This is a genomic window from Holosporales bacterium (assembly GCA_031263535.1).
Taxonomy (GTDB): Bacteria; Pseudomonadota; Alphaproteobacteria; order UBA3830; family JAIRWN01; genus JAIRWN01.
In genome coordinates this window covers 1-57,671 of sequence record JAISFO010000017.1, presented here as the reverse complement: position 1 = coordinate 57,671, position 57,671 = coordinate 1, and the positions used below count along the sequence as shown (strand labels likewise).

General features: G+C 43.0%; 55 protein-coding genes, 2 tRNA genes and 1 pseudogene (1 of these 58 running past the window's edge). 23 read left to right on the top strand and 35 right to left on the bottom strand.

What is annotated here, in order from left to right:
- The 3 genes from LBL30_01670 to LBL30_01660 form a co-directional block, all read right to left on the bottom strand.
- Positions 1-342: the 5' portion of a hypothetical protein gene (locus LBL30_01670; protein ID MDR1031814.1), read on the bottom strand. The gene continues 105 nt to the left of window position 1, outside the view; 342 of the gene's 447 nt are visible here — the first part of the coding sequence; the start codon lies at positions 340-342; the stop codon falls past the left edge of the window.
- A gap of 371 nt (positions 343-713) precedes the next feature.
- Complete coding sequence (locus LBL30_01665) at positions 714-1,292, bottom strand: hypothetical protein (protein MDR1031813.1); 579 nt, start codon at positions 1,290-1,292, stop codon at positions 714-716.
- 531 nt (positions 1,293-1,823) lie between these two features.
- Positions 1,824-1,913, bottom strand: a tRNA-Ser gene (locus LBL30_01660).
- A 752-nt stretch (positions 1,914-2,665) separates the two neighbouring features.
- On the opposite strand from LBL30_01660, the gene LBL30_01655 reads away from it, so the two are divergent.
- From LBL30_01655 to LBL30_01635, 5 genes are all read left to right on the top strand, one after another.
- On the top strand, positions 2,666-3,970 hold the full coding sequence (locus tag LBL30_01655) for a hypothetical protein (protein MDR1031812.1): 1,305 nt from the start codon (positions 2,666-2,668) through the stop codon (positions 3,968-3,970).
- A 1,002-nt stretch (positions 3,971-4,972) separates the two neighbouring features.
- The gene (locus LBL30_01650; protein MDR1031811.1) at positions 4,973-5,167 is read left to right on the top strand and encodes a hypothetical protein; all 195 of its coding nucleotides are present in this window, start codon (positions 4,973-4,975) and stop codon (positions 5,165-5,167) included.
- Entirely contained in the window at positions 5,142-5,591 is a 450-nt protein-coding gene (locus tag LBL30_01645) for a hypothetical protein (protein MDR1031810.1), read from the top strand. Before LBL30_01650 ends, LBL30_01645 begins: the two co-directional genes overlap by 26 nt.
- A 56-nt stretch (positions 5,592-5,647) precedes the next feature.
- The gene (locus LBL30_01640; GenBank protein MDR1031809.1) at positions 5,648-5,887 is read left to right on the top strand and encodes a hypothetical protein; all 240 of its coding nucleotides are present in this window, start codon (positions 5,648-5,650) and stop codon (positions 5,885-5,887) included.
- A 332-nt stretch (positions 5,888-6,219) separates the two neighbouring features.
- Positions 6,220-6,296, top strand: a tRNA-Pro gene (locus LBL30_01635).
- A 179-nt stretch (positions 6,297-6,475) separates the two neighbouring features.
- Here the strand turns inward: LBL30_01635 and LBL30_01630 are convergent.
- Both LBL30_01630 and LBL30_01625 read right to left on the bottom strand, forming a co-directional pair.
- Positions 6,476-7,558, bottom strand: a complete 1,083-nt coding sequence (locus LBL30_01630; protein MDR1031808.1) for a hypothetical protein — start codon at positions 7,556-7,558, stop codon at positions 6,476-6,478.
- Positions 7,555-8,145: a BON domain-containing protein gene (locus LBL30_01625; GenBank protein ID MDR1031807.1), complete on the bottom strand. Its 591-nt coding sequence runs from the start codon at positions 8,143-8,145 to the stop codon at positions 7,555-7,557. Before LBL30_01625 ends, LBL30_01630 begins: the two co-directional genes overlap by 4 nt.
- 147 nt (positions 8,146-8,292) lie before the next feature.
- On the opposite strand from LBL30_01625, the gene glmU reads away from it, so the two are divergent.
- Together glmU and glmS are read left to right on the top strand one after the other, a co-directional pair.
- Positions 8,293-9,663 carry a bifunctional UDP-N-acetylglucosamine diphosphorylase/glucosamine-1-phosphate N-acetyltransferase GlmU gene (glmU, locus tag LBL30_01620; protein MDR1031806.1) on the top strand — a complete coding sequence of 457 codons (1,371 nt, stop codon included), beginning with the start codon at positions 8,293-8,295 and terminating at the stop codon, positions 9,661-9,663.
- Positions 9,663-11,510, top strand: a complete 1,848-nt coding sequence (glmS, locus tag LBL30_01615) for a glutamine--fructose-6-phosphate transaminase (isomerizing) (GenBank protein ID MDR1031805.1) — start codon at positions 9,663-9,665, stop codon at positions 11,508-11,510. The genes glmU and glmS overlap by 1 nt, the downstream gene beginning before the upstream one ends.
- Positions 11,511-11,520: 10 nt before the next feature.
- Here the strand turns inward: glmS and LBL30_01610 are convergent, their stop codons facing one another.
- Complete coding sequence (locus LBL30_01610) at positions 11,521-12,375, bottom strand: hypothetical protein (protein ID MDR1031804.1); 855 nt, start codon at positions 12,373-12,375, stop codon at positions 11,521-11,523.
- Positions 12,376-12,471: 96 nt separating this feature from the next.
- The gene (gene trxB / locus LBL30_01605; GenBank protein MDR1031803.1) at positions 12,472-13,407 is read right to left on the bottom strand and encodes a thioredoxin-disulfide reductase; all 936 of its coding nucleotides are present in this window, start codon (positions 13,405-13,407) and stop codon (positions 12,472-12,474) included.
- A gap of 239 nt (positions 13,408-13,646) precedes the next feature.
- On the opposite strand from trxB, the gene LBL30_01600 reads away from it, so the two are divergent.
- Positions 13,647-15,422 carry a hypothetical protein gene (locus tag LBL30_01600; protein MDR1031802.1) on the top strand — a complete coding sequence of 592 codons (1,776 nt, stop codon included), beginning with the start codon at positions 13,647-13,649 and terminating at the stop codon, positions 15,420-15,422.
- A 119-nt stretch (positions 15,423-15,541) separates the two neighbouring features.
- Positions 15,542-16,870 carry a signal recognition particle protein gene (ffh, locus tag LBL30_01595; protein ID MDR1031801.1) on the top strand — a complete coding sequence of 443 codons (1,329 nt, stop codon included), beginning with the start codon at positions 15,542-15,544 and terminating at the stop codon, positions 16,868-16,870.
- 22 nt (positions 16,871-16,892) lie between these two features.
- Here ffh and LBL30_01590 read toward each other — a convergent pair whose 3' ends face one another.
- A complete protein-coding gene (locus LBL30_01590; protein ID MDR1031800.1) occupies positions 16,893-18,119 on the bottom strand; it encodes a dicarboxylate/amino acid:cation symporter in 1,227 nt (408 codons plus the stop codon).
- Positions 18,120-18,296: 177 nt separating this feature from the next.
- Between LBL30_01590 and LBL30_01585 the strand changes: the two genes are divergently transcribed.
- Positions 18,297-20,207, top strand: a complete 1,911-nt coding sequence (locus tag LBL30_01585) for a hypothetical protein (protein ID MDR1031799.1) — start codon at positions 18,297-18,299, stop codon at positions 20,205-20,207.
- Positions 20,208-20,261: 54 nt separating this feature from the next.
- Here LBL30_01585 and LBL30_01580 read toward each other — a convergent pair whose 3' ends face one another.
- Entirely contained in the window at positions 20,262-20,957 is a 696-nt protein-coding gene (locus LBL30_01580) for an anaerobic ribonucleoside-triphosphate reductase activating protein (GenBank protein ID MDR1031798.1), read from the bottom strand.
- 108 nt (positions 20,958-21,065) lie between these two features.
- On the bottom strand, positions 21,066-21,980 hold the full coding sequence (locus tag LBL30_01575; protein MDR1031797.1) for an RluA family pseudouridine synthase: 915 nt from the start codon (positions 21,978-21,980) through the stop codon (positions 21,066-21,068).
- A gap of 85 nt (positions 21,981-22,065) precedes the next feature.
- Between LBL30_01575 and LBL30_01570 the strand changes: the two genes are divergently transcribed.
- Positions 22,066-22,770 (top strand): hypothetical protein, encoded by a 705-nt coding sequence (locus LBL30_01570; protein MDR1031796.1) that lies wholly within the window; start codon positions 22,066-22,068, stop codon positions 22,768-22,770.
- Positions 22,771-22,901: 131 nt separating this feature from the next.
- On the opposite strand, the gene LBL30_01565 is transcribed toward LBL30_01570, so the two are convergent.
- The 4 genes from LBL30_01565 to LBL30_01550 form a co-directional block, all read right to left on the bottom strand.
- Positions 22,902-23,531 carry a leucine-rich repeat domain-containing protein gene (locus tag LBL30_01565; GenBank protein MDR1031795.1) on the bottom strand — a complete coding sequence of 210 codons (630 nt, stop codon included), beginning with the start codon at positions 23,529-23,531 and terminating at the stop codon, positions 22,902-22,904.
- Between the two features lie 263 nt (positions 23,532-23,794).
- On the bottom strand, positions 23,795-24,697 hold the full coding sequence (locus LBL30_01560) for a leucine-rich repeat domain-containing protein (protein MDR1031794.1): 903 nt from the start codon (positions 24,695-24,697) through the stop codon (positions 23,795-23,797).
- A 253-nt stretch (positions 24,698-24,950) separates the two neighbouring features.
- Complete coding sequence (locus tag LBL30_01555) at positions 24,951-26,156, bottom strand: dicarboxylate/amino acid:cation symporter (protein ID MDR1031793.1); 1,206 nt, start codon at positions 26,154-26,156, stop codon at positions 24,951-24,953.
- A gap of 341 nt (positions 26,157-26,497) precedes the next feature.
- Complete coding sequence (locus LBL30_01550; protein ID MDR1031792.1) at positions 26,498-27,214, bottom strand: outer membrane beta-barrel protein; 717 nt, start codon at positions 27,212-27,214, stop codon at positions 26,498-26,500.
- Positions 27,215-27,423: 209 nt separating this feature from the next.
- Between LBL30_01550 and rnpA the strand changes: the two genes are divergently transcribed.
- The 4 genes from rnpA to LBL30_01530 all read left to right on the top strand — a co-directional run bounded on the left by rnpA (position 27,424) and on the right by LBL30_01530 (position 30,062).
- Entirely contained in the window at positions 27,424-27,804 is a 381-nt protein-coding gene (gene rnpA, locus LBL30_01545; protein MDR1031791.1) for a ribonuclease P protein component, read from the top strand.
- A gap of 53 nt (positions 27,805-27,857) precedes the next feature.
- Positions 27,858-27,983, top strand: a complete 126-nt coding sequence (gene ykgO, locus LBL30_01540; GenBank protein ID MDR1031790.1) for a type B 50S ribosomal protein L36 — start codon at positions 27,858-27,860, stop codon at positions 27,981-27,983.
- A gap of 156 nt (positions 27,984-28,139) precedes the next feature.
- On the top strand, positions 28,140-29,828 hold the full coding sequence (locus LBL30_01535; protein ID MDR1031789.1) for a 30S ribosomal protein S1: 1,689 nt from the start codon (positions 28,140-28,142) through the stop codon (positions 29,826-29,828).
- Positions 29,829-29,873: 45 nt separating this feature from the next.
- On the top strand, positions 29,874-30,062 hold the full coding sequence (locus tag LBL30_01530) for a hypothetical protein (protein MDR1031788.1): 189 nt from the start codon (positions 29,874-29,876) through the stop codon (positions 30,060-30,062).
- An 80-nt stretch (positions 30,063-30,142) separates the two neighbouring features.
- Here LBL30_01530 and LBL30_01525 read toward each other — a convergent pair whose 3' ends face one another.
- Together LBL30_01525 and LBL30_01520 are read right to left on the bottom strand one after the other, a co-directional pair.
- The gene (locus tag LBL30_01525) at positions 30,143-30,901 is read right to left on the bottom strand and encodes a ComF family protein (GenBank protein ID MDR1031787.1); all 759 of its coding nucleotides are present in this window, start codon (positions 30,899-30,901) and stop codon (positions 30,143-30,145) included.
- Between the two features lie 5 nt (positions 30,902-30,906).
- A complete protein-coding gene (locus tag LBL30_01520; protein ID MDR1031786.1) occupies positions 30,907-32,265 on the bottom strand; it encodes an MFS transporter in 1,359 nt (452 codons plus the stop codon).
- Positions 32,266-32,401: 136 nt separating this feature from the next.
- Here LBL30_01520 and LBL30_01515 point away from each other — a divergent pair, with 136 nt between their 5' ends.
- From LBL30_01515 to trxA, 4 genes are all read left to right on the top strand, one after another.
- Positions 32,402-33,670 carry a hypothetical protein gene (locus LBL30_01515; GenBank protein ID MDR1031785.1) on the top strand — a complete coding sequence of 423 codons (1,269 nt, stop codon included), beginning with the start codon at positions 32,402-32,404 and terminating at the stop codon, positions 33,668-33,670.
- A complete protein-coding gene (gene mutL / locus LBL30_01510) occupies positions 33,661-35,472 on the top strand; it encodes a DNA mismatch repair endonuclease MutL (protein ID MDR1031784.1) in 1,812 nt (603 codons plus the stop codon). The genes LBL30_01515 and mutL overlap by 10 nt, the downstream gene beginning before the upstream one ends.
- 1 nt (position 35,473) lies before the next feature.
- Entirely contained in the window at positions 35,474-36,184 is a 711-nt protein-coding gene (locus LBL30_01505; protein ID MDR1031783.1) for an EAL domain-containing protein, read from the top strand.
- A gap of 83 nt (positions 36,185-36,267) precedes the next feature.
- Positions 36,268-36,588: a thioredoxin gene (gene trxA, locus LBL30_01500; GenBank protein ID MDR1031782.1), complete on the top strand. Its 321-nt coding sequence runs from the start codon at positions 36,268-36,270 to the stop codon at positions 36,586-36,588.
- On the opposite strand, the gene rfbB is transcribed toward trxA, so the two are convergent.
- From rfbB to LBL30_01410, 18 genes are all read right to left on the bottom strand, one after another.
- Positions 36,578-37,579, bottom strand: a complete 1,002-nt coding sequence (gene rfbB / locus LBL30_01495; protein ID MDR1031781.1) for a dTDP-glucose 4,6-dehydratase — start codon at positions 37,577-37,579, stop codon at positions 36,578-36,580. The two genes, trxA and rfbB, sit on opposite strands and share 11 nt — an antisense overlap.
- Positions 37,576-38,502: an SDR family oxidoreductase gene (locus LBL30_01490; protein MDR1031780.1), complete on the bottom strand. Its 927-nt coding sequence runs from the start codon at positions 38,500-38,502 to the stop codon at positions 37,576-37,578. The genes rfbB and LBL30_01490 overlap by 4 nt, the downstream gene beginning before the upstream one ends.
- A 202-nt stretch (positions 38,503-38,704) precedes the next feature.
- A complete protein-coding gene (locus LBL30_01485) occupies positions 38,705-39,121 on the bottom strand; it encodes an FdtA/QdtA family cupin domain-containing protein (protein ID MDR1031779.1) in 417 nt (138 codons plus the stop codon).
- A complete protein-coding gene (locus LBL30_01480; GenBank protein MDR1031778.1) occupies positions 39,114-39,992 on the bottom strand; it encodes a putative sugar O-methyltransferase in 879 nt (292 codons plus the stop codon). Before LBL30_01480 ends, LBL30_01485 begins: the two co-directional genes overlap by 8 nt.
- Positions 39,992-40,885, bottom strand: a complete 894-nt coding sequence (locus tag LBL30_01475; protein MDR1031777.1) for an NAD-dependent epimerase/dehydratase family protein — start codon at positions 40,883-40,885, stop codon at positions 39,992-39,994. Before LBL30_01475 ends, LBL30_01480 begins: the two co-directional genes overlap by 1 nt.
- Positions 40,878-41,459 carry a methyltransferase, TIGR04325 family gene (locus LBL30_01470; protein MDR1031776.1) on the bottom strand — a complete coding sequence of 194 codons (582 nt, stop codon included), beginning with the start codon at positions 41,457-41,459 and terminating at the stop codon, positions 40,878-40,880. Before LBL30_01470 ends, LBL30_01475 begins: the two co-directional genes overlap by 8 nt.
- Complete coding sequence (locus LBL30_01465) at positions 41,425-41,655, bottom strand: hypothetical protein (GenBank protein ID MDR1031775.1); 231 nt, start codon at positions 41,653-41,655, stop codon at positions 41,425-41,427. The genes LBL30_01470 and LBL30_01465 overlap by 35 nt, the downstream gene beginning before the upstream one ends.
- Positions 41,652-42,803, bottom strand: coding sequence for a DegT/DnrJ/EryC1/StrS family aminotransferase (locus tag LBL30_01460; GenBank protein MDR1031774.1), 1,152 nt, complete (start codon positions 42,801-42,803; stop codon positions 41,652-41,654). Before LBL30_01460 ends, LBL30_01465 begins: the two co-directional genes overlap by 4 nt.
- On the bottom strand, positions 42,737-43,987 hold the full coding sequence (locus tag LBL30_01455) for a class I SAM-dependent methyltransferase (protein ID MDR1031773.1): 1,251 nt from the start codon (positions 43,985-43,987) through the stop codon (positions 42,737-42,739). The genes LBL30_01460 and LBL30_01455 overlap by 67 nt, the downstream gene beginning before the upstream one ends.
- Positions 43,984-45,396, bottom strand: coding sequence for a hypothetical protein (locus LBL30_01450; protein MDR1031772.1), 1,413 nt, complete (start codon positions 45,394-45,396; stop codon positions 43,984-43,986). Before LBL30_01450 ends, LBL30_01455 begins: the two co-directional genes overlap by 4 nt.
- Positions 45,397-45,611: 215 nt before the next feature.
- On the bottom strand, positions 45,612-47,183 hold the full coding sequence (locus LBL30_01445; GenBank protein MDR1031771.1) for a hypothetical protein: 1,572 nt from the start codon (positions 47,181-47,183) through the stop codon (positions 45,612-45,614).
- Positions 47,183-47,929, bottom strand: a complete 747-nt coding sequence (locus LBL30_01440) for a (d)CMP kinase (protein MDR1031770.1) — start codon at positions 47,927-47,929, stop codon at positions 47,183-47,185. Before LBL30_01440 ends, LBL30_01445 begins: the two co-directional genes overlap by 1 nt.
- A gap of 55 nt (positions 47,930-47,984) precedes the next feature.
- Entirely contained in the window at positions 47,985-48,761 is a 777-nt protein-coding gene (gene pgeF / locus LBL30_01435) for a peptidoglycan editing factor PgeF (GenBank protein ID MDR1031769.1), read from the bottom strand.
- Positions 48,758-49,879: a putative lipid II flippase FtsW gene (locus tag LBL30_01430; protein ID MDR1031768.1), complete on the bottom strand. Its 1,122-nt coding sequence runs from the start codon at positions 49,877-49,879 to the stop codon at positions 48,758-48,760. The genes pgeF and LBL30_01430 overlap by 4 nt, the downstream gene beginning before the upstream one ends.
- A gap of 10 nt (positions 49,880-49,889) precedes the next feature.
- Positions 49,890-51,293, bottom strand: coding sequence for a UDP-N-acetylmuramoyl-L-alanine--D-glutamate ligase (gene murD, locus LBL30_01425; GenBank protein MDR1031767.1), 1,404 nt, complete (start codon positions 51,291-51,293; stop codon positions 49,890-49,892).
- Complete coding sequence (gene mraY / locus LBL30_01420; GenBank protein ID MDR1031766.1) at positions 51,290-52,372, bottom strand: phospho-N-acetylmuramoyl-pentapeptide-transferase; 1,083 nt, start codon at positions 52,370-52,372, stop codon at positions 51,290-51,292. The genes murD and mraY overlap by 4 nt, the downstream gene beginning before the upstream one ends.
- A complete protein-coding gene (gene murF / locus LBL30_01415; GenBank protein MDR1031765.1) occupies positions 52,369-53,787 on the bottom strand; it encodes a UDP-N-acetylmuramoyl-tripeptide--D-alanyl-D-alanine ligase in 1,419 nt (472 codons plus the stop codon). Before murF ends, mraY begins: the two co-directional genes overlap by 4 nt.
- A complete protein-coding gene (locus LBL30_01410) occupies positions 53,784-55,259 on the bottom strand; it encodes a leucyl aminopeptidase (GenBank protein MDR1031764.1) in 1,476 nt (491 codons plus the stop codon). Before LBL30_01410 ends, murF begins: the two co-directional genes overlap by 4 nt.
- 96 nt (positions 55,260-55,355) lie before the next feature.
- Here LBL30_01410 and rpmG point away from each other — a divergent pair, with 96 nt between their 5' ends.
- The 3 genes from rpmG (at position 55,356) to LBL30_01395 (ending at position 56,673) form a co-directional block, all read left to right on the top strand.
- A complete protein-coding gene (rpmG, locus tag LBL30_01405) occupies positions 55,356-55,523 on the top strand; it encodes a 50S ribosomal protein L33 (protein ID MDR1031763.1) in 168 nt (55 codons plus the stop codon).
- An 84-nt stretch (positions 55,524-55,607) separates the two neighbouring features.
- Complete coding sequence (gene rplS / locus LBL30_01400) at positions 55,608-56,024, top strand: 50S ribosomal protein L19 (GenBank protein ID MDR1031762.1); 417 nt, start codon at positions 55,608-55,610, stop codon at positions 56,022-56,024.
- Positions 56,025-56,049: 25 nt separating this feature from the next.
- Complete coding sequence (locus LBL30_01395; protein MDR1031761.1) at positions 56,050-56,673, top strand: lytic transglycosylase domain-containing protein; 624 nt, start codon at positions 56,050-56,052, stop codon at positions 56,671-56,673.
- 16 nt (positions 56,674-56,689) lie between these two features.
- Here LBL30_01395 and LBL30_01390 read toward each other — a convergent pair whose 3' ends face one another.
- Complete coding sequence (locus tag LBL30_01390; GenBank protein ID MDR1031760.1) at positions 56,690-57,097, bottom strand: DUF2948 family protein; 408 nt, start codon at positions 57,095-57,097, stop codon at positions 56,690-56,692.
- Positions 57,098-57,586: 489 nt separating this feature from the next.
- Here LBL30_01390 and LBL30_01385 point away from each other — a divergent pair.
- Positions 57,587-57,671 (top strand): annotated as a pseudogene (locus LBL30_01385) (bacteriocin microcin).

Here is a 57,671-nt window from a genome sequence, read left to right as displayed (position 1 = left end):
TAGCCTTTCTTCGGCGATTGCTTTCGCTCTATAGTGCTCTTTGCCATAACCGTAGTTCTTATGTTTTTTCTCGACAGGGCAGGGTAGGAGTTGCGTATCTGTAGGTTCTGATTGCCGTTGCAAATCAGCTAACAGCCTTGTTGTTTGTCCGATTACATCATTCGATGTTTTACTTTCGGGCGTTTTTTGTTGGGAAAAACTAGACCATTCCGCTACAGGGCTTAAATTCATAAATGTAGTGTCAGAGTCACTGTCGCTACTCGCGAACGGACTGAAACTAGCAAACGCATCGGCGATTGAGACGATAATACTAAAGAGCAAGAGGGCTTGTATGTTTGACATTGTGTTTTTTCTAGATGAAAAATATTTAACCTAATATAAATTATTTTTATCCAACGTCAATGCTTAATTTTCAAAAATTAACAAACTGCATTTTTTAATATTAAAAACTTTATATTTGCTTATTATTTGGCTGATAAAAAGCGATTAAGGCTATTATATTGATGAATGTCGGCTATTTTTTGAACTAATGGCATAAGATATATTCCGCAGCTGTATCTCATATAGGTTTGACAACTTTTGGTTGTTATTTGTTTTGGCGAAATTAGGTATGACTCAGTATCTAAATAGTACTTTAGCTATCAAGATTAGAAGGATGGGGCTAAAAAAAAGTAACTTACAAACGAAAGCCGCAATTATAAAGCCGCTGCTTACTAATTCTTATTGGTTTCTATGTAAGGCAATATTGGTTCGATTATAGACCAATTATCATCAAACCAAAGGAGCAATAGATCCTGCCTGCGACAAGAAGCTCTATCTAGCTTTATATTAATTAATTCAGATACCGTTTTTGCAATTTTTTTCAAATTCTGCATGTTTATCTTTGGGAAATGCTGTAAAAACCAAGTATATGCCTCAGTACGAAAAATGATACGGCCTTCTAGCCTTTTTTCGGCGATTGCTTTTGTTTGATAATGCTCTTTACCACGACCGTAATTTTGATGCTTTTTCTTGACAGGGACGAAGAGCTGAGTGCCTGTAGGTCCTGGTCGCTGCCGCAAAGCAGCTAATGGCCCTGTCGTTTGTCCAATTGTGTCACCCGATGGATAAAAACTAAACCTTTCTTCTACAGTTGTACTTAAAGACGCTTCTTTTAGGGAAAAATTAGTCCATTCCGCTACAGGGCTTAAATCCGTAAATGTAAAATCCGTAAATGTATTAAATTTATCATCTAAATCTGATGATGGTCTTTTGAGCATTTCTTTTGGGGAAAAATCAGACAATTCTGGCACAGGGCTACCCATGAATGTAAAATTAGGGTCGTCGCTGCTCGCAAGCGGACTTAAACCAGCAAACGCATCGGCGATTGAGACAGATAATATAAAGAGCAAGAAGGCTTGTATGTTTGACATTGTATTTTTTCTAGATGAAAAATATTTAACCTAATCTAAATTATTTTTATCCAACGTCAATGCTTAATTTTCAAAAATTAACAAACTGCATTTTTTAATATTAAAACTTTATATTTGCTTATTATTTGGCTGATAAAAAGCGATTAAGGCTATTATAATGTCGGCGATCTATTGTTAGATTTTTGAACTAATAGCGTAATATACATTCCAAGGTTGTGCATAATATAGATTTAACAACGTTTAGTTGTTATTTGTTTTGGCTTAGATATGCATTTTAGGCTATCAAGATTAGAAGGATGAGGCTAAATGAAAGAAACAAGCGCTAAAGAAAAATTAAGATTGGCCGCACTCTATACATAAGAAGTGATCATGCAGGCCAGCTAACTTCACTCAAGCCTAAACGAACATATTTGGCGGATGGGGTGAGATTCGAACTCACGAGAAGGTTGCCCTTCTGCCGGTTTTCAAGACCGGTGCTTTCAACCGCTCAGCCACCCATCCTATGTCGAAGCCTTAGACTGGCATTGGCACAAAAAATCTAGCTATCTAATCGCTCAATTAATAAAGATATAAAGCACAAAATTCAATAGCTCACGCCTTCAGAAAGTGGATTACTAGCCGTATTTATGGTTTGGTGAGGACTTGTATGCTCAATCATCACTCATCCTATATCGGAAACAAGATCTCCATCAACGCAAGAAACCCAGCTGTCCAACCACCTACTTAATAAAGAAATGCAGCACAAAGTTCAACTAACCCTTATAGTTTTCATCTCTCGAAAATTGGTTATTTGCCGTGTTTATGGCTTAGTATAGAAAAGGCGGAATCATAGAGAAGGGATAAGTATCAAAATGGCTTATCGGTTAGCTTAGCGAGATTGTTTTTTGGTAATTTGTATTTCTATTTTTAAGCACGACGTGCTTGATAAACGCTAAACTGTTAAGAATTAGCAGTTTTTAGAAATCATATCCACTACCCATGCCGCTCATATCAGGTGCACCAGAGGGCATTGGTTGCTTTGGCTCTGGGCATCCGGCAATCATGCACTAAGTTGTTGCTATTAGCCCTACAACCGAAGTAACACTCTGCAGAGCGATTCTTACGACCATCATTTGATGGCAAGTGTTTATATAACCAACATTCTGTAGAACGCTGCCATTAATTATCTAATTAAACGCCAGCTAAACAAAGGATGTTTTGCTTTTTATTATTGAAATTTTAATAAAATAATATATATTTACAGTTGAGCCGATATGTCTAAGAAAAAGTTTAATAAATTAGCAGCCTCTAGCGCAGTAGTCGCAGGATACCTCGGGTATTGCGGGGTTATTGGTGTAGGAATAGCCACCTTGTTGGGAAGCGATATGTGTGTAGCTGCGCAACCCCTAAGAAGTCTTTATGATGCTTTACATGCCGACAGAAGAAATCCAAATATGGCGCCACATATCCAAAAGCTGGAAGCTCTGCGGGCTGAGGTTGTAAAGAGAAGTCAAGACCAGGGGGATTCTGGGTTTGCAGATTTTTTATCCGAGGCCTGCGATAACTCATATGACGGCAAGGTCGGCGAAAGTTGGAAAGATCCTTGGGGTCTTATGGAACAACAATATCCACAACTTTATCGGCATATTAGAAATATTCAAAGAGATATGATCAGAGGAGGCGAAAACAAGAAGTTACCTTTCGGTCATATATGGGCCGCTCTTGATGCGGCGGCATACGATCGAATACGTATAGCTCCTATAACGGTGAGTACTTTGGGTTCGCTATATGGTATAGATTTTATGGCCATAAAATCTCAAGTAGAAGTGCTTACTCAAACACTAGGACGTCTAGTTGCCGCTGACGGAACGTATGGCAATACGAGCGAGTATTTTGCATATTGGGTGCGTAATGCTACTAATCCGAGTATACAATCGCGGCCCATGCCTCAAAACGTTGAGCAAGCCGTAAGAAGGCTTGGGCCTAATCCTCATTTGCAGAATAAGTTGATTCAAGACATCGATGTTGCTGTGGCAAATATAAGGCAAGCACGGCTCTCCGCTATAAGGCAAGCACGGCTCTCCGCCCGAGCCCACGACCGAGTTTTTGCCCCACGGTTCCCTGCACTCACTACCGCCCCTCCCTCCACCATCAACTTCCAAGGTTGCACAAGACTGGGCGAGGCACCTCCTTTCCAGTACTTGGAATCGGCCACCATCAACTTTCAAGGTTGCACAGGACTGACCAAGGCACCTTCATTTCCAGTACTTGGAATTAGCAGCACCATCAACTTTCAAGGTTTCTCAAAACTGACCGAGGCACCTCCATTTCCAGTACTTGGAATCGGTGGCACCATCAACTTCCAAGGTTGCACAAGACTGGGCGAGGCACCTTCATTTCCAGTACTTAGAATCGGCGGCACCATCAACTTTCAAGGTTGCACAGGACCGACTGGGATGCAAACCTTTCCAGGACCATCAATCCCCTCCCCGCCTCAAGATCACACCGGACTGATCGACACGTCAGTCTTTATAGGAATTGAAGATTTAGGTGTAGATATCGATAGTGGGCTTGACTGAAGTGCCGAATTTTACAAAGCTGGAGAGTATGTCTGGAGGCGGCATTATAAACTTCACAGGTTGCGCTGAAATGACCGGGACAGCACCACTTCATAAGTTTAACAGCAAGCTGTCCAGGGTGAGCCTTGTTATAGCGCCCCCCCCCCCCCTATCATCATAGTGATACGGGGTTAACCGGCGTCCAATCATTCCCTGTTTTGCGAAGCGGCAACGTAAATAATCTACTTCAACGGTTGTACAGGGCTGGATGGTGCAGCCCTAACCTTTTCAGCACTTACAATATTCAGTAATAGTGGAGCCATTACCTTCCAAGGTTGCAAATGGTTAACCGGCGCTCTAACTTTCCCAGAACTCACAAGCTTGGGGAGAATCATCAATTTCCAAAGTTGCGAATGACTAAATGGTACGGCTGTCTTCTCTGGTCTGCAAACGATAGATGGAAGCATAAACTTCTCTGGCTGTACGCATCTAACAGGGATCATGTTAGAAAATTGCACTGTCAACACCCAACTGAGGCAAGCTTAATTTAACTAACACTGGGATCACCACAGTTAATCTTAGCAGTTCTGCATTGTCCGGCACTCTTAATATGACGAGCTTGATTAATCTTACGGCGCTTATTTTAACCAGGCGCACTGGTGTTTCAGAATTTAACTCAATACAGTCCGTCAGGATAAGTAGGAAATTAGCAGAAGACGTTGAGTAATTTCTCTGATGGATTTGTGATGATTTACACAGGCAAGTGGGCAAATGTTCGCTTGCCTGTTTTGTTGTCGATCATTAGAATGCACATTCCATTAGCCGTTTGCTGATAGCGCTACCCTTAATCATTCATCTGAACAAAGGATGTTTTGCCTTTTTGGTTAGGCAATTGTCTTTTACACATTTTATTATTAAAATTTTAACAAAAATAATATACGATTATAATTAAGTCGATAGTGACTCTAAGGTGAATCTGGGTCAAAGTGACTTAGAACTTAGTTGTTTAAGAGGAAAAATTATATGTCTAAGGAAAAGTTGAGTTTTAATAAGTTGGCAGCCTCCGGCGCAGTAGTCGCAGGATGCCTTGGGTATTTTGGTGTAGGAATAGCCACTTTATCGGAAGGCGATGCATTGTGTGCATTGCCATTGCAGGATCAAGGGGAAGAGGAAATTAGAAGGATTTTTGGATGTGAGGGGGGGGGCCGATGCGCGTGAAGGGAATCCCGATGTATCGTTTACACCGCCATTGCAGTATCAAACGGAAGAGGACATAGCGAAGATTTTTTATTGTGGAAAAGGTTTAGTAGATATTGAGACTCAAATTAAATTTTTGGCAGCTTTGCGGGCTAAGATTGTAGAGATGAACCAAGGCCGGGGGGACTCTGGGTTTATAGATTTTCTATCTAAGAAGTTCAATTGGTCCTACAATCATGACGCGATCGGCAAAGGCGGTTGTGATGCAGTTTTTATCGAACAATATCCACAACTTCTTAAACATCTTGAAGATATTGAAAAAGATATTATAAAGCGCTGGCGTTTTATTGACTATCATACGACACCTCTCCATTGTATAAATGCTGCTATTTATCGGCGATATGCAATCAGATGCGTACAGACCCCACAACGAAGGATATTATGAGTTTGATAGATGGTCTAGATAGTAGATCTTACTATAATATAAACGAATCACTTGACATGTTATGGCTCACTAGGGCAGCAGGGCGTTTACTTGCCGCCGGAAAAATCGATATGAACAGGGATTTTATAGAATGGATGCGTGGTGCTACTAATCCAGATATGCCACTGTATCCTATGCCTGAAAATGTTAAGCAAGCTGTAAAAGAGGTTAACGAGGGTGAGGTTAAGCTCATCAGTGAGACAGTAGCATTTATAAGGGCTCATCGTACAAAACGCCCACCGACTGCAGATCTTTAATTTTTCTCTGATGGTTTTGTGATGACTTACACAGGCAAGTAAGCAAACGTTCACTTGCCTGTTTTGTTGGCCAGTCATTTAGAATGCATATTTCATTCGTCGTTTGCGATGGTGCGTATTTTTTAGATAACTCAATAACCGACCTCTTTTGATTATTACGCTGCGTCTACAATCGATTCGTCGGCGCATTCCTGATGTTATATCTCCATCACTGCCACCATTTGAGCGTTGTTAGGTAAGTCTTAATTTAAAAAGCTGCAGCTTTCTTCGTATATCAAGAATCTCAAAAATCCTTGCTAAACAATGCATATGGACATAACATCAGACTCCATCGGGGCGTAGCGCAGCTTGGTAGCGCGCCTGCTTTGGGAGCAGGATGTCGGAGGTTCAAATCCTCTCGCCCCGACCAATATCAGCCCAAGACCCAGCTCAGTCTTTTATTCTCAATAATCTAAGTAAAGCGTTAATGTCTTCGCAAGTGGTATACTTCTTGCTGGCCGAAATTTTTAGCCAGCGTCACTACACCGACGTATCCGGTCTCAAACTGTTTTGTGAACTTTAGGTCTTTCTATATATGACACATAAGCTTTAATTTTTTGCTAATTCGTATTGCTTAAAGTGCAACTTTGGTAGATTGTCAAATTTGCGTTGATAGCGGTCAATATTCTCTGAAGTTACAAGATTTTTGCCTTGAGCGATTAATTCTATCATATAGGCGTTTGTGTGCTTCGAGTAATGATTATGATCTTTGTAATTATCAAGGTTGGCGACAATATCAGCGTCAGTCTCAAAATCAAACATTTTAACATTGGGTAATTTTGCAAGCTCGGCTAATATAATACGTCTGAATTTTCGATCGCTGGTCCTTGATCTGGAATTGCTTATATTATTTAACTTTTGCGCTACAAGCGAATACGGTGGAAAGAATATGATGAATGTAACCGAAGGATTATTTTTTATAAGAGGCAAAAAGTCGCTGTAAAAGTTTTTTATTCCTGCGGTATAGTCGGCCTTATTGCTAGTTAAAGGGGGGGGGCAAATTGGGAAGCAATCGCAAAATAGTTTTAACATCAGCTCACTGGAAAATAAGTGATCATCATGCCAATTATGATAACGTTCAAGCTCGTCACTCATTGAGAATGATGGGACGCGATTAATTAGCTTGAGTGTTAGAGGGGCTAACACAAGCGCAAAATTATCATAGCAAAGAGTCATATACTGCCAATGTACGATCAAACTATTATTGTACATTCCAATAGGAAAAGTTTCAGGGTATTGGTTTGGTAAATATGAAAAATAACACCTATCAATTCCCCATATAACAGTCTTTACTTGTCCGCTGTTTATTGCGCTTTTTACAGCAATTTGTTGAATATTTATGGCCGATCCAGCAAAAGACATTTTAATTGGTTTTCCGCCAAGAACCGCCGCGATCTGTTTTAGAGAAAAAAGCTGAGTTATGGATGTGCCAGCTATAATCGTATCGTACGGGTATGTTTTGGCAAATCCTGCGACCTGATATCTTGGATCCCAATACGGCGGAACTTTAGGGTCATAGCGATAAAGGCAAAGCGGATCGGCGATATAGACAAGCGTGGCAATCAAGAGTAAAAACAAACCCCACGCCAAGCAGAAAGCATTTAAAAATAGAGATTCTTTGCGATCACTCATTTAACCCAGTCTGGGATAACCCTGATGTATGAGACAACTTTACCGACGCCTTTTATATTGCTGACTACATCAAGGACAGTTTGCATTTCCTGTGGGTCGTTGGTCGCACCTATCACATATACCGTTCCATCAAGGGTTGTTGCGTTATAGTTAAACGATCGGACTTTACCTTTTGCAAAAATCGCTGTGCTAACTTTCGAGGTTATTGCCGCGTCCGACGAGTATCTTCCTGCGCCTTGGCGGTCTCCTACACGAATTTCGTTATAGATTTTGTCTGATGGTAGTACTTCTTTAGCAAGTTGAAGGGCTTTATCTCTCTGCTGCTCGTCTTTAGCGTAGCCAATCAAAAGAGCATATCCGCCCTTTGCGAACACGCTAAGTCGATCGTTAACGTTTATGTTGTACTTTGCCCACTTTGTATTGATGCGAGCTTGGATCGTTACGTCGCCTATCTTGCCGGTTATACCAGGCGTGCTGCGCAAGGCCGTAAAACCCACCAGCGCTGTTCCGCCGACAATCGCAACCGGGGCGCAGCCGCTTAACAGCACCCCAGCGCTTGCTAAAGAAAAAAATGCCTTCGATAACATGGGCAACTTCATTTGCTTTCTAACGCTGTAATTTTACGTAAGAACATAGCTCATGAACATATTTTATGCAACTTTTGGGGTGCGGCTATCAGTGTAGCTAACGCGCGCAAAACGTGTTAACATTACGACCATATCCAAGCCTCAGACATGAAAAAGGTATCAAGCATAATTCTGGCCGCGGGCAAAGGGTCCAGATTTGGGTCTAAATTGCCAAAAATCCGTCACACTGTTGGCGGACTGCCTCTGTTTTGCCATGTCATAAAGTCCTGCATGGACGCCGGAGCAAAAGATACTGTCTTGGTGATTTCTTCTGAGCTTTCCGGCGTTTTAGATAAAGTGCCGCTTTCTTGTACAGGTGGAGCCTCTGTAAAAACTGCTGTTCAGCCAATTCCGCTTGGCACTGGAGACGCGGTTTTACACGGCTTTAAGCAATGCTCGAAGGCATCTGAGTGGGTTGTTATTTTATATGCAGACACACCGCTTATCCGGCCAAAGACGATACAATCCATGCTTCAGGCGGCTGACAGTAAGACCGGCGTAGTTGTGCTGGCCATGAAGCCCGATGAAGATACCGGATATGCCAAGCTGGTTGCCGGTCCGGATGAAGCTTTGTTCGCTATCGTCGAGGAAAAGGACACCGTTTCCTACAACCTCAGGGACGGGTGCCGATTCTTATCGCTGTGTAATGCAGGTATGCTTATAAAGCAAGAGGTGGCTGAGCAGTTCTTGGATAAACTGCCGTCCAGCCCAATTACAGAAGAGACATACATCACCAACATAGTTGAGCTGGCGCGTGAGGCTGGATGGACCTGTCATTATGTTGTTGGCAATGCAGAAGAGCTTAGAGGAGTTAACACCAGGGCAGATCTGGCCGCCGTGGAAAAATCGTTTCAGGAAAGAATGCGTCGCGCTGCTTTGGACAATTGCGTTGGTCTCACAGCGCCAGAGACTGTACATTTTTCTTATGATACCATAGTTGAGCCAGATGCTACCATACATCCGTTTGTTACATTTGGTCCTGGGGCAATAATCAGATCAGGAAGCGAAATCAGGTCATTTTGTGTGATCGAGAACGCTGAGGTTAAACAAGGTGCGATAGTAGGGCCATTTGCCAGAATAAGGCCGGGCAGTGCTATACAAGAAGGCGCGCATATAGGTAATTTTGTTGAGGTAAAGAAATCAACCGTTGGCGTTGGCGCCAAAATCAATCATTTGAGCTATATAGGCGACGCCTCCATAGGCGACGAAGTTAATATTGGGGCCGGCACGATAACCTGTAACTACGACGGATTCAAAAAACATCAGACAACCATCGGCAATAAGGCTTCCATAGGGGCAAATTCGTCGCTGGTAGCCCCAGTTAATATAGGCGCGAGGGCAATATTGGGGGCTGGAAGCGTAATAACGGAAGATGTGCCGGAGGATGCTTTGGCCCTAGAGCGCGCCCCGCAGGTAACGCTTAAAGGAAAAGCGGAGAAAATCAGGGCGAAACGAACAGGCTTTATGGAGCAATCTTAATGTGCGGAATAGTAGGCCTCGTCGGCCACAAAGATCTGGTAAATAAAATCATAGACGGGCTTAAGCGGCTTGAGTACAGAGGCTATGACTCGGCTGGAATGGCTTTGGTAGAGCAAAATTCTGGCAATCTGTGTGTAATAAAAACGGCAGGGAAAATCGCAAATCTCGAGCATGAGGCTCATTCGAAATATAAAGGCGCTTCAGAGGCAGGAATCGGGCACACCAGGTGGGCAACTCACGGCAAGCCTACAAAAGAGAACGCACACCCCCATGCTACCGAGCTGGTCGCACTTGTGCACAATGGCATTATTGAAAACTATGCCGATTTAAGGAAATCGCTTCTGGCTCAGGGCATATCGCTGAACAGCAACACCGATACAGAGGTCGTTGTGCAGATGATAAGCCTGCTGCTGTCCAAAGGGGCTGTCCCGCTTGATGCAGTGCAGCAAACCATTTCATCTATACAAGGCACGTATGCCTTTGGCATAGCCTTTAAACAGCATCCAGAGATGATTATTGGCGCGCGCAAAGGCAGCCCCCTGGCGATTGGGATAAACGCGGACGGCAAGCTTTCGCTTGGATCCGATGCGGTTGCCTTGTCTGGATTTGCCAACCAAGTCGCATATCTGGAGGACGGCGATATTGCGCAGCTTTATACAAACGGCAACCTTAATATCCTTGATAAAGACGGCAATAAAACCGCAAGGCCATGGCAGCCAATCATCAAGAGTCAATCAACTCCCGATAAGAAGGGGTACGAGCATTTTATGCTTAAGGAAATATTCGAACAGCCTTCAACGATTGCCGATACGCTTACGCACTATATAGGCCATCCCAGCAGTAAAACAATAAATGTACACCCCAGCGGAATCAGTTGGGATCAAACAAACCACATCACCATTATCGCTTGTGGAACTTCCTACTATGCCAGTCTAGTCGCAAAGTACTGGTTTGAAAAGTATGCCAGAATACCAGTCGAGGTAGATGTAGCTTCCGAATATCGCTACAGAACGCCGCCTGTCCATGAAAAGTCAGTCGGCATATTCATATCCCAGTCAGGAGAAACAGCAGATACCCTGGCTGCGCTTAGATATATCAGGGATTTGGGCCATACTTGCGTTACCATCGTTAATGTCCCAACCAGCACCTTAGCGAGAGAGGCGAATGTAGTTCTTCCAACATTTGCCGGGCTGGAAATCAGCGTAGCCTCGACCAAAACCTTTACTGCACAGATGGCCGTGCTTGCCTACATGCTGATAGAAGCGCTGAAAATGCGTAATGACGTCGATTTATCTTTTGAGCTGGCAAAAGAACTCTTAGATGTAGATACGCTTATCTTAAAAGCATTAGACACAATGCAAGGCCTAACCCAACTTGCAGGGAAATTGTCCGAAACCAAGGATGTTTTGTACCTTGGCCGAGGTGTGCTGTATCCAATCGCGATGGAAGGGGCCCTAAAAATGAAAGAGCTCTCATACATCCACGCGGAAGGCTATGCCGCAGGTGAGATGAAACACGGCCCCATAGCACTTATAGACAAAGGTATGCCAGTAATTGCCCTGTGTCCATACGACAAAGAGGGCTTGTTTCATAAAATAGTTTCAAACATCTGTGAAGCAAAGACCAGGGGTGCGCAAATTTCCATCTTAACCTGCAAGAAAGGCCTGCTGCTGCTTGAAGAGGCTGAACTTAAATGCCCAGTTTATTTGTACCCTGACGCGACCCAACTTACCGCCCCACTGCTTTACAGCATCCCGATGCAGTTTTTGGCTTATCTTACGGCGCTTAATCGCGGGGTAGACATAGACCAACCCCGCAATTTAGCCAAGTCCGTCACAGTTGAGTAGTTTTAGCTTATTAATCTGTCGCCGATCTTAGCTCTTTTACTTCATCATCAGTAGGTTCTATAATAAGCTCTTCATTCATCTCATCCCATTCTTTATCGGTGAGTGGAAGCTCTCCTAGTTCAGCTCGCCTCGCATCTTCCTCTGCTCTAGCAGCTTTATCTTGCGCTTTCTCTTCAGCTACCTCCTGTTGCCGCCTCAGCCGGTGAAAATTTTCTAACTCTCTACGCTGTTCTTCTAGGTGGCGTGCAGCAGCAAGCTGCTTCCGGCACTTATCGCTTTGCTGTTCAAGCATTGCAGTTTGGGTAATAGCGCTGTAGCAAGCGACTAGTAACCTCACCGTATAACCTTGCAAACATTTTCCACCAGTACTTGGGTTGAATGCATCTTTGAAAGCGTGACACATCAGTGAAAACATCCCCTCATTGCCTGACCTTAGCATATAAGCACAGGTTAATAAGACCTGCAGCGGACAAGCGCCGGTTTCTGGATCTATATCCACCTTATCGTAACCATTGTTGAAAAAATATTTAACTATTTCGACTATTTCAGGTATGGTAGGATCTACATCACAGCTCGTTTCATTAAGTAACTTTGCACGATTCTGCATATGACGAATCACAAAACCCTCATAGCCATCACTAGCTAATTCCCCAGTATCTATAAGCGTTTTAGCATCTGCGCCATAAGCATTGCTGAACGCTTCCATAAGCATTTCTCCACCCTTTTCAGCTTTTATTCTTGGGGCAATAGCGTGAACATCTTCGTCTGGCTGAGCCCCAAATGGCGCTGGCATAGAAGAACTTGCCGATAACACCAAAGCAAACATACCACTAATTAAAACCGATGATTTGGTTACATTGCTCATCATTTTATCCCATGCAGTAAAATATCTATATTATTAATACAATATATTTTCTTAAAAGTCAAGTAATTTTTTAACTAGTAAAATATAATTCGTGCTTTATGGCTTTTCCAGCCAGGATTTGGCAGAGCTAACAGCAACGCAGCCAGAAGCTGCGGCAATTACCGCTTGCTTAAGGGTGGATGACGCAACGTCTCCGGCAGCAAAAATTCCGTCTACAGAAGTTTTGCCTGCATTGTCGGCTAATATATAGCCACTGTCGTCTAGACTGAGCTTATTAATAAAAATGCCGGTCGCCGGCGTATGGCCGATGGCAATAAACACTCCATCAGTTTCCAGCATACTGACCTCTTCGGTTATCAGATTTTTAACCGCAACACTTGCGACTTGCTTATTTCCTCCTCCAAATATTTCAGTTACGGCGCTGTCCCAAACGATATTCATATTCGGTAAGGAAAACAATTTGCCCTGATCGGCCTTATCTGCCCTTAATTCGTTGCGCCTGTGGATCAGCGTAACCCGCTTAGCCAGGCCGCTGAGGTAAATCGCTTCATCAACAGCAGTATTACCGCCGCCAACAATCACTACACGTTTATTCCTAAAGAAAAAACCGTCACACGTGGCACAGTACGATACGCCGGCGCCACAATACGTTTCCTCGCCTGGCACGCCAAGATGTTTGGCCTTGGCCCCTGTTGCGATTATAACAGCATCGGCCAAATAGCTTGTGCCAGATTCGCCTTTAATTCGAAAGGGCTTGCTTGAAAAATCGACTTCCACAGCCTCATCATGCGCTTGAGTTGCCCCAAGCCTTTTGGCCTGAGCCAGCATCGCTTCCGTTAGGTCAGGGCCTTTGATGAAATTCGCAAATCCGGGGAAATTTTCGATCTCAGTTGTGGCAGACAATTGCCCGCCTGGCTGAGCACCAAGCATCTGAGTCGTTTCTATACCAGCACGCACAGCATATATGGCGGCTGTACACCCAGCGGGCCCAGATCCAATAATCAATAACCGCGACTTTATTTCTTCCGACATACCTAGTACTCTGTCAACGCGATCTTATACCACATCAACGTCTGCTCAGGGTACGAAATCGACGCAATCTTAATAGAGGCTTAAATCTTAGACTTGCCGGCAGGTTGTGTTTCTGCTTATTTTACTAACCCGCAATTGAATATTGTGATTTTGGTCAATTTCGTTATTGTCTTATGGCTATACCAGCTATATAAACTGAGTGGTAGATTGTTTGTGGCTCATAAAGGAAAACACATATTATGAAATTTTCATTAAATAACAAAATCAAAATCACACTAATCGCTACGGCTTTGCTGGTTGCGTCATTTGGAAACGCATCAGCGCCAAGACAACTGGTGCAACAGGAATTAAACATATGCTATCCCGTGACACCTAATCGCTTAAATGATGTCACCACATCAATTACTTCATTGGCTTATAACACCCCTAATGGCATAGTTGTAAACGTATTCGTTGGTGAAATTTTTGATCAACCGGGCGACGAGGCGATTTTTGCGGAATTCGCAGAAAAATTCTCTCCTGCATCTTTTTCTGGGGACAATCCATGTTTTCGCCTATATCTCTTAGATTTAAGTGTCGAGACTGAAAAAGCCAAATTATACGCATTGCAAATTAACTCAGGGTGGCATTGGTCAATTTTTACGAAACTTTTTATTGCTGAGAATCCGGCTTTCGCAAATTTGCCGCATCTTTGCCTTGTAGACAGCGATACCATTTTTGTTGGCAGCGTAGCGCCTCTTATAGAAATAAAACTGGATGAGCAGCTATGGGCTGCAGTTAATGTAAAGGCCACTGATTCAAGCAGAACACTGCGCCTGATTGCTTTCGGCAGCAGATTTGGAGATGGAGAAGATCTGTATAACGATGCAAATAAAATTGGTGAATTAGTAAGGATGACTGAAAATCCCGGCCTTGCCGTATTTGACGAAAAATTACCTGCGCGTTTGCGTTCGTTTGAAATGACGCGAGTCGATCAATTGATAGATTCTGGAAGTAATTGGATACTAGACAGTGGAGTTTTTGTGTTGAACATCCCACATATCTTGGCAAACAATATAGTTTTACTTTTAGAGGGTTATTTTAAGGGCGTGATATCAGCTAAGCATGAAAACTCTGAAATGTTAACCGACGAATCTATTTTTGGTATCCATAGTACTAGAACTAGAACAGGGTTAGTTTTGCCATTTAGGTTTAATGTAAATATCGATCAAACTAGAGATCGAGTTTTCGGGTTCATGTCAAGCCTTGCAAAAACAGTTAAAGATGGTGAGCCAGATTTAATGGCGCTACAGAGCTTTAATACTGAACTGACGCATTACTTAGACCGTCAGGACCGTCATACCGTCCTTTTAGTCTTTTTAAGATTACTTTCAGCGCAAATTACTGCGGGAAATCCTAGTTTTATATCATTATTGCCATCTGTAGCCGCTGTTAACGAATACATTTATGAAGAATTGAATAAACACTCAATTGTTTATCATATGCAAGGAAGTGATGCTAAATTTGGAACGTTTCCTTTAAACGATCCTCGTATAAACTGTGGATATGGGTGGACATGGGCAGCGTATAGGGTACTCTCTAGGCAATTGCAATACGATGAAATTTTGGCCAACTTCGATGAAGGGGCAAGCGACTATATCACGCAATACTTGGGTAATGTTGGTAGGCGATATAGATCTCCTCAAAGGCTACCTAAATACCTTGCAGAGACAGCTATATCTACCATGAATGATCTGCATCCACAGTGGATACCACAAATATTTCAACTATTTTATCCAGATGAGGCTCAAAAACAGTCGCCTAAGCCGGCAAGCAAGGCCTCCACTGCGCGTGGAAGGGGCAAAGAGACAGCTGTATCTACCATGAGTGATCCGCATCCACAGTGGGCACCACAACTACTTCAACTATTTCATCCAGATGAGGCTCAAAAACAGCCGCCTAAGCCGACAAGTAAGGCCTCCACTGCGCGTGGAAGGGGCAAAAGGCCATTTCAGCGTGGTCGCAGGCCTACCTAGGTAATTTGGCGCTGTGTTTACACAGCAGCATAAGCTTAAGCCTTTAAATTTCGAGTACGAATCTGTAGACTGCCGTGCTGATCGCCTACTTAAGTTGGCGTTGAATGAAATGACGGTTGATGTTTGAGAATATCTCCAAAAGATTCAGTGAAATATTTGGCGGACTAAGGCGGACTGGCATCCTTAGGCCAGAGGATATAGATAACGCCCTGCGCGAAATAAGAATTTCGCTTTTAGAGGCGGATGTTTCCCTGCCAATCGTTAAAGATTTCATCAGCAACGTTAAAGAACAGGCGCTCAGTCAGCAAGTTATAAAAAGCATCACGCCTGATCAGATGATAATAAAAATCGTCAGCGATCGTCTGACGGCGCTGCTGTCAGAGAATAAACGAGACATTTTCGGTAAGTCGCCCCCTAAGCGCGTTATGCTGATGGGCTTGCAGGGTGCGGGGAAAACTACGGTTGCGGCCAAGCTGGCCAATATGTTTAAGCAAAAAAACATGACGGCCACATGCGATATATACCGCCCAGCGGCTGCGGAGCAGCTTCGCATTCTGTCAGAACAAGCAGGGGCAAAGTTTTTTACCCCAAAAGCCTACGATAATGCGGTTGAGGTCGCTAAGGAGGCGATGGCTGCTTTTAAGGCCAGCGACTGTCGCACCCTAATATTGGACACGGCCGGCCGACTGCATACCGACGGCGATATGATGCAGGAACTGGTTGCGGTTAAAGAGGTCATTGATCCAGACGAGGTCCTGCTGGTCGTTGATTCTATGACTGGGCAGGATGCGATCAAAATAGCCCAACAATTCATGTCGTTTGTTAAACCTACCGGTATCGTCATGACGCGTATGGATTCTGATGCCCGGGGTGGGGCCGTGATATCGATCGGCAAAATCACCGGATCGCCTGTAATATTGCTCAGCACAGGTGAGCGGCTGGATGATATCGAGCCCTTTGACCCCAGCAAGCTAGTCAAAAGAATCTTGGCGCTGAGGGATATATCCTCATTGGTTGAGAAAGTCGAAAAAATCACCAATCAGGACGAAGCGCAAAACAGCCTAAACCGTCTTATGCAAGGTAAATTTGACCTAAACGACTTGGCCAAACAGATTCAGGCGCTTAGTAAAATGGGCGGTATAAAAAGCATTCTTGGCATGTTGCCCGGCGTTGGTTCGCTGATTGATAAATCCCCGACCAATAATGAATCTGCGATTAAAAGGCAGCTTGCGATTATTCGCTCAATGACTAAGCAAGAAAAGCGCGACTATAAAATCATAAAAGGCAGCAGGAAAAAGCGTATAGCCGCCGGCTCCGGCGCCTTGGTTCAAGATGTTAACAGGCTTATAAAAAATTTTGAGTCCATGCTTGACCTTATGAAGCGGCTTAAAGGAAATCGCGCTTCGCTGGGTCAAATTAAACAAATGCTTACTGGCAAAACGCCGTGATACAGGCGAGGTCTCTAATCAACTATTCGGATTGCTGGTGATTTTCGTTGATTTTGAATTTTCTATCTATGACCTTGACCACGCAACAATCGGACCAGACATTCAGCGATGTCTCTACCATATCGATTACGGCGTAAAATGGAAGAATCAGCCAAAGAATATCAATAGGAACATCCATGCTGATAAGCAGGCTCATGCTTAAGAAAAAGCATCCCATAGGAACCCCAGCATTTCCAATAGCAGCGATGGTGGATATAAAAATCCACTGCAAAAGCGTAAATAAATTGCTTTCGACTCCATTGTTTTGCATGACATAGATGACAGTAGTAAAGATGAATGCAGCGCATCCGTTCATATTAATTGCGGTGCAAAACGGAAATGCAAATCTGCTGATCTCTTTTGATATCTTTAAGTTATTTTCCGCTGTTTCCATCGTTATTGGCAATGTTCCCACCGATGACTTAGAGAAAAAGGCCACCGATAACGCCGAAAACATGGCTTTCAGCGTGGCTAATGGATTGATCTTATGTGTCCACAAAAGTATTGGCAGTACAAAAAATCCCTGCACAACATTGGCCAAAAGTACTACGGCCAGATATCCGCCTAATCCCTGCAAATTGGTTCCATTTTTAAGCTGCCCAACAGCGATGGAGATAAATCCAAACAGAGCCAAAGGAAGCGCTTTCACCACCCAGCCAATGATGATTAAAAACATTCCCTGAACCATTAAAAAAAAATTATTCAGCGACCGAGATTCGTTTATTGGCATATGCCTGATGGCGACTGCGATGACGATGCTAATAAAAAGGGCGCCCATTACATTGTGCTCTAAAAATGGAGACAATATGTTGGATGGAACAATGCTCAGCACATAATTCGCATACTTTCCACTCTGGATAGCGTCAATTGGATTGCCACTGACTGCTGAAGTGATATTCGATGGAGAAATTAACAGATACAAAATGCATGCTACAGAGGAAGCAATCACCGTTGTTCCCACGGTGTACAAAAGCGTATGTTTTCCAATTTGTTTCAATTGAACGTTACTGCTATGCTGAGATATTGAGACAATCACCGCCACAGCGATTATTGGCAAACTCATGCATTTGAAAATTTTTATAAAAACATTTGATATAAAGTCAGATACAGGAAGCATGAAGTCTCCGTACCCGCATATGCATCCCAAAATGACGGCAATGGCGTACAGAATCCCCTTATGCTTCGTAAGCGTTTTTAAAAAATCACTCAATAACACAGTCGTATTCCCGAAGAGCTGATCAAGTATTCCTATATCGGCAGAATTATCAAGGTAGTAATTTTTAGGAGATTGATAACTAGAGGTATGGAGATTTTTAATCTTGACTTATTGGTCAATAAGTGATAATTCAGAAACCGACAAAGATTATAATTTTAAAAGGAGTACAAAATGAAAAGATTTATACCGCTTATACTTACGTTAGTTTCACTTACATGCCATGCGGCTGTGCCAGAGGTGCCGTCGGTACCAGCTCAAGAATTTTCATCTAAAGACAACTTGGATGCAGTAACACATTATTTGCATTTATCTCCAGAAGGGCGGACTGCTTTAGAGCGATTTAATCATGTCAAAATCTCTGTTAAAGACGGAAAAGTTGTAAATATTGAGTTTGACATGAGGGAACAATCTCTGGTTGAGCGTCGTGAAGAGGTTAAGCAAAATGTGGTGGAGCAAGTATCAAGTTTCTTAACCGAGCAATTCCCAGAAGTTGATTTTAATATGGATTTTGGCTGCTTTAAGGAAAATCTAGAGCGATGTTTAGTCAGTTGCACCCACCCTCATTGCCTTGATCTATTTACTGATGATTTTGATGTAACAATCTCTTGTTTTAACTTTAATAATAAAACTAGCTTTAGTTTAAACGAGAGTCAGAAAAAGCATATTACCGACACAATATTTGCCGGGATCATAGAATGTCGCAAAGAAGCCTTTTGCTTCTTGCTTGATTTGTTTCTGGTTGATAATACTGATGAAATTCATCGTCAAATACAATCTGCAAAGACCTCTGAAAGTATAAAGGGTGAAAGTGCGGATTTCGCCCTTACAATATTCTCAAAGAAGATAGGCATACTTCCACAGGGTAGTGAGTTTTTCGGTCTCGCAACTGATAAGATCAGATTAATCACTTCCGAGACCCTTGTTGAGGGCTTGGCCAAATTTGATGGGGCGGCGGATGCTGTGCAGCATTACAACAGTTTGCTGCAAACGGATGCATCGCAATTTTCACAGATTTTTAAGCAACATATTAATGATGTTCAACAAACAGTATTGTCCTCGATTATCACTAGTGACGAGCCTAAGCCATTACATAGTTGTATCACATTGGCTGTAGACGAATCCTACAAAGAAGCGGTTTTAGATAATTTTTCTCAAATTATTTTAAGAACAGCCGAGCAGCCTTTTTGCAAGAAAAACCTAGCAGTGTTTTTGGTTGCCCACGATCTAATTCAAAAAGTAACGAAGAAAGAAAGAGAGCTTGTTTTAGTTGATTCATACGCCAATTTTTTTGGCATGAATTATCCATTTATTATATTCAATCTTCGTATGCCTACCATTGAAGCTCAGGTAGAATCTTTTCTCCCAAGAGAAAATCGGCTCGCTTTTACAGAATCAGATCCGCTATACACGACTAATCATGAGATAGGTCACGGAATACATCAAGTTTTAGGACTGTTTGGTGAAAACACCAAGGGGCTGATGCGTGGATATCTTGATCATCCGTTTACAAAAGTGTTGCTGTTTAAAGAAGCAGACCGAACGCTATCGGAAATTTCTAGAGAGATGTCAAGATTGCTGACTGAGATCGAAAGTGATCAAAGCCAGATTTCGAGCTTTATTGACTTTTCACTACGTTTTTGGGTGATAAACAATGTATTTGGCGATCGGCTTCAGAAAAAGGGGGGAATTTTGCCAAGCGTAGAAGTTTTTAGAACAACTTATCCAAAGGCGCTTTTATTAGATATTTTTATTGATATCTGGCATGACCCTAGGGAAGTTTTTAATGTTACTGGATTATTAGTCGTAAACGGCACCCTAATATTAAATAAAACCAGCGATCTTGGATTATCTATCGAAAGAGGAATACCGTACAGATGGAACTATGGTTTTTCAACCAAGCAAACGAGAGAATCTTTCTGCCAAAATCAGTTACAAAATTTAGAACATAATTACAATTCTGAACAAAAGCAAGGGTTAGAGTTTGCAACATGGGTTTACAGAGAGCTTATACCGTCACTTGATCTTAGGCCAGACCTCGAGGCATTTAAGATGCTAGAAGCTTTATACAAGCAGCCAGGCTAAATAGTGGCATTCTTCCAAGAGGGCGCCCTCTTTTACAATACGTTTGCTCCTTACCTAATGATGGCGTGGGATATAGCGCTTAAACAAAGCTTTTAGCTTGTCGGTTACTTCTTTTGAAAAGAAAGGGGCGTTCTTGGTTTCAAGGAGGGAAAGATCATTGCGGACTGCTCTATATGCCTGTAAGGCAAATGTATCCACCCCCATGGCGGCAATTTCTTCTGCCATAATTAGCACATCATTTACTGTATGAACCCCCGGGGAAATTGTAGTACGCGTCTCGTACGCGACTGCAGAATTAAGCAGTAATGCTAAGCTTTTTTTGACTATCTCACCGCTGCCGGCCTGTCCGGTTATCTTACGGTAATCAGCGAACGTAGTTTTTATATCCATCCCTACCCAATCAAGCATGGGAAGCACCGCTTTGAAAGTTTCGTATTGAATGCCATTTGTGTGTAGGCCGACACTAAGGCCAAGGGATTTTATCTGTCTGATGGCACTAACAATCGCGGGCTGCATTAGGGGCTCGCCTCCGCTGAAAACAATGGCTTGAACCAAGTGCTTTCGCGACTTAATCTTGGCGAAAACTTCACCCCAAGGTATGGTGCTTTTGCCTGCAATTGGTTGTAGATCAACATTGTGACAATAGGCACATCGCCACATACATCCTTGGCAAAAAACTACGCTGGCTAAATGATCTGGAAAATCAATTGTAGTTACTGGCAAAAATCCGCCTACGATCAGCTCATCCATACCCTCTCCTTAACAACACATCCATTAACATTTGCCGAAGTAATAATAACACTAAACGAAGAATTACGCTTCATGTGAAAATTAACGTCCGAGTAGCAAGTAAATGTACTATAGGCTTTTTATGAAATCGTCAGCCTCTTGTGTCGGGCTAATATTAAAGTGACTCGGCGGTTCGGCAAGCACGTCAAGGCGGTTAGCTATCTGTATTCTACGTGCATGTAGGCACATAGGGCCTTTGGTTTTCGCGCCGTACTTTATATCACCTACTATTGGCCAGTTCATTGCTTTACAATGGGCGCGCAATTGGTGCGTTCGCCCCGTTATCGGTTCCAGAGCTAGCCATGTTTTGTCATCGTTAATATGTCTTATGATCTTGAATTTTGTTAAAGCTTTCAGCCCATTCGGGCTTTGATCTGGAACCATCAACTCTTCACCACCAATGAGCCTTTTAGCAAGCGGAATATCGACTATTCCCTGGCTTTCCTTGGGCGCACCCTCCACAATGGCCCAATACAGCTTGTTAACGTCTTTTTCTTTGAATAAATTGGTTAACACGCGGGCAGATTCACGGCTTGTGGCGATAATCAGGGCTCCTGATGTAGATTTGTCAAGCCTGTGCACAAGTTTCAGCGATGTTCCGTGTACGTGGTTATAGCTTATCAACATATCGTCAAGGCTAAGGCTGACTTTACTGCCAGCTTGTACAGGCAGGCCGCTTGGTTTGTTTATTACTATTAGATCTGTATTCTGTAAAATTATTAAAGGATCCAGCTTTTGCGCCAAGTTTGGATCGATTTGCTTACATTCAGTTGAAGCTGATTCCGCAAGTGAAGCAGGCAAGCATACCAATTGGCCTGCAATTAATCTATCAGACGCATGCGCTTTTCTGTTATCCAATTTGACTACGCCTTTTCTTATAAGCTTTTGAATTGCGCTAAACGGCAAATTAAAGTGCTCTTTAAGATACTTATCCAACCTGACATCAGCGTCTTTGTCTTGGATAACTGCTTCATTCCACTTCATGAATACTTTTATTTGACAAAATTTTACTATTTTTTAACCAAAAATTGGCACTATTAATTATATACGGTAACTTACGGAGGTCACTATGAAAAAGTATCATAAATTTAGTATTACACTTTTGACAGGAATAATGGTTGGATCGTCAGCGCATTCGGCGTTGTCCTCAATTCATCCGGAGCGCGAGGATGGCGGCTCGCTTCCTAGGGGCAGTTTATTATCGACGCATGATCCATCGAGCAGTCAGCAATCGGTATCTCTTGCTCTGCCAGAAGTGAGGGCTAAGGACTTGCCGATATTGTTTTCTTATGGGGAAAACGTACATGCCATAGCTCCACGCATAAAGCGGGCGGGTATATGGGGCGCATTTGTGCATAACGACGACATTTCCAATATAAATCGCCCTATTGAGCTTGTTACGCAGGAATCCGCAGTTGAAAAGCTTATTGGCGATATGGATTTTATAAAATCTTCCGTGGGGCTTAGCTTTACTGTCAAAGAAAGAGATGGGCTGATTAACACCGCTAAAAAATTCTGGCAAATGAGATATGACAAGATCGCTTTGGATCCAGAGACCGGCGCACAACCGCTGGAGCTTTTTAGTCGTTGCATACGTCTTGCTGATAATGACCCAGAAGGATTTAGTTTTTTTGTAGGTGCTCTGACAGACGCGGCTGATCCACAAACTGGCGGATTATGCTTGCAGGGATACACTGTAAGGTTGCTGGCAGGATTCAATTCGCTCGCCTATAACCGAGCGCAGATAAAATTAAATCCGCTGCTGAGAGAGTAAAACCAGAAAAAGCAACTTAAGTTCTTTAAAAGCGTGTAGGGCTTTGATTTTTTTTCAAGCCCTACCGCTGAAAGCAACGGACAATATAACACATCAACTTCTCCAGAGATAACATTCGCTCCGTCTAATCGCTAGTTAAGCTCAAATGTTATGCTGCTTAGGCTAGGGCATTCATTAAAACACCCTTCGCCAATCCTTTCTACACTGGACGGAAGCCATATAGATTTCAAGGAAGAACAACTATTAAAAGCATAGTTTTCGATTGCCCTCAGTTTTGAGCCTGGTCCAAACGTTACTCTGCTTAGACTAAGGCATTCGTTAAAACATCCTTCGCCAATCCTTTCTACACTGGACGGAAGCCATATAGATCTCAGGAAATGACAATTATAAAAAGTAAGTTCTGAAATCGTTTGCAATTGCGATCCATACTCAAACGTTACATTACTTAGATTGCTGCAGCTATAAAAACACCGATCGTCAATTGTATCTACATTAGATGGAATGCATATGGAGCGCAAGACGCTCCTAACACCAATTGATATATTAGCGCCACTTATTATATACACTCCATAAACATCCCCATCTATACAAATTAAATTTCTAGGATAGCAGGAGCATACTATTGCTTTCGGCATAAAACTAACAACTCCATCTATATCCATTTGATAGCAATTTTTGTCTAAAGAGACATCTAATGTACAATTTGCAATTTCTGGGGAAAGCAGCGTAATTGCTGACGCTATCATTATAACATTTTTCATAATTTCTCCTTATTAAAAATCTAGCGGATATACATATGACATAATATTATATTATTGTCAAATTATTTTTCTTATTTTAAGATTATTATTAAGGCTATATTGGCGATATTTATGGCAAAGTTAAATTGCACAATTTGCTTTGCATCGATTTGATTTGAATGAAAAAAACCCGCTACAGAACGGCAGGGGTGTCTTGTGTAATTAAGCGCGGTGGATGCTGGTTGTCAGTCTTGTTTATAAGCTGACACCAGCTTGCGTTTATATTACATTCCTGGTATAGATGAAGGACACCCCACAACTTCAGTGCCTTCAAGAATAGCATCTGCTTTGATTGTTTTCAGTTTCGAACCGGCCTCAAACGTTATAATGCTTAAGCTGCTGCAGCTATAAAAACACTTCTTACCAATCTTCTCTACGCTAAATGGAATACGTATAGACGTTAGAGAAAAACAGCAATAAAAAGCTTCTCCTCCAATTTTTGCCAATTGTGAGCCAAATTCAAACGTTATATCGCCTAAGTTTTCACATCCACCAAAACATCTCCAGCCGATCATCTGTACGCTGGATGGAAGACACACAGATTTCAGTGAAAAACAATCACTAAAAGCCAAGCCTTCAATCACTGCCAATTTTGAACTCGATTCGAACTTTATGCTGCTTAGATGTTTGCATTTCTCAAAGCATCTTCTCTCCATCTTCTCTACACTGGACGGAATACATATAGATGCCAGAGAAGAACATCTAGAAAATCCAGATTCCAAAATACTAGTCAATTGCGAACCTGCCTCAAACGTTATGATATTTAGATTAACGTATTCATTAAAGCATCCACACATGATCTTCTGTGCATTGGCCGGAATGCATATTTTACAAAAATGATCTTTGTAACAATAATTTCCTGAAGCAATTAAGACTTCCCAAACTATTCCACTTTCACTAACTAGATTTCTGGGGAAGTAGATGGATGCTGTCGTTGTTGGCTTGGCACTAGCATTTCCATCTTTGCCTGATTGGTAAGTAATTCCATCTACGGTAATCAGCTTAAAATCTAAAGCCCGCTTACAATTTGCAACTTCTGGAGCGAGCAGCGTAAAGGCTCGCATACAACATGCAATTTCTGGTATAAGCAGCGTAATTGCTGACGCTATCATTATAATATTTTTCATAATTTCTCCTTATTAAAAGATTAACGGGCTTATATATGACATAATATTATACTTTTGTCAATCTATTTTTTGCTTATTCTAAAACTATTGCTGAAATCGGCCTGGAATCTAGCTTAGCGAGATTAATGTGGTGGCGTAAAGGCAAATATTGACCATATTTATCAGAGGTTCTTTATCGATTGTAAGTTTTTAAATAGATACTCCCTTCGCTTACTATAAAACCTCGCTCGGAGGCTAAAAAAAAGAGCTGCAATTAAACGTTTTGGGTGCGCGGGCGGGCTTTTTTGGCTAAATTTCTGATCTTTTGGAAAATTATTATAAAAAAGTTGTTGGCAGCTACATTGCCAGATGAGGCAATTGGATCTATTACCCCATATAACGCGATAATAAACGCCGTCATAGAGCTGTCAAACCCCAAATACTTTTCCAGCACTGGTACGGTTACCATTATAGTACCGCTTGGCACGCCGCCGCCGGCAAATTTGTTGAGAATAAAGAATAACCCAAACAATACAAAATCATGCACACTTGGCAACGGGTGATTGAAGGCAAGCATAACCATTAATGCCATAATCGGCACAATTATTGTATCGCCAACCATATGAAAATTTAGGGTCATTGGCATGACCGCATCGGCCAGCATTTTATCTTGAGTGTTTTTTTCAGCTGCATTCAAGGACAACGGCAAAGCTGCAGCGCTTGACATAGAGCTGAAGGCTGTGACAATGGCCGGGAATGTTGTTTTAAATATCTCTGCCGCCCGGCCAAGTCTGAACGACGAAGCAGTCAAAAGCCAAAGTCCAAGGTAAGCCCATAAAAATCCACAGGTTATAATGCAAACCTTGGTATTATTTTCGACAAACCCCAGCATTTTGCCTTCTGAAAGTAGTTTCAGCAAAAAGCCTCCGACAAAAATGGGCAAAAGCGGTACAAAAAAATTCTTCATAAACTTCATCACGCAACCGTGCACAAAGTTGATTACGGCGGAGATATAGCGATTGGGACGAAATGAATTAAATAAACCAACAGCTACGCCCAAAAACAAAGATTCTGCAGTTTCTGCGATATGGGGCAGCCTGGCGTCAAAAAACGGCAAAAAAACCGTTGTTGGCTCTGGAATCACGTGTGCCTCAGCGCCCGATAATACTAAGAATCCTACTGTTCCCGACAATAGAACGTTGACAAAGTTTGATAAAAAAACAACTGCCATAAGGCCCAGAACAAAAAGCATGCCGTCTTTTGGTATAGAGGAAAGCGCGACGGCTACAAAGCTGAACAGCAAAAACGGCAGCACAAACACCAGCAACTCTTTTAGGCAAGTACTTATCGTAAGAAAGAAGCGCACAGTATCCGGATGCAGCTTGGTGTAGCACGCTGAAGCAACGATCAGCACCATAATCAGCTGTACTAGCGGATTAAAAACGAGATTCTTTAAGCGCTTAGTTAATTCAAAAGGCATTATGATTATGGTTTTTTAGCTCAGTCGCGCCACCCTAAATGCCCGATGGCCAAAAGTCAATAAAAGGAAAATTTGTCAGTGTTGGGGTAAGAAAATAATTATCTCTGATAAGGAAAGAGCAAGCAAACTTTGCCTCCATCCAACAGTATCGTTGGCCTTCTTTAATCTCAACCCCTTCGTACAGGATCATTTAACCAAATCACCTGATCAGCTAATGCATCGGAGCTGCTCATCTTTCCATTTCTGTTTATTAAGCTCGTTCTAAGGTTTTAAAATTATAAAAGCGGCTGAGTATGAATATGTTCAACCGCTTCAGCAGAGAAATCTAAAAACGATAAAGTCTAAAAGTTATAGGCAGCCAATGCGCGAATTTCAAACTTCCCACAATCCAATTTTATAGCAGCATCCTTATTCTTTAATTCATTTTCTTTCTTGAATGAATAAATCAAATCTAGCCTAACGCTCCAATTCTCATCAAATTTATAGCTGGCACCCGCACCGAGACGCAAAGCCGTTGTACGCCCTGACAGGCTAGCAGTTTCACTTTTATTACCCAAAGTAGCTGCTACAGAACATCCAATTCCCCAGCTCTCAAAACCCAAGAGCCCGTATACCAAAATCGGAGCACTATCAAAGCAATAGCCCAGCTTAAACAAGCCACCAAATGATGCTACAAGTCTTTTGATTTCAATCTTTGCCTCAACATTTACATTGTCTACTTTGCCAGTAATGGTTTTGTCGGCTTTGGATGAGTATTTCAGAGAAATATCAAGCTCTCCGCCAATATATATTTGATTTTCTAGCACTTGCCCATAGCCCGCAATCAATACCAAGCCGAATGCCTTTGGTTTAAAAGTATATTTAGCATCTATACCACTTACCGATTTAGGCTCTACAGAACAAAAATCAGTACCGCCCCCAACACCGGCAAAAAATCCAGAAAACGCACTGCTTTCACCAGAAGCTGCGCCTTCCTGATCTACGACATCATTCGCTTGACAAATACTGGCATGCGTACAAACAAGCCCAGCAGTAAGTAACATCGATAATTTCTTCATAATTACCTCTTTCAATAACTTTAACGAAATCTATTCCCCCATTTAATTTTCGCAAGATATATTCTAGGCAATTTGTGTAATTTGTTTAATTGTGTATCCATTTTGTAACTTTGGAAGATTTTTAAAACCGCGTTAACCATTACGGTGCGCAAAGACTACCGTTGCAAGCAAATTCTGCTACATTGAAGTAAAATGTTTCTGAGACTGCTGTGCCTCAAGTACAATCGCTTAGGTTTCGTAGGGCTTTTATAGCCGCCAGGCACAGCGGAATATTCTGCCAGATGCAGCATTTCACATTGCAAGCGGTTAAGTTCAGTGAATCTGGGGTTGAGGGAACATCTTATATAGGGCTGACTGTCTCAAAGAAAGTAGGGAATGCTGTAAAGCGTAATCGCATAAAAAGGCGTCTGCGCGTGGCAAGTCAACAAGTGATATCTGCGACAGGCATCAGTGGCCAAGCGTACGTTTTTATCGCAAAGCTGAGTGCGATCAATGTGCCTTGGGATGACTTAATAAAACAAGTTGCCGACGCTGTAGATTTTGTAAACCAAAAAATACAGCAAAGGCGTGCTATATGCGAAAATAGTTGACAAAGCCGCGGTTTGCGAGTATAAGCAGAGCCGAATATGTTTTCAGGTGAGACATGAAGGTTGCAAATTCGCTTAAGACCCTCAAAAAGCGGCACAAGAATTGCCAGCTGGTGAAGCGTCGTGGAAGGTTGTATGTCATTAATAAGACTAATCCGCGGTTTAAAGCCAGGCAGGGTTAGATTTGGTTTCGCCTAAGCGGGGCTTAGAGCGGTGTGTTTTGGTTTTTTTCTTTAATGTTATCTCAAAATTTAAATGCAATACTCGATCAACCTGACCTTTCCGGTGTTATGGTTGGTATCGTAAGGTTTTGGGATGTTTGAATAAAAAGGTTTTACATGGTTTCTAGTAATCCAACGGTAGAAGAAAGTTTTGCTGAGTTATTTGAGAAATTTTCGCAGGCTATGCCAGGCGTAGGTTCGGTTCTGGACGGCGTAGTGAAGGGCTTTGATAACGAGTTTGTCTTGATTGATATCGGATGCAAATCAGACGGCAGGGTTCCCTTAAAAGAGTTTTCTCAAGGTAAAGGAGAGGCTGACCTTAAGATCGGCGATACGGTCAAGGTTTATATGGAGCATTACGAAGATCGCAACGGCGACGTTGTGCTTAGTCGTGAAAAAGCCATTCGCGAAGAGTCATGGGTTGATCTTAAAGATGCTTTTACCCAAGGCAAGCAGGTTACCGGGGTTATAACTGGACGAGTCAGGGGTGGGTTTAACGTCGATATAGGCGGAGTTATGGCCTTTCTGCCAGGAAGTCAGGTTGACGTCAGGCCTATGAGGGATGTCACGTCGCTCGTTGGTGTACCTCAGCCTTTTAAAATATTTAAGATGGAGAACATGTATGGAAACATCGTGGTCTCTAGGCGAGCGGTGCTGGAAGAGGAAAATGCCGAAGGCCGCGCAAAGATCGTTTCTAACCTTGATGAAGGCCAGGTTGTCACAGGAATTGTTAAAAACATTACCAACTATGGCGCGTTTGTCGATATAGGCGGTATTGACGGCTTATTGCATAATGGCGATATCGCTTGGAACCGTATTTCTCATCCGTCAGAGGTTTTGGAAATTGGGCAGCGGATTCAGGTAAAAATCATCAAATTTAATCGAGAAACGCAAAGGATTTCCCTTGGTCTTAAGCAGCTTGATAATGATCCATGGGAAGGGATTGAGTCTAAATTCAAATCTGGCGATCGCGTGACGGGTAAAGTTACAAACACCGCCGAGTACGGCATATTCGTTGAGTTGCTGACAGGGGTTGAAGGGCTTGTCTATGTCAATGAAATCAGCTGGAAGAAAAACATCAATCCTCATAAAGTTGCCGCGATTGGGGATAAAATCGAAGTTATCGTACTTGACGTAGATCCAATAAAAAGACGTGTTAGTCTGGGTATCAAGCAACTTGAGCCAAATCCTTGGGAACAAGTTGCCGGTAACTTCCCTGTCGATACTGAATTTGAGGGAGAGGTAACCAACGTCACCAACTTTGGGCTGTTTGTTAAGGTTATGGATGACATAGACGGGATAGTCCGCCTTAACGACCTATCCTGGAGCCGTCCTGGAGAAGAGGCGATCAAAGACTATAAACGTGGAGATACTGTTAAGGTAAAGGTTCTTGAAGTTGACGGCGAAAAGGGAAGAATCTCGCTTGGCGTTAAGCAACTTACTGAAGATCCGTATAAAGGCGCTTTAGACAACCTGAGTCGCGGATCGGTTGTTACTTGCACCGTTCTGAAAACCATAGACGATGGGATCGAAGTAGAATTTAGCGGCGGCATGATTGGCACAATCAAAAAGGCAGAGTTGTCTAAAGATCGTCAAGAGAGGCGTATTGAAAGGTTTACTGTTGGCGAAAAATTCGACGCCAAGATAATTTCGCTTGAAAAGACAGAAAGAAGATTCTTATTATCTGTTCGCGCCCTTGAGATTGAAGAGGAAAAGAAGGCTATGGCGGAATATGGCTCAGTAGACAGCGGCGCTAGCTTGGGCGATATATTAGGCAGCGCAATTAATAAAGCGAAGGATAGTTAGTATATGGTGCTTAAGATGTTTGATTTTAAAGGAGGTAATTAAGGAATGGTTAATTTGATACTGTTGATTATTACGTTTGTGGCTTTATCGCAAAATGCTTACGCTTATCTGGACGGCGGTACGGGAAATATGCTGCTGCAGATTATTTTTGGCGGAATAGCCGGGGCGCTGGCTGTTGTTAAGATCTATTGGCACAAGATAAAAGCCTTATTCAGGAAAAGCGAGCATAAATAGATCTTTACCGTCATTTCCTCACCAAAATATCTCTTGATAAGATTTGAATTGGGTGCGACAGAATCGTTGTGCTGCGCGTTTTATGACGCGGACCAAGGGTGATGTGTTCTGGCGACAGTGGCAATGTGAACCTCGTTTGCCCCTTCGCGTTTTAAGACTTTGGCGCACTCATCAAGTGTTGAACCAGTTGTAAAAACATCGTCTACTAGCAATACAGTTTTGTTACACAGATTGCTTTTATATTTGTGATTCAGCTGGAAAGCGTTTCTGACGTTAGCTCGCCTTTGATTTAAGCCAAGATGCCCTTGCGATTTTGTCATAACAGTTCTTTTAAGAAGATCCAGCACGCAAGGTATACTTGTTTTTGCGCTAACGTCTTTTGCTAACAGGGCGGCTTGGTTGTATTTACGGATTAAAAGCCTGGTCCAATGCAGGAGGACTGGCGCTAAAATTAACGAGCCCTTATCTGCGTTTGCTAATGGCAACTCGAATATAGCGCGTAGCAGCCAGCTGGCCAGCATTTTTCGCAAACTGATATCGTCGCCGTGTTTGAATTTTAATATAAGGTTTTTACCAGTAGCACCGTATACAATAGCGGCCCGAGCGTAATCGAAGTTATGCTTGTTTCGCATGCAGCCCAGACATACTTGATCATCATCACCATAATCCAATGGCAGGCCACAGGCTCTGCAGTAAGGCTTGGTTATAAACTTGACCAGCCGCCAGCAGTCACCGCAAAGTTCGGTGTGCTTTTGGGTTTGAAGCTGAGCTGCGCACAACGCACAAGTCGGGGGAAACAGAATATCGAGGAATTTCTCTTTAACGACCACAAATGTCATTTGTTTTAAGCTTTTGGCAATGGATCGTTCAGCTTATTATCGGTTCTGTCGAGTTCTTTGATGGCAACAAGACTGGGGACAGCCAAAACCATAGTTATCAGATAAAAGGCAACCCAGCCGAAATTGTCGACCAGCATACCTGACAGCGAACGGAAAAACATACCGCACAGCTCATATATCGCCCAAAGTAAGGCAAACTGCGTAGCTGGGTATCCGGTACGGCACAGGCCATAAAGCATCGACATAAAGCCAACCATCATCATGCCGCCAGTCGCGTTTACAATAAAGGTTACCAGGCACAGCAATGGTATGTCATAGCCGACGAAGTATATCAGTATGTAAAGAAACGTGGCGAGCAAATGAGCGGTGCCTGTAAAGAACATAACCCTAAGCAAACCCTGGCTGCGGATAAAAAGGCCGCTTATGAACCCCCCGGCAATTGTGGCGATCATGCCGTAGGCCGTAACGATTTTGGCTATATCGACAGTCGAAAAGCCAAGCTCTAAGTACATTGGCTTAGCCATTTTGTGCGCCATAACGTCGCCGAGTTTAAAAGTGGCAATAATAAACAGAATAAGAAACCATTGCGGATTGCGCTTAAACCCTTTGAATGGACAAATTAAACATTCAAAGATTGTCGATTTAATTGCTAAAAATCTGCGGTTTGACAGACTGTGTTCGAATTTATTTGTAATGAGCGTGAACATACGCCTTTCCCGTGAAATATCGCGTCCAGGCTCTGGCAGCAGAAGTATGGGAATTGTGCTTAGCACTACAATGCATCCCAGTAAAAAATATGTTAAATGCCAACCGAGGTAATATGATAAGTACAAACCGCCGCTGCTGGCTGTAAGCATGCCAAGGCGAAAGCCAAAAGTGACCATGCTGGCACGCGGACCTATTGATTCATTCTCTATGCGATCTACTTGATAGGAATATAGCGCAATGTCCTGGCACCCATAAGCAAGGGCAACAATATTGGCAAATATAGCCAAAGGAACCAGACTTTTAGTCGGGTCGCATAACGATATTCCGCACAGCCCTACGAAAATCATCAGCTGACTTGCCACGACCCAACCTCTTTTCCTTCCAAGTCGACGGGAAAAATAGGGGAAATCGAATTTATCTATGAAGGGAGAGATCAGGAACTTGAACATAAAGGGCCAGTGACAAACCGCAAACATCCCTATCAAGGTATACGATACCCCAGATTGCTTTAGCCAAATGTCCAAGAGGCTTAAAGTCATAAGGAACGGCAGGCCGGCCGCAAATCCGACAAACATCATCGACCATACCTTCGGGCTTAAAAATGACCCTGAGGTGGAAATCTTGGTTTTCAAAAACATCTGAAGGCGATTTTGCACTGCTTTGCCAGAGTAATTAGTCTTTGGATGTATAGGCCGCAAGGCATTCCAAAGTAAAGTGGTATGTTGTTAGGGTATCGCCTTGCGGGTTTTTGTTCTAAAATAAACTGGCTTCTATTTAGGCGCGCAGTTGGTCATGTTCAAGCTAGACGGCAAATCATTATTTAAAAATCAAGGCGATTGCTCGCTTATCGATGAGTCGCTGAAATTTCGCCTTAATGAAGGACTGCCGACTGGGCTTAAAGTTCTGGCAGATGCTGATAAGGCTTGTTCGTTGGCGAAAGATATTGCCCAAAAAATAAACGACGTAAGCAAAGTTGTAATTCTGGCTACCGGCGGGTCAAGCCTTGGGGGACAGGCTGTATGCGCTTTGTCCGCATATCGAAAAAGCCCATCTGCGCCTTCGGTTGAGTTTTGGGAAAATATCGATCCTAAGAAAATAAGTCTGTCTTTAGAGTCTATTGATTTTAATAACACCGCCTTTATCGCAATCAGCAAATCTGGGGAAACACCAGAAATTCTGGCTCAAACGGCTATAGTCATAAGCAGATTTTTGCTAAGTAAAGCTGGCCAAAACGGGCTTTTAAGCAAGCGGTTGTTTGCTGTTACCGAATCAGATCAGTCATCTCTGGCTAAATTGGCCGGTCAACACGCTATCAGCGTTTTCCCCCGTCCAAAGGATGTTGGGGGGAGGTTCTCGGTGTTTTCGATTGTTGGAATACTGCCAACGATTATTGCTGGACTTGATGCAAGCGCCCTATACGATGGAGCCTGGGACACTATTAAAGCTCTACGAGCGCAAGAGGCAGTAGGTCAAAATCTTAAGGCCAGCATTTGCGCTGTTGCTCAAAAACACAGCGCAGCAAAGGAAGAAGCGGGCAAATCAATAAACGCTTTTGTGCTTATGCATTATGGAGATTGTCTGGCATCGTTTGCGCGCTGGTTCGCTCAGCTTTGGGCAGAGAGCTTGGGTAAACAAGGATTTGGCCTTGTACCAATTATCGCTTGTGGAACTGTGGACCAGCACAGTCAGCTGCAGCTTTACCTTGATGGTCCCAATGATAAACTGTTCACTGTTTTAGGCATAAGCGGTAATCACGCAGATCTGCAAATCACCAACTTACCCAAGGACGCAAATGCCGAATATCTGGAAGGGCATGACCTTAGCGCTGTTTTCAGCGCAGCACGTAACGCAACGATTGAGGCACTAGTTCAAGAAGGCAGGCCTTTAAGATATTTGGAAATTCCTGATTTTAACGAGCGTTCGCTGGGCCAATTAATGGCTTATTTTATGTTGGAAGTGGTGATTACAGCTGATATATTGAAGATAGATGCATTTAATCAACCAGCGGTAGAGAAGATTAAGCGTCTTTTAAGAAGCAAATTATCAGCTAAATGCCAGTAGTACGCCTGCCTCAGAACGTTATAAACCAGATAGCCGCCGGCGAGGTAGTAGAGCGACCGGCGTCGGTTATCAAAGAGCTTGTTGAAAATGCCTTGGATTCTGGGGCGGATCAGATTGATATACAAGTACGCAATGCTGGCAAAACGATGATATGCGTACGTGATAATGGCGTTGGTATGGATAAGGAAGATTTGGCTTTATCCGTTGAAAGGCACACAACGTCTAAGCTTGCAAACCTTGACCTAAGCGATATTTCCACTTTTGGATTCCGGGGCGAGGCTTTGGCTACGATAAGCTCGGTATCTAGAATGTCGATCAAGTCTTGGCAGGAAAATTGCGAAAATGGATGGCAGCTTGATATTGCTGGCGGCGAAAGCTTTTCGCTGAATCCGATTACGCATGGGGCCAAAGGAACATACATCGAGGTAAGTGATCTGTTTTTCGCTACGCCAGCAAGGCTGAAATTCCTTAAAAGCAATGCAACTGAACTTGCCCAGTGCGCTGACATATCAAAACGGCTGGCCTTGGCGAACCATAATATCGGGTTTAAGCTGGTGTCTGAAAACTTTGTAAGTTTTGATTTTGCGCGTACTGACAGAATCGAGCAAAGGGTCCAAGACGTTTTGGGCAAACAAGATATCAATGATATGTGCTCGGTTGATTTCGCGTCCAGCGCTTGTAAAATCTCTGGCTTTTGCAGCATTCCAACCGCAAACAGCGCAACCGCCGCACATCAGTATATATTTGTTAATGGTCGCACGATTAAAGATAAATTTCTGACCAGCGCGATCAGTGTGGCTTACCGTGAGTTGATACCAATGGGCAGATATGCTCGATTGGCTTTATTTATCGAGATTGATCCCGATGACCTTGACGTTAATGTGCATCCAGCAAAAACCGAAGTTAGGTTTAGGCGCAGTAACGATGTGAGGGATACTGTAGTGCGGGCTCTTAAGTCGGCAATATCCCCATACTCAAGCCAAACCTCGCCGTCGTTGGGACATGAATTTATAGACAGAATAGTAAAAAAAACCGTCTCCAACGTTTCGCACATAAACGACAGAAGAAGCGCTGATTTTAAATACAACACTCCTTCACCCAGAAGCTTTGCTTTAAACGATGTATCGATTGATGAAGCGACGGTTTGTAGTGGCAATGTTGCTCTCAAAACTAAGGCTGCTGCGCAAGAAGCGCATAATGAAGGTTTATTCTCTGACGCATTATCTGCACCGCTTGGCAGTGTGCTGGGACAATTGTTTGGTCGCTATATACTTGCGCAAACAGAAGACGCTTTGGTCATAGTAGATCAACATGCCGTGCATGAACGCCTTCTTTACGAAAGGTTTAAAGATAAGCGGCACCTGAACGTACAACAATTGCTGACACCAGAGGTTATTGAGACAGAAAGTGAGCTGGTTGCCCTTGTAGAAGAGAACAAATCGGAATTGGCGGCCTTGGGCCTTGGCATTGAAAAACTAGACGAAAACCACTTGGCAGTGCGTTATATGCCGGCAGATACTGTAAGTGACGTCAAGGTGCTAGTAAACGACATTTTGGTAATAATTAAAGACGAAAAAAACGAATCGTTCGATCAAGTCTTGCAGGAGAAGATTTTACGTAAGCTAGCAACATTGGCCTGCCATTCAAGCATAAAAGGCGGTCAGTATCTATCCGCCGAGCGTATGAATATAATACTAAGGTCAATCGGCTCTAACAGAAACATGGGGCAGTGTAATCATGGGCGTCCCAGCTTTGTGAAGATTTTTTCGCAAGATATAGAAAGGCTGTTCCTGCGCCAGTGATATGGATTTAACGAACATAAAAGATAAGGTAACGGTCAAGGTTCAGCCGCTTTTAGATCTTAAGGACTATGCTGTCGTTTGTTATGAGGTGCTGAGCAGCTTTATTTCAAATACAGAAATTGCTGGATTCCTTGTCGACAACAACAAATATTACCTGAATTCGGCCGAGATTTTAGATAGGGTTTTGTCGAAGTGCAAGATTTCTTCTGGCAAGAAACTGGCGGTCAATATCAACGAAAATGAAATTATGAATCCTTCCTTGATTAAAAGCATAACAACCGTCTGCGCAAAGTATAATTTTCCGCTGAAAGACATTGTTGTAGAAATAAGCGAAGAGTTCTCAGCCAACTCAATGCTAGGCGTAGAGTCTATTTTAAATAATCTTAACGCCAGCGGTATAACATTGGCCCTGGATGATTATGGCGCGGGCAAAAAGATTCCTGAACAGACGCTTAAGCATTTTCCATTTTCGATTATTAAGTTTGACAGGTTATTTTTGTCTAATACCAGCGATGAAGCGACGGTCGCAAATGTTCTGTCAGAACACATACAGATCGCTCGCGCATTAAATTGTAAAACTGTTATTGAGGGTATAGAGAATACCAATGATCTTAAAGCAGCTTTAGATGTTGGGTTCGATATGGGTCAAGGCTATTTTTTAGGCCTGCCCAGGGATATAGAGGAAATCAATACTAACGGTGAAATATTGTAAAACCGATACGATTGATCTTTTATTCAGTCGCGGCTATTATAAGGCCTGATCTTCATAATTTAAGCTTATATTAGGATTTGTTCATGCAACAGATACAGGAATGTGATTTTGATACAATGGTACTCAAGTCCAATACTCCGGTTATTGTGGATTTTGCCGCTGAGTGGTGCCCCCCATGCAGAAGCATGATTCCACTGCTGAACGAGCTGTCGACCGAGCTTGCCGGCCAAGTCGAATTTGTAAAAATTAACATAGATGAATCTCCGGCTATTGCCGATAAATATGGGGTGATGAGCATCCCTACATTGATGCTTTTCAGTAATGGAGATAAAGTCAGCGCCTTAGTCGGCGGACACTCAAAAACAAAAGTATCCGAATGGATTAGTTCGGAAATTAAAGCTTAGCGCTGCAGTCCTGATGGGACCTTTTTATATACCAATCAACAGTTTTACCTATCCCCTCTTCAAAAGAGGTTTTGGGCGTCCATTTGGTATGAGTGCGCAGCTTTGATGAATCGGTCGCATAGCGCAGATCGTGACCGGGTCTGTCCTTTACGTGTGTTATAAGAGACTCGTAATCGAATCCGTCATCGAGTTTTTGGCCCAGTAATCTGCAAATTTGCCTTATAACATCCAAATTGTTTCGTTCGCAGTCTGCCCCGATGCAGTAGGATTCTCCTGCTTTTCCATTATCTATAAGGGTTAACAAAGCGTCTATATGATCTTCTACGTAAAGCCAATCCCTTACTTGCATACCGTTGCCATAAATCGGGATTGGTTGCTTTTTAAGCGCGTTTGAGATGGCCAAAGGAATAAGTTTCTCTGGAAACTGGTATGGACCATAGTTGTTAGACGCATTTACTGTAATTGTTCTTAGGCCATACGTATTACGATAACTTCTAACCAGGAAATCAGAGGCAGCTTTCGACGCTGCATAAGGTGAATTTGGCCTGTATGGGCTCTCTTCGCTAAATCGCCCCGTTCCTGGAATACTGCCAAAAACCTCATCGGTTGATATATGCAAGAACAGCGGTCTGCGGTCACTTTTGCTGCAATTTAGTACGACATCTAACATAACCTGCGTACCAAGAACGTTGGTGCGTACAAACTGATCTGCGCATTCGATGGACCTGTCAACATGGGTTTCTGCCGCCATGTGGACGATAATTTCAGGCTGAGCCTTGCTTAATATGCTTAAAATCGCCGAACGATTGCAGATGTCTTCTTGAAAAAAGCGATAGCTGGGGGGGGGGGGATTGGTACAATCGCGAAGGTTATCCAGATTGCCAGCATATGTTAATTTGTCAATATTGGCAATCTTATGGCCTTGGCGTAGCGCACGACGCACAAAGGCCGATCCTATAAATCCAGCCCCACCGGTAATGAGAATGTTCACAATTTAATGTTTCTTAAAAGTTTAACGGTCTCTTCTATACCCTTTTTGAGGCTGCCAGTAAACTCAAATCCCGTGTTTTTGAATTTGTTGACTGAGACTTCATAGGACAGCTGATTCATGATTTTGTGATCTACGTATTCTACGGTCAATTTCGGAACAAAGCTTTGAATGGTTTCTACTACCTCGCGTACCGTATGATTTTCGGTGACAATATTGTATACAGATCCGTCGAACAAATTTGCTTTAATTATGTGTGTAATGGCCCCACAAGCGTCTCCTAGAGCCAGATATGGGCGTTTCTGATCCATAGCAGTACGCCAAACGGTAATTGGTTGACCCATTACGCCTTGCCAACAGAACTTATTGACGGCAGTATGAAAGCGCATACCCACCGACTTACCGTATATGGTTCCAAACCTGCAAATACAGGTCTTAAGACCTTTGGCAACAAGATTCTTTATTAACGTCTCTTCTGCAATCTTGCTTTCTGCATAAGGGCTTTGCGGGCAAAGTTCGGCGCAAGTCTCGTCGACCAAATTGCTTTGCGAGCCGTACACGCTTGTTGAAGATGGAAATATCATTGGAATACCGTGCTTGAGACAAGCACTCGCTACAGCCGCAGTTCCACCAAGGTTGTTGTCGCGTACTAACTCTGGCTTATCGGCAGTCCCAGCCGCATCGGTTATAGCGGCAAGATGTACAAGGCAATCCGCTCCTGGTAAAACTCTGTCCCAATCGGCTTTTCTGACGTCTTCTTGTATGAATTCGTACCGCCCCTCAGTGGGTAATTTAAACAAACTGCAGTACCTCTGGGTAGAGAGGTTATCTATCATCAAAACCTCAGGCCGGTTAAAAAAAATCGGCGCCTGCCTAACCAGCTCTGACCCTATATGCCCCAATGCGCCCGTGACAATGATTTTCAAGACTTAACTCCTGTTTAGACATAGGCTTAGCGCATTATCGTTCATAATCTAGGAGCGTGTAAAGATAGGCGTTCATTTAATCAAGTAAAAAGAACTAGATTTTTGATTTACCGATGCTCAAACAGACAATGCCTGAAATGATACTTAACTACCGGATCCGTTACACATTTTTCCAGTCTCTATCTGATTTTCTGAAATATGTTCACAATATGTCTCCTGTTGCCCTGAACACTAAAAACTCGTCATAATCTCTTATATAATCCTCCGCACAATACAACATATCCGTCAGTACTAACAAAATTGTATCAGGTTCGTAATACTGCTCAGCCCAGATGGTCGGTGGAACAAATAACCCTTCAGAACCTTTGTTAAGTATTGTGCTCGATTTGCTTCTGCCGTCATCGCACATGACAATGCAAGTCCCAGCAAGAGCTATCATCAGTTGGGCGCATTCTTTATGCGCGTGACTTCCTCTGCCCGTTGCCTCTTTAGCCTTTATAACAAACGCCCGTTTTATATCAAACGGCACGCCATTGAATTGCTCGTATACAAATAACTCACCAGGCACCCGCTCAAAACGCGGAAAGGTTATTACGCTAATGTCTGAGAGGTTATGCATTTTTAGAAAACAGAGCTTGATAGTAATGTGACCACGGAAAAGTGGGGCCAGCTTTTTCTACAAACCAGCCTTTTCCTGGCGAAAATTCCACAAGAAACTTTTTTCTATGTTTTTCCAATTCTAAAGGGCAGAATATATTTAGCTGATCAGTGAGTAGCCCGCTTCTCAGCGCTAAATCGCAATCTTTAGATCGTATAAAACCACACAGTTTCGGAGCAAATTTTCCAACTGTATTCTTGCAATAAAAATATCTTGAAAAATCATCAATATATTTTAAATAGGCTTTAACTGCACTATGAGACATTTCTTGCATAGAATCTATATTTATGGTCAGTTCAGCCCTGCGCTTCATAAAGTTGTTTATACTAACAAAGTCGATTTTTTTAAAATCCTTTTGCATAACCGTGTCATTTAAGTAACTTCTAGATAAGTCGAGCGTTTGATCAAGATCTACGATTGTGTACTTTTCGATATTTGGAAATAACGATAAGATCGTATGGCAGGTTCTTCCATATCCCGCTCCGATTTCTAATATAGAATTTATAGATGTAAGATGGTCGTTTAAAAATAATACCTCTTCCAGCGCCATTAAATAATCTAAATCCAGCCACATATTGCTATAAAAAATGGAAGCCCCCCCCCCCTGTCTCTTATTGCAAATCTGACTTAGCTTTAACAGATCGTTTTCTTTAAAACTATTGGCCATCCAGAAAATTAGCATTTTCAAAAACATAGTACCGTGTGTTTTTGGGTTGTACTGGGCAATTCTAAGATTGGCAGCATTACCTAACTTAAAATCATGAGGGATGTTTTTAAATGCTTTGCTTTTTAAAATGGAATTCCACAACGGAGAATCGGCGATTTTTTTCATTATATAACAGACCTAATGTCTTCAAAAATAGTATCAGGGATCTCCATTCCGATTTTATCCTTCAACACATCATTGGTCACATGTAAAACCTCTGGCTGCACATCGAAGGCTCCGTAATTAACATTTGCTTGATCAATATGAAGACAATTCTTAATGAAATTAATTATTGTTTCCAGGTCATGGAGAAACGACGAGCTCATATTAAAGATCATATCTGCATTGCAACACTGAATCATCTTCACAAACGCCTTGCTTAAATATTTGACATGAGCATATGGTCTGGCAAATTTGCGCGTTGCCAAATCTAGAGTAAGTCCATTTTTTACATAATAGATAATTTTAGAAATCAATTTTTCCTTGGGCTCATATTCACCGAAAAAATACCCGATCCTTGGCCAAATAATCGCGGTCTTATAGCCACAATCAGATTTCATTTGCCTAATTGTTTTATGCAAAGACGCTTTGCACTTACCATATACAGAGCTTGGATTTACTGGAGTTTTGGCTTCGTTCAATACTCCGCCTGCCCAATCGTACTCAGACAGTGTTCCTGCCCCAATAAAAACATTGCCACCATTTTCACAAAAAAGCTTAAACAGATCTAAAGAAACTTGTAGCCATTTAAAATTTTCATTGGAGTTCCAAAAGTCGCCAGGAACGACGTACCAAGCCAAGTGTATCAGATGGGTCGGTTTGAATGTCTCAATTAAATCTCTAGTTCTTTTGACATCAAAAAGATCGCACTTTTCAAATCTAAATCTTTCATCTGTTATACTAAACGATTGTTGATTAATCGTGCATAGCGCGCAAAAATCCAAAGTGCTATTAGCTAATTCTGAAATCAGGTTTCTTCCAAAAAAGCCAGAAGCTCCGGTTATCATTATCCTAAGCATTGCGTTTAAATACTAAGTTAGAGGATCTGTCCAAACGATAAGCTTCCGGTAACGCGAAGTTGGGCAGAATCTTATCTTGATTAAGAATAGTCGCGATAAACTTACTAATAAATATCAAGCTCATCCCTAACTCTGATAGAAATTCTTTGAATTGCGTAATGTTTATAAAAAGGTGCGGACACTTCTTTCCAAAATATACCTGCGCGCTGACAAATGTTGGTATATCGCCAGCTAAAAGATCAGAGAACACAAAGTATTTTGGCTTGAACCTCTTGTTTAGTTCAACAAGCAACTCTTGCCACTTCTCTACATATTGAAGCGAGCTTCCCATATGAACGATGTCTGTATCACCTTTAATTGCGTTTAATTCTGTAACGAAGCTCAAATTCTTAAATTGCTTCATGCAACCACAGGTTGTATTAATCAGTTTTTCATTATCCAAGATGGTATATTCCACCAGCTTCTCTGCACTTGGTACCTTTGTTATAAGATCAAGGTATTGCAATCCCATGCCACCGCCAAAATCCAAGATTTTTAACTTACTGCCCCCCCCCCCCTTCTCTCTGTGCGCCAATCAGCATGGCAACGATCAAAGATAATGGATAATCTTTTGAGTATGCCAGGCCAGATTTGTAATCATCCAATGCCGATTGGAGTTTTTCCTTTTGTCTATTGATCCAATGATCGCTTGCGAAAATATCGCTATCTCCATCCACTTCGGCAAAACTGCTGTAAACGCCTTCCCAAACACTGAAAATTTCTTGCGTCATAAATCTTTCAAAGCTTCTGTTATACGCGTCGCATCTACTTCCGGATAAATAGGTAGTGACATAATTTCCTCAACAATCTTTTCTGTTATCTTCAGAGGAACTGGGGCGTAAACTTTCCCTTTCATTCCTGGGTGCATATGCGCTGGGCAGCTATAGTGAATGCCTGCGTCTATATCAACCTTGGCTAAATCAGACATGACCTGTTGCCTATCGCTTACTCTCGCTACGTATAAGTGATAAACGTGCGTACTATCCGGCCTAACAGCAGGCAGCAACCAACCTTTATTTGCCAATTTATCATCGTACAGACTGGCTGCCTTACGTCTTTTGTCGTTATCCTGATCAAGGTATCTTAATTTTACCCTTAGTATAGCTGCTTGAAGTTCGTCCAGTCTTGAGACTGTTCCTGGCTCTTGGCTGACACGATTCTCATCCCAGCCGTACTGTCGCAAGCGCCTGATGCGTTCAGAGACGCTGTGGTTATTAGTGATGACGGCACCGCCATCGCCTATAGCACCCAGATTTTTGGTAGGATAGAAGCTAAAACAACCTGCATCTCCTATAGTACCCACCTTCCGTCCCTTATAAAGAGCGCCGTGCGCTTGAGCGCAGTCTTCTATAACGCGCAAACAATGTTTACTGGCTATTTGCATTATAGCGTCCATATCGCAAGGTTGCCCGTAGAGATGTACAGGCATTATAGCCTTAGTTTTTTTGGTAATGGCTGGCTCTATCAGGTTTGGATCAAGCGTATAGTATTTTTCTTCTACATCCACTAGGGCTGGCACAGCTCCAACTGCGACTATAGCCGAAACCGTAGCCACGGCAGTGTGTGATACGGTAATTACCTCATCCTCAGCCCCAATATTGAGCGCCTTCATCGCCAGTATCAGCGCGTCAGTACCACTGCCAACCCCAACGCAATATTTTGCGCCGTTATAAGCGGCAAATTCTTCGTCAAAAACAGCAACTTCCGGTCCAAGAATGTACGGCCCATTATCTAAAACGCGTCTTACAGATTCTAGTATCTCTTGCCTATAGCTATGAAACTGTGCGATTGGATTGCCGCATAGGATTTTGGTCATTTTGTTAGGGATTTTATTTCCGCTTCTGTCAAAATCTTTACTTCTGGCACAAAGGTTATCCACTTATAGCCACCCCCCCCCCCCGCAGCGGACTCTTTAGTTAAAATCTCTTTAGCGTGATTCCAGCCAAACAGCACTACATAATCCGGACTATCTTTTTTGAAGTATTCATAGGGTTTTATTGGAATATGCACGCCAGGGCTGAATTTATTCTGCTTGATAGGCGTTGTATCGCAAATATACTCGATTAGTTTTGGCTCAATGCCACAGTAGTTTAATACGGTCGTGCTTTTAGACGTTGCTGCGTAACCAACAACACGTTTACCTTTGTTTTTAAGACCGGTCAGCAGATTCAAAAAATCCCTTTTGTGCTGCTCACAGGCATTCCTAAAAGAAACAAATGTTTCTATGCTGTCCAGCTTTAGATGTCTTTCCGCCTGTTGCTGATGATTAACAGATTCTTCTATGGGACGTTTTCCTTTACGACAAAGGTAATACCTCATCGACCCGCCATGGGTAATCTGAGGTGAGACCCTGAAAACCTCCAATCCATGATTAGCGAAAATATTAGACACGGACTGCAAAGCGAATAGATACACATGCTCGTCATATATCTGATCGTATGAGGTCTTTTGGATCATATCCCCAAGGTAAGGGTCTTCAAACACAAAAACGCCGTCATCTTTCAGCAATATCTCAACCCCATCGCCTACAGAATGCAAATCAGGAATGTGACACATTACATTGGCCGCAGATATCAGGTCGGCCTTGCCATATTCTTCCGTTATTTCAAGCGCGACGTCTTTGCTGAAAAACTTTGTAATAGTATTTACGCCATTTTTCCTGGCCGCTTCCGCAACGTTGGCCGATGGCTCAATTCCCAAATGCTTTATGCCAATATTCGCAAAATGCTTAAGCATAACGCCGTCGTTGCTGCCAAGCTCTATCACAAAGGCATTAGCTCTGTTGAGGTTAAAATCGTTTAGGTATGATCTGGCCATTTGGCCGAAATGATCAATCATCGCCTGAGACGTGCTTGAAAAGAAGGCATAATGATCATGAAACATCATTTCTGGTCGCGGTTGCTGAACAAGTTGGAAAGTTTTACATTTTTCGCAAAAAGCAGTCTTTAGATCGAAAAAGTACTCGTCTTTGAACTGGCATTCATCTAAAAAACCATTCGCAATCGGCATGCTTCCGAAGTCTACTACTTGGGTTGTTGAGCTGTTACAGATTCTGCATGTCATATAGCTTCCAGAAGGCAAAGTGTTCTTGTTCCGTTATTAATATCCTGGGTTTTTAATATTTTAAAGTATTTCTGCACAGCGCTTTTGAAATTCTCCCAAGTATAATCTTGAAATACATCATCTCTATTCCTCAACAGCACCTTAACCATCGGATCTTCCTTAGACACCCACTCAAGCACGCCAGACGATGCTAGCGAACTTAACAACCGAACGAAGTAGTCAAGAGGCACATTGCTCGCTATGCATATGTGATGTACCAGCGCTAATGCCAAAAAGCCATCCTGTTTTCCCAGACGTTCATATATCGACTTTCTTTCAGTTAAAGCCCAGCCACAGGAAGGCGATGGATTCATAAGGTCAAGAACTACCGGGATAACCGTGGGACAAGCCCGTTTAAACACTACGTCTATACAATCGCTATCTACATCACAGGCAAACACTTTAGTAAGGTTAGGAGAAGGGCTGCACGAATAGTGCCCAGTATTGCACCCAAGATCAATTAGCGACTTTATTCCATTACTAAGAAACGCTGACACAAAATCTTCTTTCGCTTTTGTGTCCACGTCCTTATAGGAATTACAATCATCATATCCTAACCAAACAGAATACTTGGCTTTAGATCGTAGACCTAAGACCACTTTCTTTAAGGATTTGATAAAGCTTATAAGCCCTAATTTGGGCATTTGGAAACGGTCTTTAATTTGGCTGGAGTTAACTGACTTGCTGTTTTCAAAAAGACTTCGAAGAAAAATATGTCTGAAGATGCCAGATTTAAAAATTGACCGCATCGGCATCATTTTTGCAGTTAGCTTACCGCTAATTCCCTTAAGCGATCCTCTGAAAAATGATTGAAAATCCAAGCCCAAGTTACTTTTGATCATCAGAGGGCATAAAAACTCTTCACAGAACTGGCCATATCCATACCATGTCTGACCATCGCGATAATAACCGATGGACAAAACATCAAAAAAGCACATCTTGCCGTTGTGAATAGTTACATTCCACGCAGAGCCGTCTTTGAGTATAAATCCATTTCCCAGGCATTTTTGCATAAGGTCCAATGTTAGCAGCGCAGCATCCTTTAGCATCTCAAAAGACCATTCATGCGGATATATGATTGGGTTTATTCGCTCATGTCTTAAGATATATTCTGAATTTAGGCATTTAAGTAGGCTGGGGGGGGGGGTATCTAAAGATGTAGGGCAAACCGCCCCGCTTTCAATAAAAGCCTTGAACCAAGGTGATGAGAGCAAAAGTTTCATTCTCTCAGCTGCAGCTTGGCTTAATGTTCTGTATACCTGACCGTCTTGGCAGCAGACAACCCTACCCTCTGGATCGCGAAATGAACCTGGATCGAAAGATGATTCGGAAGCAGGGCCTATTGTCGATACTGTTTTATGATGCGCCATATTGAAAATAGTCGAAACCTAAAAAGTCGGTCACGGCATAATTTATTCATTTCTGTTCTTTTTGAAGAGGTTTTTATGCCAATATAGTTTTACGAGTACCGCGATTCCGCCCGATCCACTCAAAATAATCTGAAGCAACATGCTTCCCGTACCACCGTCCAGATAAGCGTGAGAGTATTGAGGAAGTAGGAGAAATGCGAGAAATAGCAAGCTAATCATTTAGCCTCCAAGTCAGACTTTTCATAAACCCTATGTACTCTATAGGCATTGATCTGTTTATCAAGATATAGATAAATCGATCGATCTGGTAATAAATCTGGCCTCTCTTCGCTTAGAGTTGCAAACAGCACACGAAACACATTAACCAAGGAAAAACTTCCGCTGAAGTAATCGTATATATCAAAGTCAACGCGGTAATTACGTAAATGCTCTGGAACATAGACAGCGCTAAATATGCCAAGTCTATACCTAGCTTCTCGATTAGAACAAGAAGTCAATTTTTCTGGTTGTTTTGTAAGCAAATTCATGTCAGCAGTAGTGTGATCTCCACAATAAACAATCCCATGATCAGCTTGGATAATTATCACAGCATTATTGTCCTTCTCTATTATAGATTTTGCGCATTTAATCAAAGATATATTTAGACTCTTTATGGAACTCTTGTATCTGGCTTCACTCAGAGGGGCTGGGAAAACTAAAACCATCCCGCCTTTATTTTCACCAGATTCATCCCAAATAGCGTCATGTGCCTGTAATATATGAGCGAAAATAAACTTAGGTTGTCTTTCGTAAAAATCTAAAGCCTTAATTATTTTATCTACCTCTACATAAGTATTGTATTTAAATAATATGACACGTAATGGCGTAGAATGCCATATTGTGCAAAAAAGCTCACCCGAAGAAACTTTGATAAATTTATCTACACTTCCCAGCATAGCTTCAGCAAAATGATTAGCATAATATACGATTTTATAACCGTTATCTCTAAAGATCTTGCATACTAAGCCGCCATAGCTAAACACCACTTGGATTTGTTTTAAAAAAACAACTTGGCCAGTATCAATATTAGATAATCTGTGATAGTTCATATTCAAAGTTGCAGATAACGACGGTACCGTGGATTCATAATTCGACCAAGCGGTTCTGCTGACGGCGAAGCCTAGATCATCCAGCTGTTTCAGGAAAGGCTCATTATCAAATCCACACACCTCCTTAAGCGTATCTTGTCGAGCGTACATGTCGACTAGGATGTAATAAATATTCGGCTTATGCTTAAAAACGTACTTATGTTTGTTTTGTTGAGCTTTATCGCTTTCGCTTAGAATCTGCCTTGATTCTTGAACACTGTAGTAAATATCATATACATTATGAACCAAAGAGAATAAGGCAAAGATCACAGTCGCGGACGCCAGTATTTTCGAAACTTTAACTACATTCTCATACTCCGAAATCACCAGAGATATAGCTAATGCTGCTAAGTAAAATGCCAGCCATATGTAAGTAGCTTTTAGCCCCCATTTGCTTAGATCTCCGATTACATCTTCCACAATCGGCGCATACAAGAAAAAGCCAGCAACGGCGATTAACAAAGGCAATATGAAAAATTCAACAGGCTTCTTAGTGATTTTGGTTGCCAGATAAACGCCTGATACACAAATCGTGCAGAGTATAGCTATAATAATGCCAAGATCTGTCCAGACGCCTAATAGATCAAATCGCAACCCGCCAACATTATTGGCAAGAAAATTAACAACCGGCCATAGAGCAATCAGAATTATGTAGAACATTAAAACCTCATTAACGATAGGAATTCTAAGATGATCTCCTGTGCTTTGGCAATAGACTGTTCGCGTGAAAGATCTGTTGTATCAAGCGTAACGTAATCATCGCTGCAGATAAGCGGGGCGGTTGGGCGGTTTTTATCCCTTTCGTCACGTTCAGTAATTTCCTTTAGCGCCTGGTCAAATGAGTTAATTTTGTTGGCCGTTTGATATCTTTTCGCGCGCGCCTCAACAGAAGCGGTAACATATATTTTGCAAACAGCATCAGGGAAAACAACGCTGCCTATATCTCTACCGTCGAGTATGGCCACAGCCGAGTCTTTTGTAATATTAGCAACTAATCGGTGCTGAAGGTCAAGTAATCCGGCCCTTATGCCGGGTATAACCGCAGTTTTAGACGAGGCATCGCTAACTTCGCCAGTGCGGATTAAAGCTCTTTGCTCTTCATCAGAAATAGATAGCATCCGTTCAGCCGTTTTTAGAACTTCCCCCTGCGAAATCAGAGCGAGAGCGGCTTGTTCAATAGAATTATCAATTTCATTGATGCTATGCCCTTGTTTTATCAGTAAATAGGCAAGAGATCTGTACAGAACGCCTGTATCTAAGTGAACGAATCTTTTAATTGACTTTATAGCGACAGAGCCTCGAGAACATATGGCTTGGTTTAGAAACTCTGTAACGCCAGAAGCAATCGTTCCCTTGCCGCTGTTGGCTGGACCGTCGATGGCGATTACAGGTGATTTATTTTGCATAGCGTATGACGAATATCGAGGCATTTTAAATTAAAACTTTGCAATTTCCATGCCTTTAAGACTTTTTCAAACAAATCGATGAAATTTGTCTGCCACAGTTGTTAAATTTCTTGCTCAGGCTGTTTCTACGATAGCTGAAAAAGTTTTGATCAGCGAAGGTATCAATGTTGATTACATCTATATTGACGACACCAGCGCTGATAAGCCTGCTTTTGGCGTATGCAACCAGATCGAAATGGTGCGCACCATCTTCACCTGCTTTAAAAAATTTTTGATTATTTTTATCGGCATTAAGCAACAGATCCAGCATATCTGACCCAACTGGATAAGACTCTTTATGTATACAAGGACCAATCGCGGCGTTTATACCCTTGCCGCCCAAGCTTTTGATAGCGGCAACAGTAGACTCAATCACGCCGCCGAAGGCTCCGCGCCATCCAGTGTGTGCCGCCCCTATAATCTGATTCTCGCAGTCGCAAAACAAAATCGGCGCACAATCTGCCGTTAATATGCCTATGCCGACTTCTGGCACTGCAGTGACCAAAGCATCAGCATTATATAATTTGCCGCCTCCGCCAATGCAGAATTTGGGCCAATTTGCCTCATTCAAAACCAGCACTTCCCTGCCATGCACTTGGTTAAGAACAGCAATCGCACCAGGCTTTAGACTGAGGTGTTTACACGCTATATCAAGGTTTTGCCGAACATGTTCGGCTTTATCCCCAACGCCAAAACTGCAGTTCAGCGACCAGTATCCTTCAAGGCTAACTCCGCCGTTGCGTGTAAAAAAGCCGTGGCTAACTTTCAAAGCCTTGGACTGCAGGTACGTCATTCAAGCACCATAGGTCGCTTTCTGGATAAACCCAGAATCATCCCCATGCATATACTGAGGGATATCATCGACGAGCCTCCATAAGAAATAAACGGCAAAGTCATACCCTTGGTCGGAATCAGGTGTAAGCAGGAAGACACATTTACAACCACTTGCAGAGAGAAATACACAATTAAACCAAACAGTGCGAATGAGATAAAAGCATCTTTGCTTTTTAGTGATGCCAAAAAAACCCTTAAAGCAATGACTGCATAAATGGCGATTATTAAAATGCATACCAGTGCGCCAAATTCCTCTCCTATAACAGAAAAGGCAAAGTCGGCATGCGCATCGGGCAAATGTCCCTTGATTACGCCTTCCCCTGGACCAATGCCAAACCACCCGCCGTTTTGGAAAGCCTCCAGCGAACGGTTAATTTGATAGCAATCACCGGCGGCTGGGTCTATAAACCTGTCGATGCGGCTTGCTACATATGGGAAAAGCAAATATGCCGCATAAACCCCTAGAAGGCCTGTGCTGCATACAAGCGCAATTATCACAAAGGAGATTCCGGTCAAAAACAGCTGCCCAAACCAAATCGCCGACAGAACAAATATCATCCCCATATCCGGCTGCAAAATTAGCAAAAAGGTCAGCAAGACATAAAATCCAAAGGAAATCCATTTGCCCGGAAATTCGCTGTTCAAGCTTTGCTCCGAAAACATCCATGCAGAGACAACGGCAAATGTTGGTTTAACAAACTCTGAGGGCTGTATAACAAGCAGGCCCAACTTTATCCAGCGCCTTGCACCTTTAATCTCCGTTCCGAAAAATGGAGTTAGGATCATAAGTATCGCACTTAAAAGGAAAAACAGCACGGCCAATCGGCGTGTTGCTTTTACCTCAAGCAAAGATACCGCCACCATCACGGCTACGCTGAGCGCAGCATAAAGCAAATGCCGTTTGACGAAATAAAATTGAGGCAGTCCAATTTTAACAGCCACCATCGGAGTAGAAGCAAAGCTGAACAAAACCCCGGCTGTCAGAATGATTAAGGTCAGAAACAAGCTCCACCGGTCGACCGTCCACCACCAAACCCCGATTAAGCTTCTGTCAGCGCGCGTAAATCTGGTTGCCATTACGACCTCTCTATCCGACAGAATGCTTGGCGCACCAGGCCTTTACTAAGCTGATAAAAGCGTCCCCTCTGTGTTCGAACCCGTCAAATTGATCAAAGCTTGCGCATGCTGGAGCCAAGACAACGGAAATGTTTTGAGATTTCGAGTCGTTGTAATCGAGGTACGCCGCCTCTAAAGCTTGCTTGGTCGCGGCTTCTAATGTGCCGCAGATTTCGCTTTCTACTGATTCTTGCTGCAGAAATTTATATATAAGATCTGCCGCGTCGCCGATAAGGAATGCTTTTTTTACATTCTTAAGATGGCTTCCTTTAAGTTCAGAAAAATCAGGCCCTTTGGCCAGGCCTCCGGCTATCCAGTAAATACTGCCGCCTTGCATCAGTGCCTTCACGCAAGCATCCAAATTTGTGGCTTTACTGTCATTGATAATCTTAAACGGCATTGACGTGTCAACCAATTCCTGACGATGACGCAGCGGTTTAAATGACCCAAGCGCTGACGAAAAGTCGGCAGCATTTACACCTTTGGCACAACATACAGCATAAGCAGCGGCAATATTTTGGCGATTATGCTGTCCATAAAGCGCCCCCGTATTTTGGCTGTTAAGGACAATAATACGTTTGCCTTCAACGTTATCTATCAAATTTTCGTCGTCCCAACCGATACCTTTTTCAGGGACAAAACAGCCGGAAATTGGAATCAGCTTTTCATATTTCGGAAACGCGCCGTATATCTCGCGACAGCAGGGGTCATCTTGGCCAATTACGCCATATCCACCAAAGCTTAGGTTTTGAAGAATCTTTTGCTTAGCATTGGCATAGCCGATCATATTACTGTGCCGAGCCAAATGATCCTGAGTTATGTTCAGCAGCACCGAAACCTTAAAATCAAACGCCTCCATAATTTCAAGTTGATAAGAAGATAGTTCCAGCACATAAGATTCTCCACCTGAAAGAACGGGCTGGCTTAAAGCCGAAGTGCCGATATTCCCCCCGACAACCGCCTTATTGCCTTTGCCTGAGTTAAAAATATGTGCAATCAGTGAGACTGTCGTGGATTTTCCGTTAGTACCAGTAACGCCTATACAATCTGTCCTGGGCGGCCTGTTATACATGAACAAGTCAATGTCGCACACAACTGGGATCATGTGCCTGCGTGCGTAAGCCATGGCAGGGTGCGGCTTTGGCCAAAATATATCAATTCCAGGACTTACAATCAGCAGGTCGATTTCCCGCAGGTTCAGGTCGTTACAATCGACGTAAGTTACGCCTTCTATTGGTACGCGATTGTTGGCGTTATCGTCCCATGCAAATACGATTGATTCAGCCGCCAGAAGGGAATTCAGCGCTCCATGGCCACTTGTGCCAAGCCCCAGAACGTATACAATTTTCCCTCGACAACTATTCGCCGTAATCATCTTATCTTCAGCGTCAGTAAGCTACACAGGATAAATACCACAGAAACAATCCAAAACCTGATCACTATTTTCGGCTCTTGCCATCCTTTTTTCTCAAAATGGTGATGTATTGGCGCCATAAGGAAAACACGCTTGCCCCTAAGTTTGAAAGAGGCTACCTGGATTATTACCGATAAGGTCTCAACAACGAACAGCCCACCCGCAATGGCCAGCACAATCTCATTTTTAGTGATAGTGGAAATACTGCCAAGCGCCCCGCCAATTGCCAAAGCGCCTGTATCGCCCATAAAAATCTCTGCCGGCGGAGCGTTAAACCACAAAAAGCCAACGCTGGCGCCTACCAGCGCTCCACAAAAAATCGCCAGTTCTCCGGCGCCTGGCACATAATATATCTGCAAATACTTCGCAAAAACCGCATGTCCAGCAAGATAAGCCATTATGCCCAGGCATCCAGTCACCATTATCGTAGGCCCAATGGCAAGCCCGTCCAGCCCATCGGTCAGGTTTACCGCATTTGAAGCGCCAACAACTATAAAAACCGCCAGCAACGCATACCACCATCCAAGGTCTAAGCAGGCGTTCTTTAAGAACGGAAACATAAGCTTCATGGAAAATTCGCTAGGGGCAAGAATCTGCAAGCTTGCAAAAAACACCAAAGCAACCAAAACCTGCAGCCAAAATTTATAGCGTCCCGGCAATCCTTTTGAGTGATAACGCATAATCTTAAGGTAATCGTCAGAAAAGCCAATTAGCCCACAGCCAAGCGTGACAAAAAGCACCATCCAGATAAATACATTCTTCAAATCTGACCAGAGTATCGTTCCAACTAAGCAGGCCAGCAGGATAATGGCCCCGCCCATAGTTGGCGTACCGCTTTTAGTTTTATGAGAAGCCGGCCCGTCATCGCGTATTGGCTGCTTTGCCCTTCCTGATTTAAGCTTTTTTATTATGATGGGGGCGATGATTAATGCTATGACCAATGAGGTCACAAAAGCCGCCGCCGTGCGGAAGGTGATATACCTAAGCACATTAAGGACGGAAAGCTCTTTAATATAAGGAATGGCGACGTTATATATCATACCTGTAAGCTCAGGAGTTGCTCAACAATCTTACCCCCGCCCATGCTGTTAGAGCCTTTTACCATTACAATATCTTCGTCCTTTATGTATCCTTCGAACGAAAACTCGGCCGTCATCTGCTCACAACTAGGAAACCATTCACCGCGTTTGTCGGTTGGGACCAACTTATGCAGATTATGCATCAACTCTCCACAAGTAAAAACCTTGTCTATTCGATACTTATCGATAACGGGCAACAGCCTTAGATGTAAAGCCACATCCTGCTCACCTAGCTCTTTCATATCAGCAATCACAGCAATGCGTCGCCCTTGACCAGACGAAGTCCCACCAAGACTACGCAATGCGGCCGCCATAGATTCAGGGTTGGCGTTATAGCTTTCGTCTATAAGTAAAAACTCAGCGCCTTTACTGGTTTTTATTTTGTATTTCGCGCCTCTGCCTACGGTTGGTTTAAAACCAAAAAAATCGCTCGCCGCCTTTTCAACATCGCCTCCGGCTAAATGAACCATGGCCAATACAGCTAAAGAATTATGAATCCAATGCTCGCCAAGTGTGTCAAGTCTGTATTCAACCTTCCGCCCAAAAACCGATGCGTTGACTGATAACGAGTCTTTTTCTGTTTTAACTCCTATTAACCTGGAATCTGCATAATCGGCTTCGCCAAACGAGAAAACATCCCGTATGCCGCTTGCTTTGGCGGTGTCCGCAAGGAATTTAAAAAACGGATTATCGCCGGGAAGCAAAGCTGTTCCAGGGCCATTAAAGTGCTTAAAAAGCTCAGATTTTGCTTGGGCAATATTCATAAGCGAATCAAAACGTCCGATATGAGCCTCGCAAATCGAAGATATGCAGGAAATATCCGGCATAATAAGCTCGCCTAAAGATGTAAGCTCGCCAGGATTATTCATCCCAGCCTCAATCACCGCAAAGCGACAGTCTCGCGGCATATTTGCAAGAGTTAACGGAACCCCATACTGGTTGTTAAAGCTTTTTGGTGAGGCGTGGCATTTCGACTGAAGCCCAAGAAGGTAAGCCAGCATATTCTTGATTGTAGTTTTTCCTACACTGCCGGTTATTGCGATTACTTTTCCCTGAAATCTGGCTCGGGCAGCTTTCGACAAAGCAACTAAGGCAGCATAAGTATCATCAACGACAAAGCGACAACCTCTTTCGCACGCAAAATCACGGCCTACAACAGCCGCACAAGCGCCGTTATCAAATGCTTGATCGACAAAGTTATGACCGTCGTTGTTATGCCCTTTTATCGCAAAGAACAGCCAGGATTTACTTACAAATCTGCTGTCTATCGATACGCTAAGCGCACCTGGAAACACGTCGCGGTCTTCACATGACGGTGCGCCCAGTACCTCAGCAAGCTCACTTGCCGTCCAAAGAATATCTTCAGAAGACGTCATTTCTCGCAGTATCGGGCGACGAATTCGTTTAGCAGTTGAACTCCATAGCCAGTTGCCCCTTTGCAGGATAGTTCGGTCTCTTGCTCAAGGAAGGCAACTCCAGCGATGTCCATATGTGCCCAGGCTGTTTTGCCTACAAAGCGCTGCAGAAAATGCGCCGCTGTACTGCTGCCTGCTCGGCCTTTAGCGGCAATGTTCTTTACGTCGGCCACGTCTGAATCGATTTGCCTGTCGAATTCCTCTGACAAAGGCATACGCCACAGCTTTTCGCCAACGTGATCCCCAGCCTCCATCAGCTCCTTGGCAAGCGATTCATTATTACAGAAAAGCCCAGCAAACTCATGCCCTAAGGCAACCTGTATCGCGCCGGTCAAGGTCGCCAGATCAACAATGGCTTTTGGCTTAAAGCGATCGAAGGCATACCACAGCGCATCGGCCAGCACCAATCTGCCCTCGGCGTCAGTATCTAAAACTTCCACCGTCTGCCCAGACATGGTCTTTACAATGTCGCCTGGGCGCTGAGCTTGTCCTGACGGCATGTTTTCGGCCAAAGCCATTACGCCAACTACATTCGCTGAAGCCTTACGTATTGCTAAAGCGCGCATTAAGCCCAAAACTGCCGCAGCGCCAGACATATCGCTTTTCATCTGGTCCATATTATGCGACGGCTTTATCGATATGCCGCCGCTGTCGAATGTTACCCCTTTACCGACAAAGGCTGTCCAGGAAGCGTTTTTTTTCGCCCCTTCCCATCTGGCAATGACCATTTTGGGCTCATTAACGCTTCCTTGGCTGACCCCAAGCAAAGCATTCATGCCAAGCTTAGCCATATCGGCTTTAGACAACACTTCAATCTTAACCCCCAAAGAAGCCAATTCTTTCGCGTGTTTTGCAAAGGTCTCTGGACAAATAACGTTGGCAGGCTCGTTTATCAGCGTGCGTGTATCTATGATGCTTGCGTATAAAGGCGCTAACTTGGCGTCATAAACAGCCTTAACCTCTTTGTAAGATGCGGATATCACCTCAAGCATTGAATTCTTACATGACCAAACGTCTGGCTTTTTCGTTTTATATTTATCGAATGCCCATGATTTCAGCTCAAACCCCAAGGCCAAATTCGCAAGCAAATCTTCTTTCAGCTCTTGGTCCGAGAATAAGCTGGCTTTTTCAAACTTCAATTTACTCATAATCGAGGACACAGTCCCGCCAAGCTTCTGAGCATCTTTAACAGACGAGGTTTTATCAGTGCCGACAAGCACTACTGTCGAGTAATCCCCGTTTGGACAAATAATCGATACATACTCGCCAAGCTTACCTTTAAACCATTTGTTTTTTGACAGCGCCTTGGTTAGCAAGCCATTAAGCTTCTTATCCAAGCTCGCTGCAAAATCGCTGGAAAATTTTGAAGATTTTAAGCAAATAAACAAATTATCTGCTTTATGATTTTTTATTCCGTCAAAACTTACACTCATATAATCATTACTCCCTTGCTTTTTGGTTTAAGCTGTGTTTGCATTATGTGGCTTTAAGGATATTGCGTCAATCTTTTAGATCGCGGAGAAGCTTATATGGCAAAGGCTAATTCTATTACAATTAAGATGCTGAGCACGGCGGATACTGGTTTTTTCTACGTCAAAAAGAAAAATCCTCGCACAAAAACTGATAAGCTTGAAATGCGGAAGTACGACCCACGCGCCCGCAAGCACGTTGTATTTCGCGAAACCAAAATAAAGTAATCGGTACTGCATTGGCAGCTGTTGATATTGTTTATCATCGATAGTACTATGACGGCTCAATCCGAGGTTATCAGGGGCTAGGACATGAATGATTTGATTAAATTTGAACAAAGTCAGATAGAGCGGTTGGTCGCTAAGCGTCCAATGCCAGAGTTTACCCCTGGGGATACGCTTCGCGTTATGGTCCGGGTTGCTGAAGGCGATAAAGAGCGACGTCAAGCGTACGAAGGCGTATGTATCGCCAGAAGAAGACGTGGCATAGGCTCTACCTTTACGGTAAGAAAGGTTTCAAACGGCGAAGGGGTAGAAAGGCTGTTCATGCTGTATTCTCCTAACATTGAGATTCAGGTTATTCGTAAAGGCAGCGTCAGGCGGGCTAAGCTTTATTATCTGCGTGACAGAACGGGTAAAGCCGCGCGTATCAAAGAAAAAAATCTATATGACCGCGCCGTAATGCCATCTTCTTCACCAATCGTGGAAGAACCGGTTGTTAGCGCTTAGGGTTTATATATTATCACTGTGTGCTGTGCTGCTGTGCTGTAGCAGTGAATATTGCTCGGCTGCGGATGAGCCTTATGCCCATGAGTACGAGCTTGCGCTGCTTAGGGCGACAAGAAGGTATAATATTCCGCCGAATCTGCTTAAGGCTATAAGTTTGGTTGAGTCTGGTCGCTATCGCAGAAGTATTGGCAGGGCTGAGGCTTATCCTTGGACGATCTGCGTCAACGGTCGAGGAAGTTTTTTTACAGATAAACTTGCGGCAGTCACAAAAATTCAGCAACTGAAGAATCAGGATCAGCGCAACATCGATGTAGGGGTAATGCAGATCAACCTTAGGCTTTACGGACGGCATTTTGCTTCTGTAAGCGAAATGATTGATCCGGCAAAGAATGTTGACTTTGCTGCCAGGATGCTCAAAAGACTATACAACAAAACTAAATCATGGCGAGGTGCGGTCGCCCTATATCACTCGCGTAACAAAAAATACAATATTCCCTATACAAACAAGGTATTTATGGCGCTAGATCAAATGAAAATAAATGCCGTATTAGCCAAAAAACCGGCTCGCGTGATTTTATCATCCACGCAGGATAGCAACGACTCTCGTGCTGGCGACAATTCACGGCTCCCTTCAGGTAAGCAAATTTAGTTGCGGCTTAAGCCTGTCAGATCCTATGCTTGGGTTTTATATTGGTTGGCCATGGCTCATGCATGTCCATCAAGTATAAAGTAGGGGTGTTGCAGTGCACGCTTAGCTCCAGTCCACCAGAAAACACAAACTTTATTATGTCGCAGCCAAAGTCTATTGCCAACAGCGATAATACGGCTGAATAGTGAGCGCGATCTACTTTGCGATTGGTTTTAAGCTTATTAACATTTGAAACATATATCCCGCAATGAGACCTAAAGTAGGGGGTAGCTTTGCTGGACGGCATCATTTCCCAGCAAAACCTGTTAACCAGCATATGCAGATTATCATTTTTGTGTTTAACGAACATAAGTTTAAGCAAAGAATCCTGCAGCAAGGCCGATACAGCAGATACTCCTTCGCCGCACACCGCTTTTGCTTTCATAACCTACACCATTCGCATATGCAGCAATTTTACTATAATTCGGTTCATAATAGATTAAATTTGGATAGGATCTGTAGCTTTAAGCCGAATAATAGTCTTCGTTTAGGGAAGGCTTAAATTACAGATTTGATAAAACATAATTGCAAAACAAATTTTTATTTAGACAATACCTTTGACTTTACATTAAGCAGTAGCGCTCTTTATAGGAAAAGTTCAGCTCTAAGGATTAGCAATAAAAGTAACCACGCAGGTTACCGAGCCTTGCGTTAGCAAGCCCAAGCTGAGAGAGGCTTAAGTACTATTCAATTGGTCGTGAAAGAATAACCCGGAAGCAAGAGATCAACAGTAAGCTAGGGTTAAAATTCTAAAGTTTTTCGTATAATTTTCTAATTTTTATTTGCCTTGATTAGAATTAGTGTTGTAATCTTTCTTCAGATATTTCGCTATGGAATGGTCATGATAGGCGCAAGGCGTGCGGGAATTAGAGAGGTTGGGGGGGGGGGGGGGGGGGGGGGGGGGGGGGGGGGGGGGGGGGGGGGGGGGGGGGGGGGGGGGGGGGGGGGGGGGGGGGGGG

Coding starts and splice junctions, on each gene's coding strand:
- LBL30_01655 (MDR1031812.1), top strand. CDS start 2,666: ATGTCTAAGAAAAAGTTTAATAAATTAGCAGCCTCTAGCGCAGTAGTC.
- LBL30_01650 (MDR1031811.1), top strand. CDS start 4,973: ATGTCTAAGGAAAAGTTGAGTTTTAATAAGTTGGCAGCCTCCGGCGCA.
- LBL30_01640 (MDR1031809.1), top strand. CDS start 5,648: ATGTTATGGCTCACTAGGGCAGCAGGGCGTTTACTTGCCGCCGGAAAA.
- LBL30_01630 (MDR1031808.1), bottom strand. CDS start 7,558: ATGAGTGATCGCAAAGAATCTCTATTTTTAAATGCTTTCTGCTTGGCG.
- LBL30_01625 (MDR1031807.1), bottom strand. CDS start 8,145: ATGTTATCGAAGGCATTTTTTTCTTTAGCAAGCGCTGGGGTGCTGTTA.
- glmU (MDR1031806.1), top strand. CDS start 8,293: ATGAAAAAGGTATCAAGCATAATTCTGGCCGCGGGCAAAGGGTCCAGA.
- glmS (MDR1031805.1), top strand. CDS start 9,663: ATGTGCGGAATAGTAGGCCTCGTCGGCCACAAAGATCTGGTAAATAAA.
- LBL30_01610 (MDR1031804.1), bottom strand. CDS start 12,375: ATGAGCAATGTAACCAAATCATCGGTTTTAATTAGTGGTATGTTTGCT.
- trxB (MDR1031803.1), bottom strand. CDS start 13,407: ATGTCGGAAGAAATAAAGTCGCGGTTATTGATTATTGGATCTGGGCCC.
- LBL30_01600 (MDR1031802.1), top strand. CDS start 13,647: ATGAAATTTTCATTAAATAACAAAATCAAAATCACACTAATCGCTACG.
- ffh (MDR1031801.1), top strand. CDS start 15,542: ATGTTTGAGAATATCTCCAAAAGATTCAGTGAAATATTTGGCGGACTA.
- LBL30_01585 (MDR1031799.1), top strand. CDS start 18,297: ATGAAAAGATTTATACCGCTTATACTTACGTTAGTTTCACTTACATGC.
- LBL30_01580 (MDR1031798.1), bottom strand. CDS start 20,957: ATGGATGAGCTGATCGTAGGCGGATTTTTGCCAGTAACTACAATTGAT.
- LBL30_01575 (MDR1031797.1), bottom strand. CDS start 21,980: ATGAAGTGGAATGAAGCAGTTATCCAAGACAAAGACGCTGATGTCAGG.
- LBL30_01570 (MDR1031796.1), top strand. CDS start 22,066: ATGAAAAAGTATCATAAATTTAGTATTACACTTTTGACAGGAATAATG.
- LBL30_01565 (MDR1031795.1), bottom strand. CDS start 23,531: ATGAAAAATGTTATAATGATAGCGTCAGCAATTACGCTGCTTTCCCCA.
- LBL30_01560 (MDR1031794.1), bottom strand. CDS start 24,697: ATGAAAAATATTATAATGATAGCGTCAGCAATTACGCTGCTTATACCA.
- LBL30_01555 (MDR1031793.1), bottom strand. CDS start 26,156: ATGCCTTTTGAATTAACTAAGCGCTTAAAGAATCTCGTTTTTAATCCG.
- LBL30_01550 (MDR1031792.1), bottom strand. CDS start 27,214: ATGAAGAAATTATCGATGTTACTTACTGCTGGGCTTGTTTGTACGCAT.
- ykgO (MDR1031790.1), top strand. CDS start 27,858: ATGAAGGTTGCAAATTCGCTTAAGACCCTCAAAAAGCGGCACAAGAAT.
- LBL30_01535 (MDR1031789.1), top strand. CDS start 28,140: ATGGTTTCTAGTAATCCAACGGTAGAAGAAAGTTTTGCTGAGTTATTT.
- LBL30_01530 (MDR1031788.1), top strand. CDS start 29,874: ATGGTTAATTTGATACTGTTGATTATTACGTTTGTGGCTTTATCGCAA.
- LBL30_01525 (MDR1031787.1), bottom strand. CDS start 30,901: ATGACATTTGTGGTCGTTAAAGAGAAATTCCTCGATATTCTGTTTCCC.
- LBL30_01515 (MDR1031785.1), top strand. CDS start 32,402: ATGTTCAAGCTAGACGGCAAATCATTATTTAAAAATCAAGGCGATTGC.
- mutL (MDR1031784.1), top strand. CDS start 33,661: ATGCCAGTAGTACGCCTGCCTCAGAACGTTATAAACCAGATAGCCGCC.
- LBL30_01505 (MDR1031783.1), top strand. CDS start 35,474: ATGGATTTAACGAACATAAAAGATAAGGTAACGGTCAAGGTTCAGCCG.
- trxA (MDR1031782.1), top strand. CDS start 36,268: ATGCAACAGATACAGGAATGTGATTTTGATACAATGGTACTCAAGTCC.
- LBL30_01485 (MDR1031779.1), bottom strand. CDS start 39,121: ATGCATAACCTCTCAGACATTAGCGTAATAACCTTTCCGCGTTTTGAG.
- LBL30_01480 (MDR1031778.1), bottom strand. CDS start 39,992: ATGAAAAAAATCGCCGATTCTCCGTTGTGGAATTCCATTTTAAAAAGC.
- LBL30_01475 (MDR1031777.1), bottom strand. CDS start 40,885: ATGCTTAGGATAATGATAACCGGAGCTTCTGGCTTTTTTGGAAGAAAC.
- LBL30_01465 (MDR1031775.1), bottom strand. CDS start 41,655: ATGACGCAAGAAATTTTCAGTGTTTGGGAAGGCGTTTACAGCAGTTTT.
- LBL30_01455 (MDR1031773.1), bottom strand. CDS start 43,987: ATGACATGCAGAATCTGTAACAGCTCAACAACCCAAGTAGTAGACTTC.
- LBL30_01450 (MDR1031772.1), bottom strand. CDS start 45,396: ATGGCGCATCATAAAACAGTATCGACAATAGGCCCTGCTTCCGAATCA.
- LBL30_01445 (MDR1031771.1), bottom strand. CDS start 47,183: ATGTTCTACATAATTCTGATTGCTCTATGGCCGGTTGTTAATTTTCTT.
- LBL30_01440 (MDR1031770.1), bottom strand. CDS start 47,929: ATGCAAAATAAATCACCTGTAATCGCCATCGACGGTCCAGCCAACAGC.
- pgeF (MDR1031769.1), bottom strand. CDS start 48,761: ATGACGTACCTGCAGTCCAAGGCTTTGAAAGTTAGCCACGGCTTTTTT.
- LBL30_01430 (MDR1031768.1), bottom strand. CDS start 49,879: ATGGCAACCAGATTTACGCGCGCTGACAGAAGCTTAATCGGGGTTTGG.
- murD (MDR1031767.1), bottom strand. CDS start 51,293: ATGATTACGGCGAATAGTTGTCGAGGGAAAATTGTATACGTTCTGGGG.
- mraY (MDR1031766.1), bottom strand. CDS start 52,372: ATGATATATAACGTCGCCATTCCTTATATTAAAGAGCTTTCCGTCCTT.
- murF (MDR1031765.1), bottom strand. CDS start 53,787: ATGACGTCTTCTGAAGATATTCTTTGGACGGCAAGTGAGCTTGCTGAG.
- LBL30_01410 (MDR1031764.1), bottom strand. CDS start 55,259: ATGAGTGTAAGTTTTGACGGAATAAAAAATCATAAAGCAGATAATTTG.
- rpmG (MDR1031763.1), top strand. CDS start 55,356: ATGGCAAAGGCTAATTCTATTACAATTAAGATGCTGAGCACGGCGGAT.
- rplS (MDR1031762.1), top strand. CDS start 55,608: ATGAATGATTTGATTAAATTTGAACAAAGTCAGATAGAGCGGTTGGTC.
- LBL30_01390 (MDR1031760.1), bottom strand. CDS start 57,097: ATGAAAGCAAAAGCGGTGTGCGGCGAAGGAGTATCTGCTGTATCGGCC.